At 60.7% G+C, this 57671-nt stretch carries 46 protein-coding genes and 1 riboswitch (2 of these 47 only partly in view); of the genes, 19 read left to right on the forward strand and 27 right to left on the reverse strand.

Going from position 1 to position 57671, the window contains the following annotated elements:
- Both GDV60_RS12660 and GDV60_RS12665 read right to left on the reverse strand, forming a co-directional pair.
- A protein-coding gene (locus GDV60_RS12660; protein ID WP_070996251.1) for a nuclear transport factor 2 family protein crosses the window boundary here: on the reverse strand, positions 1-456 show its 5' portion. Its footprint begins 24 nt before the window's first position; 456 of the gene's 480 nt are visible here — the first part of the coding sequence; the start codon lies at positions 454-456; its stop codon lies off the left edge, out of view.
- 32 nt (positions 457-488) lie between these two features.
- Positions 489-1052: a TetR/AcrR family transcriptional regulator gene (locus tag GDV60_RS12665; protein ID WP_159909215.1), complete on the reverse strand. Its 564-nt coding sequence runs from the start codon at positions 1050-1052 to the stop codon at positions 489-491.
- 124 nt (positions 1053-1176) lie between these two features.
- Between GDV60_RS12665 and pssA the strand changes: the two genes are divergently transcribed.
- Together pssA and GDV60_RS12675 are read left to right on the forward strand one after the other, a co-directional pair.
- Positions 1177-2520: a CDP-diacylglycerol--serine O-phosphatidyltransferase gene (gene pssA, locus GDV60_RS12670; RefSeq protein ID WP_029290564.1), complete on the forward strand. Its 1344-nt coding sequence runs from the start codon at positions 1177-1179 to the stop codon at positions 2518-2520.
- Positions 2521-2678: 158 nt separating this feature from the next.
- Positions 2679-6521: a hypothetical protein gene (locus GDV60_RS12675; RefSeq protein WP_256679377.1), complete on the forward strand. Its 3843-nt coding sequence runs from the start codon at positions 2679-2681 to the stop codon at positions 6519-6521.
- 29 nt (positions 6522-6550) lie between these two features.
- On the opposite strand, the gene GDV60_RS12680 is transcribed toward GDV60_RS12675, so the two are convergent.
- The 5 genes from GDV60_RS12680 to efeU all read right to left on the reverse strand — a co-directional run bounded on the left by GDV60_RS12680 (position 6551) and on the right by efeU (position 12207).
- Complete coding sequence (locus tag GDV60_RS12680; RefSeq protein ID WP_029290568.1) at positions 6551-7750, reverse strand: MFS transporter; 1200 nt, start codon at positions 7748-7750, stop codon at positions 6551-6553.
- 269 nt (positions 7751-8019) lie between these two features.
- The gene (gene efeO / locus GDV60_RS12685) at positions 8020-8832 is read right to left on the reverse strand and encodes an iron uptake system protein EfeO (RefSeq protein WP_159907413.1); all 813 of its coding nucleotides are present in this window, start codon (positions 8830-8832) and stop codon (positions 8020-8022) included.
- A 25-nt stretch (positions 8833-8857) separates the two neighbouring features.
- Entirely contained in the window at positions 8858-10147 is a 1290-nt protein-coding gene (gene efeB, locus GDV60_RS12690) for an iron uptake transporter deferrochelatase/peroxidase subunit (protein WP_159907415.1), read from the reverse strand.
- Between the two features lie 14 nt (positions 10148-10161).
- Positions 10162-11364, reverse strand: coding sequence for an iron uptake system protein EfeO (gene efeO / locus GDV60_RS12695; RefSeq protein WP_159907417.1), 1203 nt, complete (start codon positions 11362-11364; stop codon positions 10162-10164).
- A 9-nt stretch (positions 11365-11373) separates the two neighbouring features.
- Positions 11374-12207, reverse strand: coding sequence for an iron uptake transporter permease EfeU (efeU, locus tag GDV60_RS12700; RefSeq protein WP_070996248.1), 834 nt, complete (start codon positions 12205-12207; stop codon positions 11374-11376).
- 209 nt (positions 12208-12416) lie between these two features.
- On the opposite strand from efeU, the gene GDV60_RS12705 reads away from it, so the two are divergent.
- A complete protein-coding gene (locus GDV60_RS12705; RefSeq protein ID WP_159907419.1) occupies positions 12417-13433 on the forward strand; it encodes an AraC family transcriptional regulator in 1017 nt (338 codons plus the stop codon).
- A 271-nt stretch (positions 13434-13704) separates the two neighbouring features.
- Here the strand turns inward: GDV60_RS12705 and GDV60_RS12710 are convergent, their stop codons facing one another.
- The 3 genes from GDV60_RS12710 to mexE are packed head-to-tail and all read right to left on the reverse strand — an operon-like array spanning position 13705 to position 19559.
- Complete coding sequence (locus tag GDV60_RS12710) at positions 13705-15120, reverse strand: efflux transporter outer membrane subunit (protein ID WP_159907421.1); 1416 nt, start codon at positions 15118-15120, stop codon at positions 13705-13707.
- On the reverse strand, positions 15117-18296 hold the full coding sequence (locus GDV60_RS12715; protein ID WP_159907423.1) for an efflux RND transporter permease subunit: 3180 nt from the start codon (positions 18294-18296) through the stop codon (positions 15117-15119). The genes GDV60_RS12710 and GDV60_RS12715 overlap by 4 nt, the downstream gene beginning before the upstream one ends.
- Before the next feature lie 15 nt (positions 18297-18311).
- On the reverse strand, positions 18312-19559 hold the full coding sequence (gene mexE / locus GDV60_RS12720) for a multidrug efflux RND transporter periplasmic adaptor subunit MexE (protein ID WP_159907425.1): 1248 nt from the start codon (positions 19557-19559) through the stop codon (positions 18312-18314).
- A gap of 881 nt (positions 19560-20440) precedes the next feature.
- Here mexE and yddG point away from each other — a divergent pair.
- The gene (gene yddG / locus GDV60_RS12725) at positions 20441-21331 is read left to right on the forward strand and encodes an aromatic amino acid DMT transporter YddG (RefSeq protein WP_070996245.1); all 891 of its coding nucleotides are present in this window, start codon (positions 20441-20443) and stop codon (positions 21329-21331) included.
- On the opposite strand, the gene GDV60_RS12730 is transcribed toward yddG, so the two are convergent.
- Positions 21328-22284: an arsenic resistance protein gene (locus GDV60_RS12730; protein ID WP_159907427.1), complete on the reverse strand. Its 957-nt coding sequence runs from the start codon at positions 22282-22284 to the stop codon at positions 21328-21330. The two genes, yddG and GDV60_RS12730, sit on opposite strands and share 4 nt — an antisense overlap.
- A complete protein-coding gene (locus tag GDV60_RS12735) occupies positions 22281-23372 on the reverse strand; it encodes a YafY family protein (protein ID WP_104912275.1) in 1092 nt (363 codons plus the stop codon). The genes GDV60_RS12730 and GDV60_RS12735 overlap by 4 nt, the downstream gene beginning before the upstream one ends.
- 100 nt (positions 23373-23472) lie before the next feature.
- Here GDV60_RS12735 and GDV60_RS12740 point away from each other — a divergent pair, with 100 nt between their 5' ends.
- Complete coding sequence (locus tag GDV60_RS12740) at positions 23473-24477, forward strand: hypothetical protein (protein ID WP_159907429.1); 1005 nt, start codon at positions 23473-23475, stop codon at positions 24475-24477.
- A 21-nt stretch (positions 24478-24498) separates the two neighbouring features.
- Here the strand turns inward: GDV60_RS12740 and GDV60_RS12745 are convergent, their stop codons facing one another.
- The 6 genes from GDV60_RS12745 to GDV60_RS12770 all read right to left on the reverse strand — a co-directional run bounded on the left by GDV60_RS12745 (position 24499) and on the right by GDV60_RS12770 (position 31937).
- Positions 24499-25125: a LysE family translocator gene (locus GDV60_RS12745; protein WP_029290593.1), complete on the reverse strand. Its 627-nt coding sequence runs from the start codon at positions 25123-25125 to the stop codon at positions 24499-24501.
- A gap of 95 nt (positions 25126-25220) precedes the next feature.
- A complete protein-coding gene (locus GDV60_RS12750; protein WP_029290595.1) occupies positions 25221-26453 on the reverse strand; it encodes a carbohydrate porin in 1233 nt (410 codons plus the stop codon).
- A 108-nt stretch (positions 26454-26561) separates the two neighbouring features.
- Positions 26562-28967, reverse strand: a complete 2406-nt coding sequence (locus GDV60_RS12755; RefSeq protein ID WP_159907431.1) for a glucose/quinate/shikimate family membrane-bound PQQ-dependent dehydrogenase — start codon at positions 28965-28967, stop codon at positions 26562-26564.
- Positions 28968-29099: 132 nt separating this feature from the next.
- The gene (gene mntP / locus GDV60_RS12760) at positions 29100-29663 is read right to left on the reverse strand and encodes a manganese efflux pump MntP (RefSeq protein ID WP_104912279.1); all 564 of its coding nucleotides are present in this window, start codon (positions 29661-29663) and stop codon (positions 29100-29102) included.
- Positions 29664-29668: 5 nt separating this feature from the next.
- Positions 29669-29840, reverse strand: a riboswitch (yybP-ykoY riboswitch).
- Positions 29841-29892: 52 nt separating this feature from the next.
- Complete coding sequence (locus GDV60_RS12765; protein WP_159907433.1) at positions 29893-31278, reverse strand: sensor histidine kinase; 1386 nt, start codon at positions 31276-31278, stop codon at positions 29893-29895.
- Positions 31275-31937: a response regulator gene (locus GDV60_RS12770; protein ID WP_092236509.1), complete on the reverse strand. Its 663-nt coding sequence runs from the start codon at positions 31935-31937 to the stop codon at positions 31275-31277. Before GDV60_RS12770 ends, GDV60_RS12765 begins: the two co-directional genes overlap by 4 nt.
- 158 nt (positions 31938-32095) lie before the next feature.
- Between GDV60_RS12770 and GDV60_RS12775 the strand changes: the two genes are divergently transcribed.
- Genes GDV60_RS12775 through GDV60_RS12795 form a run of 5 tightly spaced genes read left to right on the forward strand, consistent with a single transcriptional unit; the run spans position 32096 to position 36855 of the window.
- Positions 32096-32362: a PepSY domain-containing protein gene (locus GDV60_RS12775; protein WP_065894972.1), complete on the forward strand. Its 267-nt coding sequence runs from the start codon at positions 32096-32098 to the stop codon at positions 32360-32362.
- On the forward strand, positions 32362-32907 hold the full coding sequence (locus GDV60_RS12780) for a cytochrome b/b6 domain-containing protein (RefSeq protein ID WP_092236511.1): 546 nt from the start codon (positions 32362-32364) through the stop codon (positions 32905-32907). Before GDV60_RS12775 ends, GDV60_RS12780 begins: the two co-directional genes overlap by 1 nt.
- Before the next feature lie 50 nt (positions 32908-32957).
- Positions 32958-34244: an exo-alpha-sialidase gene (locus GDV60_RS12785; RefSeq protein WP_092236514.1), complete on the forward strand. Its 1287-nt coding sequence runs from the start codon at positions 32958-32960 to the stop codon at positions 34242-34244.
- Positions 34244-34828: a hypothetical protein gene (locus GDV60_RS12790; RefSeq protein ID WP_159907435.1), complete on the forward strand. Its 585-nt coding sequence runs from the start codon at positions 34244-34246 to the stop codon at positions 34826-34828. The genes GDV60_RS12785 and GDV60_RS12790 overlap by 1 nt, the downstream gene beginning before the upstream one ends.
- On the forward strand, positions 34828-36855 hold the full coding sequence (locus tag GDV60_RS12795) for an LTA synthase family protein (RefSeq protein ID WP_159907437.1): 2028 nt from the start codon (positions 34828-34830) through the stop codon (positions 36853-36855). Before GDV60_RS12790 ends, GDV60_RS12795 begins: the two co-directional genes overlap by 1 nt.
- A 116-nt stretch (positions 36856-36971) precedes the next feature.
- Here the strand turns inward: GDV60_RS12795 and GDV60_RS12800 are convergent, their stop codons facing one another.
- The 4 genes from GDV60_RS12800 to GDV60_RS12815 all read right to left on the reverse strand — a co-directional run bounded on the left by GDV60_RS12800 (position 36972) and on the right by GDV60_RS12815 (position 42000).
- Positions 36972-39437 carry a TonB-dependent siderophore receptor gene (locus GDV60_RS12800; protein WP_159907439.1) on the reverse strand — a complete coding sequence of 822 codons (2466 nt, stop codon included), beginning with the start codon at positions 39435-39437 and terminating at the stop codon, positions 36972-36974.
- A gap of 97 nt (positions 39438-39534) precedes the next feature.
- On the reverse strand, positions 39535-40497 hold the full coding sequence (locus tag GDV60_RS12805) for a FecR domain-containing protein (protein WP_159907441.1): 963 nt from the start codon (positions 40495-40497) through the stop codon (positions 39535-39537).
- A complete protein-coding gene (locus tag GDV60_RS12810; protein WP_256679378.1) occupies positions 40494-41009 on the reverse strand; it encodes a sigma-70 family RNA polymerase sigma factor in 516 nt (171 codons plus the stop codon). The genes GDV60_RS12805 and GDV60_RS12810 overlap by 4 nt, the downstream gene beginning before the upstream one ends.
- Positions 41010-41436: 427 nt before the next feature.
- The gene (locus GDV60_RS12815; RefSeq protein ID WP_070996240.1) at positions 41437-42000 is read right to left on the reverse strand and encodes a recombinase family protein; all 564 of its coding nucleotides are present in this window, start codon (positions 41998-42000) and stop codon (positions 41437-41439) included.
- 317 nt (positions 42001-42317) lie between these two features.
- Between GDV60_RS12815 and GDV60_RS12820 the strand changes: the two genes are divergently transcribed.
- Entirely contained in the window at positions 42318-43385 is a 1068-nt protein-coding gene (locus tag GDV60_RS12820; protein WP_159907445.1) for a fatty acid desaturase, read from the forward strand.
- A gap of 131 nt (positions 43386-43516) precedes the next feature.
- Positions 43517-44662 (forward strand): serine hydrolase domain-containing protein, encoded by a 1146-nt coding sequence (locus GDV60_RS12825; protein WP_070996239.1) that lies wholly within the window; start codon positions 43517-43519, stop codon positions 44660-44662.
- Between the two features lie 50 nt (positions 44663-44712).
- Here GDV60_RS12825 and GDV60_RS12830 read toward each other — a convergent pair whose 3' ends face one another.
- Positions 44713-46110 carry an MFS transporter gene (locus GDV60_RS12830; protein ID WP_159907447.1) on the reverse strand — a complete coding sequence of 466 codons (1398 nt, stop codon included), beginning with the start codon at positions 46108-46110 and terminating at the stop codon, positions 44713-44715.
- Positions 46111-46239: 129 nt separating this feature from the next.
- Here GDV60_RS12830 and GDV60_RS12835 point away from each other — a divergent pair, with 129 nt between their 5' ends.
- Complete coding sequence (locus GDV60_RS12835; RefSeq protein ID WP_159907449.1) at positions 46240-47130, forward strand: LysR substrate-binding domain-containing protein; 891 nt, start codon at positions 46240-46242, stop codon at positions 47128-47130.
- Between the two features lie 119 nt (positions 47131-47249).
- Here the strand turns inward: GDV60_RS12835 and GDV60_RS12840 are convergent, their stop codons facing one another.
- Together GDV60_RS12840 and GDV60_RS12845 are read right to left on the reverse strand one after the other, a co-directional pair.
- Positions 47250-48662 carry an amidase gene (locus tag GDV60_RS12840; protein ID WP_159907451.1) on the reverse strand — a complete coding sequence of 471 codons (1413 nt, stop codon included), beginning with the start codon at positions 48660-48662 and terminating at the stop codon, positions 47250-47252.
- 84 nt (positions 48663-48746) lie between these two features.
- Complete coding sequence (locus GDV60_RS12845) at positions 48747-50036, reverse strand: MFS transporter (protein ID WP_159907453.1); 1290 nt, start codon at positions 50034-50036, stop codon at positions 48747-48749.
- 97 nt (positions 50037-50133) lie between these two features.
- Here GDV60_RS12845 and GDV60_RS12850 point away from each other — a divergent pair, with 97 nt between their 5' ends.
- Together GDV60_RS12850 and GDV60_RS26805 are read left to right on the forward strand one after the other, a co-directional pair.
- On the forward strand, positions 50134-51117 hold the full coding sequence (locus tag GDV60_RS12850) for an Lrp/AsnC family transcriptional regulator (RefSeq protein ID WP_050492663.1): 984 nt from the start codon (positions 50134-50136) through the stop codon (positions 51115-51117).
- A gap of 28 nt (positions 51118-51145) precedes the next feature.
- Positions 51146-51685, forward strand: coding sequence for an ATPase AAA (locus GDV60_RS26805; RefSeq protein WP_029290620.1), 540 nt, complete (start codon positions 51146-51148; stop codon positions 51683-51685).
- A 7-nt stretch (positions 51686-51692) separates the two neighbouring features.
- Here GDV60_RS26805 and GDV60_RS12855 read toward each other — a convergent pair whose 3' ends face one another.
- Both GDV60_RS12855 and GDV60_RS12860 read right to left on the reverse strand, forming a co-directional pair.
- Positions 51693-52691, reverse strand: coding sequence for an NADP-dependent oxidoreductase (locus GDV60_RS12855; RefSeq protein WP_159907455.1), 999 nt, complete (start codon positions 52689-52691; stop codon positions 51693-51695).
- A 60-nt stretch (positions 52692-52751) separates the two neighbouring features.
- Positions 52752-53540, reverse strand: a complete 789-nt coding sequence (locus GDV60_RS12860; protein WP_159907457.1) for an SDR family oxidoreductase — start codon at positions 53538-53540, stop codon at positions 52752-52754.
- A 178-nt stretch (positions 53541-53718) separates the two neighbouring features.
- Here GDV60_RS12860 and GDV60_RS12865 point away from each other — a divergent pair, with 178 nt between their 5' ends.
- The 4 genes from GDV60_RS12865 to benB all read left to right on the forward strand — a co-directional run.
- Entirely contained in the window at positions 53719-54294 is a 576-nt protein-coding gene (locus GDV60_RS12865) for a TetR/AcrR family transcriptional regulator (RefSeq protein WP_159907459.1), read from the forward strand.
- Between the two features lie 715 nt (positions 54295-55009).
- The gene (locus GDV60_RS12870) at positions 55010-55957 is read left to right on the forward strand and encodes an AraC family transcriptional regulator (protein WP_159907461.1); all 948 of its coding nucleotides are present in this window, start codon (positions 55010-55012) and stop codon (positions 55955-55957) included.
- Positions 55958-56064: 107 nt separating this feature from the next.
- Positions 56065-57441 (forward strand): Rieske 2Fe-2S domain-containing protein, encoded by a 1377-nt coding sequence (locus tag GDV60_RS12875; protein ID WP_159907463.1) that lies wholly within the window; start codon positions 56065-56067, stop codon positions 57439-57441.
- Positions 57438-57671 carry the 5' portion of a benzoate 1,2-dioxygenase small subunit gene (benB, locus tag GDV60_RS12880; protein ID WP_070994934.1) on the forward strand. Its footprint extends 255 nt past the window's final position, so the window shows 234 of its 489 coding nt (coding positions 1-234); it begins with the start codon at positions 57438-57440; the stop codon falls past the right edge of the window. The genes GDV60_RS12875 and benB overlap by 4 nt, the downstream gene beginning before the upstream one ends.

Here is a 57671-nt window from a genome sequence, read left to right on the forward strand (position 1 = left end):
CGGATGATCGTCCGGGCGCCGCCCCAGGGGCCAGTGGAATTTGCGTTCGCTCTCTTTGATCGGCATGTCATTGATGCACGCATGCCGGTTGGACATCAGGCCGTCCTGGTCGAACTCCCAGTTCTCGTTGCCATAGGAGCGGAACCAGTTGCCGGAATCGTCGTGCCATTCATAGGCATAACGCACGGCGATACGGTTACCGGTAAAGGCCCACAACTCCTTGATCAAGCGATAGTCCAGTTCCCTGGCCCATTTGCGCGTGAGGAAATCCTTGGCTTGCTCACGGTTATGGGCGAATTCGGCGCGGTTACGCCATTTCGTGTCCAGGGTGTAGGCCAGCGATACGCGCTGCGGGTCACGGGAGTTCCAGCCGTCTTCGGCGAGACGGATCTTTTCAATGGCCGATTGTTCGGTAAAGGGCGGCAAGGGCGGACGCACTTGTGCATTGGCAGTCATTTGATTACTCCTTTGGATTGTCAGTCGTTAATTCAAAGTGCCAATAACAATTGCGCCATGCATTGCGCATTATCAGCGGCAGTTTCATCGCCCATTATCAGGGCCATGGTGATGGCGCCATCGACCAGGATCAGCAGTTGCGCGGCCTGTTTCTCCGGGGCCGGGGTGCCATGGGCGTTGCACAGTTCAAGCAGGTACTCGAACAGTTTCTGTTTGTGTGCCTTGGCCAACAAACGGACCGGGTCTTGCGGGTCGCCGGTCTCGCCGCTGGTGTTGATAAAGGCGCAGCCGCGAAAGTCCGCAGAGGCGAACCAGGCCTTGAGCGCGCTGAACACGCCAAGCAGGCGCGCGCCGCTGTCTGGCGCTTGTTCGACCTCGCTGCGCAGCCACTGCAGCCAACGCTCGTCGCGCCGCTGCAGGGCGGCGATTACCAGGTCATCCTTGTTGGCGAAGTAGCGGTAGATGCTTTTCCTGGAGACGCCGGCGGTTTTCACCAGTAGTTCCATGCCGGTGGCCGCGATGCCGTGCCGGTAGATTAACTTTTCGGTGACATCCAGAATAATGTCGCGGGTTTCAGTAGTGGTCATATCGTTCATGTCGCCAACAGTAGAACGATCGTTCTTCATGGTCAATGAATTATTTTCCATGGTTCGTGGGCAGACCTGGGCACCCCCATGGTGTAAGCTCTCGGGCTCTTCGGATTCGATCATTGCGAGCCCTATGCCGTCGTTATTCAAACGTTCCCTGTTGCCCAAGTTGCGCGGTTTCCCCCTGGCCACCGATGCGATCGAGGTGCTGTCCGGCGCTGCCGAGTTTCGCCGCTGCCTGCTGGAGAAAATCGCCCAGGCCCAACACCGTATCTATATCGTCGCCTTGTACCTGCAACAGGACGAAGCGGGCCAGGAGGTGTTTGACGCGCTGCATGCCGCCAAGGCGGCACGGCCTGAACTGGATATCGTGGTGATGGTCGACTGGCTGCGCGCCCAACGCGGGCTGATCGGCGCGGGCAAGCAGCCTGGCAACAGTGCCTGGTACCAGGCGATGACCCAGTCACACTCGACGCAAGTGCCGGTGTATGGGGTGCCGGTACAGACCCGCGAGCTGTTTGGCGTGCTGCATCTTAAGGGCTTTGTGATTGACGATAGCGTGCTGTACAGCGGCGCCAGCCTGAACAATGTGTACCTGCACAAGTTCGACAAATACCGCTTCGACCGTTATCACCTGATCCATAACAAGCCACTGGCCGACTCCATGCAGCATCTGGTGGAACACGGTCTGGTCGCCTCCAAGGCGGTCCACCGCCTGGACCTGCCCAACCTGCCCACCACTCGCAGCCTGCGCAATGACATTGGCGACTTGCGCAGCCGCCTCAAGCACGCGACCTATGACACCACGGCCGGTCAAGCTGGCATTGGCGGGTTGTCGGTCAGCCCGTTGCTGGGGGTGGGCAAGAACAACCCGCTGAGCCGGGTGATCTGCGAGCTGATCGCCAGTGCCCAGCAGCAATTGACCATCTGCACCCCGTATTTCAACCTGCCGCTGCCGGTGACCCGGGAAATCAACCGGGCGCTGGCCCGTGGGGTGAAGATCGACATCATCGTCGGCGACAAGACCGCCAACGACTTCTACATCCCGCCCAGCGAACCGTTCAGGATCATCGCCGCACTGCCGTATCTCTACGAAATCAGCCTGCGCCGCTTTGCCAAGCGTCACCAGCGCATGATCGACAGCGGCCAGCTCAACCTGCACCTGTGGCGCGATGGGGATAACACCTATCACCTCAAGGGCATGTGGATCGACGAGCGCTACACCTTGCTCACCGGCAATAACCTCAACCCTCGGGCTTTCCGCCTGGACCTGGAAAACGCCTTGCTGATCGATGATCCCCAGGGCCAGTGGCTGGCGCCACGGCGTAGCGAGCTTGAGGAGATTTTCCGGCACGCCACACGGATCCAGGGCTACCAGCAGTTGGAAACCCTGGTGGATTACCCCGAAGCCGTCGGCAAGTTCCTGCGCCGGGTCAGCCGGGTACGGGTCGAGCGCTTGTTGTATCGGATCCTGTAACTGACCTGCCATTTTCTCGGCACACTTGAAACACTTAGCACAGTCTTTGGTGTATTCGGACTCTTCCTATAACCCCTCTAGGTTGGGTCTTGTAGCGTTGCATTGACAGTTCTTACGGAAAAGAACTCTCGCCCTCCATTAGGTGAAGAGAACTGGAAATGTCGACACACAGTGTAAAGAGTGCAGGCACGCCGTTTAACGTTGTGACAGGTGCAGGGCAGGGCTATCGACAGCCTGAGCCGACAGCCTCGATGCCGTCGTCCGAAGCGCCGTCTGCGCCCGAAGGCCAGGGCTGGCCAGCATCCGAGCAAACCCCACACAACCCCTCGATGCCTGGCAGGCTGACGCAAGCAAGGCTCGAGTTGGCGGCGCAGCGCAAAAAACGCGACGCGACGCCATTGCCTGCTTTTCCATCGTCCGTCGATGCTGCAAAAGGCGATGAAAAGCTGCAGGACACCCTCACTCATTGGGTGACCACCGGCAAGCTGAAACGCAAACCCATCCCTGACAATGCTTCGATCAAACCTTACGTGGACCTTTATTGCGACGCGGTGAACGAGCCGGCGGTGCAGGACTGGCTTGCGAGCAAAGGCTTCAAATGGTCGACCGTGCGCATCGACCGCGACGGCGTAGAGGGAATAGTGATTCGCGATGGCGTCGAGACCAAGCAGCGATTTACCACCAGCGATGGGTCTGGTTGGTGGGAAGTGAGTGGCAAGGTCAGGGCGGCTGTGCGCTACCTGTCTCCCAGCGATCTGGGGATTCTGCTACCAGACCCGAAAACGGGCGACTTTAATCACGTTGACGTCATTCTCGATTTTTACGGCGTCAAGACACCTAACGAAAGCGGCGGTGCCGCGCAGCTTGGCAGGCAGCTTACAGAGGACGGCTGGCCCGGGATTTCCGAGCAAAAGCGCACCGATTGGCGCGAGCAGTTCGACCAACTCGTGCAGCAGAGCCGCGACCAGGATGTTCGTACGCGCCTGGCTCCCCAGCTGCAGGCGCTGGTCGATGCAAAGGCTGAGGACGCCGATCTCGACCTGACTGCGCAGACTGTGGATATCGACCCCCAGTCGAGCCTGGCACAGAAAAGCCATCAGCCACGGGCGAGTTTTGCTCAGTTCCTGGCAACCCCGGCCTTCAGAACGTTCGTCGACAAAATCGGTTTTGGCCAGGGCGATCACGTTTACCGCATTCGCGACGGGCAGTTGGAACTACGCGACCGCGCCAATCATTGGACTAATCTGCAAGCCTTTCTCGATGACGAGATCAGCAAGACCCTGGTTGCAGGCAGTGCAGAAGAAAAGGCGCGCATTCTCGAACTGAATGCCAACTTCAACCAGTTGGTGGGCATGAGCAAGGAAACCGGCGACGCCCTGTATTCCATCCCCCAATATGACCTGCGCCAGGTCCTGGAGTATTGCGGGTTGGGGTCTCCTGGCTCCGTCGCGCAAGCACGCGTCGCGCTTGGCTGGCTGAACAATCAATTGCCTGCGGCGCCGCTGGCGGCGGACTACGCGAGTCTAACGCCCTATAGCTGGGGACCAGGGGCGTTGTCACCCAACGACCTGACGGTGCTCAGAACCCAAGCCGCCGGGCCGGGTTCGGTCACTGAACTGTTGCGCGATTTTGCGGACGGGGCGGACCTGCCCGCCGACCCGGATTTGCGGCTTCGGGCGTTCTTCGACTCGCCCCAGGCCATGACCAAGGCGCAGCAATTGGCGGGCGTGCTGAATATGGCGGAGGTCGCCGGTGGCGCGCCCCTGTCCAGGGCTTCTCGCCACCAACTGCTGGCTGCCGCGATCAAGGCCAGTGTGGCCGTCGATGTGCCCGGCACGCCCGGCGTGGTTGCCGGCTACGAGATCTATCATCCCAGCAACCTGGGGCGCACGATAAATCAAGTGCGCGAGGAGATAGAAACGCATTTGATTGACCACAAGGCGGTCAGCGCCAGGGCTGCGCCGTTGGTTGCCCACCTGTTGCTGGCACAGGCTGCCCCTGAGTTTCTGATCAAGCCGACGCCCAGTGTGTCGACACTCGCACCTCAAGCACTGATGTTGCAGCCTGGGCAGGTGACCATCGGCTCGACCGCCTGGCTGAACCTGCGCCTGGGCACTGCCATGGCTGAAAAACTCGGTGGGGCGGGCAGTTCGCGGGCGCTGACTATCACCCAAGCCCTGGACCTGAGCCGACTCGATGCGACAGGGCCTGCGCAGGCAGAGTTAATCAAAAGCCTTGGCGCCCAGCCCTTGCTGGACTGGGCGGTGATGGCCGGAATTTTTCCCAAGTCATCCGATGGGCGCTACTCGCCAGGGGATTATCTGGCTGCCACACAGGCATTCACCGACCGGGAAAACCGCACTCGCGAGGCATTCAATACCCTGACGAGCGAGCCACCCACTCAAACAAGTCTTTTAGTGCAACAGTTGGCGAAGCTGTTTCCTGAGTTGACCGAGGACGAGATCCGCAATTTCAAGCTTGAGCTGGATACCGACGTGCCTTTTGACCCAAGGCAACACGGGCATCTTCAGACCCGTCAGCCCTACTTGGCCGAAGTGATCCTGACTCAACAAGCTGAAAAGGATCCGCTGGTTGCCTTTGGCGATTGGGTGAGCCGTCTTTTTGGTGACGAAAAAAAGTACAAATTTATTCACCCTAAAATTTCCCAGGAAACCTTTAACGAAAGAATCAAAAACCTGCCGCCAATTGCCCCGTTGGTCGCACCGGCCGTGGACCAATACATTGCCGATACCCGTAGCGCCCAGTCCACGGTGATCCGCCTGATGATCGCCAATGCGCCGCTGGAGGTACGCCGGGCGTTTGAGGTCGGCAAGCTGGAGTTCTTTACCTTGCGCGAGGAGACCGGGCAACCCGTGGAGGACGATCAGGGCGAGCACTCCAAGGTGCAGGAGAAAAAGGGCAGGCATGGCCTGTTGATGCGTTACGAAACCGGGGCGACGACCCCGAGATTCGGCTACTACGAAGTGTTTCCAGGCTCAATGAAAATGATCCGGCGTGACGATCTGAGCTACAGCCTTGGGCTAAATGGCGTGACCCAAAAAGGCAGTGTGCCCTACGGGCCTTTTGCCTTTGTCCAACGGGATTTTCGTCATGCAAAGCTGGAGAAGTTCGACTTCCAGGCCTATTCCCAGGGCACCGAGCCGCGTCCGGGAGTAGATTCCAGGGTCATTATCGAGAAGGCTCGCGAGCCGTTGCCCGGTCAGGTCTTGTCGCAGTGGCCCGGCCCCGCGCCGGTCTATGTCCCCAACAGTTGGGCTTCGACAAGAACACGCGATATCACCAGAGCCGTGCTCGACAACACGTTCGAGGACAAGCGCGAGTTGCTGCTGGAGTACGCCAATCAACCCACACGGCTGCAGAAGCGCCGCAGCTACCCTTTCGATTCCGGCAAGATCCTGACCCAGGAGAACCTTAGAGCGGTCCTCAGTCTTATCCCATTTGTAGGTGCGGTTGCGGACATTGCCGATGGCAATATCAAGGACGGTCTCAAAGGCCTGTTGATTGACTTTGCGTCATTTGCAGCGACAGGCGGCTTGGCTGCAGCCAGGTCATTCTTCAAGGGGATCAAGGCGGTTGTGCCCTATAGCGGTCGCGCATTTGGTCAGGGCCTGATGAAGGAGAGCGGACTGCTGGTGCGCAGCATGTTCAACCCTCTGGACGGCAGCGTCGATGTACTCAGGTCCACGCTTAAAATCACAGAACGCAGCAAAAGGGTGTTGTCAGGGGAGTTGATGGGGATCGGCTCAGGCATTTATCTGCCTACCACCGCCTTTGAAAAGTGCCGCTGGGGGCTGGGTGCCTATGAGGCGCTGCGTGGCAAGCCGCCTGCTGACCCACAACCGGTAGGTCAGTTGGGCGTGAGCCAACAGTGCGCGGTCTACGCCGTGAACATAAACAGCAAGTGGTATGCGATCAACCCGGCGACCCTTAAACCTACTGGCGCTCCCCTTGAGGACTTCACGCCAGAGAGTCAGACGTGATAACCGCTCAGGGGAGGGCTGCCAGTCGTTCAACGCGGTGCCGGCCAGAGCGCAATGAGCAGCAGCAGGGCGGCGGCTACCAGGTAGGGTAGTCGCGGTTCGACGGCATAGATCAACGTGCCGGCCAGCGGTCCGACTACCACGCCCAAGCCCTGTGCGGCACCTACCGAACCGGCTGTAGCCCCTTGTTCCGAGGCCTCCACCGCGTTGGCCGCCAGTGCGGCGAACGACGGGAAGATCCAGCCCATGCCGGCCGCCGAGACGAAGAAACACAGCCAGAGGATCCACGCCGTATCCGCGAACATGCTGCCGGCAAACCCGAGGGCAGAGACGATAGCGCCGACGCGGATCATCCGCAGGGGCGGCCATTCCAGTTTGCGCACCAGTAACTGCGAGCAGATCAACGCCAGGCCCACCATCGTCAGGGCAATCCCGGCGGTTTGCGCGGCGTCGGCGGGGTTCATCTGCAGGCGGTCCAGGGCGAAAAAGCCCACGGTGATCTGGGCGATGGATACACACAGCATGGCGGCAAAGGCCACCACCAGTGGGCGCCGCAAGCGTGGGTCCGAGAGGTTGACGGCCTTGGGTGGTTGCTTGAGGTGCAGCTCCTGGCGCGGCAGTTTCAGCAGCAACACCACAAAGCCCAGCATCGGCAGCAACGCCATCGCATAAAACGGCAGGCTCAGGCTGTAGCGGGCCAGCAGCGCGGCAATTGCCGGCCCCAGCACCAGGCCGCAGGCGTTGGCCGCGCCCAGCGAGGCCATGGCCTTGGCGCGGTGGGCCGGCTCGATATTGTCGGCGATCAGCGCATAACCACCCACCGGGATCGCCGCGTAGAACACCCCGATCAACCCGCGCCCTAGCACCAACCCGATAAAGGCCAGCATGGCCGAGGGCAGCAGTTGCAGGGAGGCGTCGATAAACACGCACAGCGCCCAGTACGCCAGAGTGAATCCACCGGTGCCCAACAGCAGCACCCGGCGCCGCCCCAGCCGGTCACTGGCCTGGCCCCAGGGCCGCGCCAACAGCATCCAGATCACCCCGGACACGGTGACGGCCGCACCCGCTTGCCAGGTCGCCAGCCCGAGCACCCGGGCGATGGGGCCGATCAGCGAGACAAACGCCATCATCGCCATGGTGCAGGCCATATTGGCGATCAGCAGGGGGCGCAGGTTGAATGACACTGAGGTGGGCAAGGCAGCATCAACGCTGGCGGCCGAATCGGGCATGGGAAATCTTCCGTGAGTGGGATCGATTGAACGTTATAGGTAAGACGGTTAAACGCATAGCGCGATTAGCCGCAATGATGAAGATCTACAACTGCTCTGCGCCCTAATGCCGATCAGTAAGCGCACGCAATGCTCAAAGCAGCGAGGATCAAATGTGGGAGCGGGCTTGCTCGCGAAAGCAGTGGGTCAGTCAACATCAATGTTTGCTGGGCCGACGCCTTCGCGAGCAAGCCCGCTCCCACAGGGGGGTGTGGATGCCGAAGGCTTTCTCAGTTCAGGCCCAGCTTGCCACGCAGGGTCGACAGGTCTTCGGCCAAGGTGTTGACCGGGCCGACCAAGGCCTTGCGGTCGGTTTCCTTGACCTTGTCATAGGTCTCAAAGCCACCATCAGCCGTTTTGTATTTGGCCAGGATGCTGTCCACCGTGGCGAAGTTCTTGTCGACCTTGGCCAAAAACGCCTTGTCCTGTTGCTCGATCTGCCCACGGAACAGGTCGACGATTTTCTTCGCCCCGTCGATATTGCCCTGGAAGTCATACAGGTCGGTGTGGCTGTAGCGGTCTTCTTCGCCGGAGATCTTGGTGGCGGCTACTTCTTCGAGCAATGCGGCCGCGCCGCCGACGACTTTTTCTGGCGGGAAGGTCAGGCCGGCGACGCGGGTTTGCAGGTCCTTGACGTCCTTGTTCAAACCATCGGCCAAGGCGTCCAGGCCCTGGGTGCTGTTCTCGGCAAACAGGCTGTATTCGAGGCGGTGGAAACCGGTGAAGTCCTCGGCCTTCACGCCTTTTTCGTGATCGTCGACCCGTGAGTCGATCGAGGCGTCCAGGTCGCTGAACAACTCGGCGATGGGCTCGATGGACTCATAGTGCACGCGGGTAGGGGCATAGAGTTTTTTTGCGGTGGCCAGGTCGCCTTTTTTCACCGCGTCGGTAAAGGCCTGGGTCTGGGTGACCAGTTCATCGATCTTGTCGGTGACATAGATCTTGTAGTCCGACACCGGCCCCACCAGGTCCAGGGGCGCCGTCGCGGCAAAGGCTGCGAGTGGAGAAAGGGTCAACAACAATGCAAGAGACGACTTCTTCATGGGACGGTTTCCGCTGGGATGGGGTTTAGGTGTTGGCAGTGCTGTGCAGCAAGGTACGGCCGATGAAATCCTGCGGCCCGGTGACGCCTGGCAGCGTGAAGAAGTACCCACCGCCCACCGGCTTGAGGTACTCCTCCAGCGGCTCGCCATTGAGCCGGGTTTGCACGGTAATGAAGCCTTTTTCCAGGTCGGCCTGGTAGCAGATAAACAGCAGGCCCATGTCCAACTGGCCGTTCTTGTTGACGCCGTTGGAGTAGTTGAACGGCCGGCGCAGGATCAGGTTGGCCTGGGTTGCAGCGGTGCGCGGGTTGGCCAGGCGGATATGGGCGTCGAGCTTGGTCAGTTTGCCTTCTGGGTCTGTGCTGTAGTCGGGCACCTGGGCTTCGTTGTGACCGCCCATGGGCGCGCCGCTGGTCTTGATCCGGCCAATGATGCTTTCCTGTTCCTGCAAGGGCGTGCGGTCCCAGCGCTCGACGAAGTTGCGGATGATCCGCACCGCCTGGTAGCTACCATTGGCGGCCCACGCGGGTTCGTCACTGTCGGGCTGGACCCACACCAGTTGGTCCATGGCCTTGGCATCGTTGGAGTCCGGGTTGGCCGAGCCATCGCGAAAGCCCAGGAAATTACGCGCACTCTGTGCCGGTTGCCCCGCCCGGGCAGGCGCCTGGGGCGGCACGCTGCCTTCCTGTTTCCAGCGCACCAGCAGGAGGTCCGGCAGGTTTTTCACGATATCGCGCAGGGCGTGGATATTGGTGTCGGGGGTGTTGGAGCTGAACTGCAGGCTCAAGTCGCCATGGCACTGCGCAGGTTCCAGGGCGTCATTGGGGAAGCCGACCATGCGGCTCAGGCGCTTGGGCTTGGCGCCGGCCAGGCCGAAACGTTCGTCGAACAGCGACTCACCCACCGACACGGTAATCGTCAGGTTATCCGGGGTGACCACCGGGCCAAGGATCCCGGAGTCAGTGGGCGGTAGTTTCGGATCGACTTGTGGCACCGTACCGCCGGTCATCAGGAAACCGATACGCTCGTTGAGGGTGCGAAACAGCCGCTCCAGGTCTTCGCGGTCGCTGGCCAACACATCGAACGCCACCAGCATGCCGCAGGCCGGGCGCGGGGTGACAATGCCGCTCTGGTGCTTGCCGTGGAAGGCGTGGTGGTCCTGGGTTTTTTCGCTGCTGGGGGCGGCGGTGACCTGGGCCGCGCCGGCCGCCATGGCCGGGCAACTGAGGCTACTGCCGGCAATCGCCGCACCGGTGGCGGCCATGCCCAGCAATATGCGGCGGCGCTGGGCGTTGAACTGTTCTGAATCACTCATTTGTTCGGTCGTCTTCACTTAAGGCCTGTGAGGCCAAGGGCTGGGTCGATTCCATCGAGTGCGGCGGCCAGAGCCTTGGCCTTGTCGGCGATCTGCTGGCGCTGATCGGCGGTAACGCTGTCATAGGTGCGGTAGTTGCCATCGACCTGCAGGCCGTCGAGTTGCCCGGCGAAGGCGCTGATCGCGCTATCGATACCTGGCAACAGGTCGGCAGCGGACTTGGTCAAAAGCGGACGCATCAGCTCAACCACCTTGCGCGTCGCCGCCAGGTTTGCGGCAAAGCCATTGAGGTCGAGGTGGCTGTAGCGTTCCTCTTCGCCACTGGCGGCGCGCACGTCGGCCAGGCTATTGAGGTTGCGCACCAGGATGCTGACCAGTTGCTCGGGCGGCAGTGACTGCGCGAGCAACTGCTGCTTGAGGGCGGTGACATCACTTAGCAAGCGCTGGGCAATCGGTGCCAGGCCGTCGAGGCTGTGTTGCGCGAAGAGGCCGTATTCCAGGCGATGAAAGCCGCTGAAGGCCGGGTCCTGTTCGCGTTTTTCGAAGTAATCGGCGCGGGCATTGATCGCGTTATCCAGCTCGGCCAGGCGCTGGGCTGCCGGGGCCAGGCGCTGGTAAGCCTCGCGTGCTGGCAGGTACAGGGCCTGGGCTTGGCTCAGGTCGCCCGCAGCAATCGCTTGTTCGAGGGCGCTGACGGCCTTGATCAAGGCGCTGCCCTGGCTATTGAGGTACACGCGAAACTCCGACAGCGGGCCGATAAAGGCCACCATCGACGGCTTGGCTTTGGCCTGGGCGTCGGACTCGGCGGTGGGGGTTACCTGCAGGGTGCCGCGAGGGTTGCTCAACAGGCCGCAGGTGATGGCGTAGTCGCCCGGCAGCAGGTTGGCGTTGATCACCTGACTCAGGCCGGGGGCGATGTTTTCACGTTCTTCGACCACCAGCACGCCGTCGAGGATTTCCCACTCCACTGCGCGATCCGAGCGATTGATGATGCGAAAACTCGCACGACCGGCCGGCACCGTCAGGGCGTTGGGCTCGCAGGCGTGGGCGTGGATGATCACGGCGATTTCGTTGTGATTGACCTGGCGCTTGGCTGCGGCCAATTGCGAGGCGTAGTAGAACAGGCCACCGGCGGCGATCATCACGATCACCGAACCGGCTAGCGCCCAACGCAAGGCGCGAGGTGGCGAGGCGGGGGCAGGGGCTTGGTTTGGCAAGGGACGACCTTACTGGCTGGAGACGGAAGAGGAGGTGGCTGGCGCGGCGGGCATAAAGAACATCACCAACGCCAGCACCAGATAAGTCAGGTAGGCACCCAGGGTGCTGACGGTCGGCGCGTCCTGATAGCCAAACATGCCGGCCAGCACCGAACCCAGTGGGCCATCCATCGGCAGGGTGGCGCTGAAATCGAACAGCACGCTCTGCCAGTGGTTCCACACCCCGGCTTCATGCAGGGCCTGCACCGAGTTGGCGAGGATGCCGGCGGCTACTACCAGGATGAACAGCCCGGTCCAGCGAAAGAACGCGGCGAGGTTCAGGCGCATGCTGCCGCTGTAGATCAGGAACCCCACGACAATCGCCAGCACCAGGCCGAGCAGGGCGCCGATGGGCGCTGCCGGACCTTCGCTTTGCTGGAACACCGCGAGCAGGAAGAACACGGTTTCCAGGCCTTCGCGGGCCACGGCGAAAAACACCATGGCGATCAGCGCAATCACTTGGTTGCGCGAGCCGGCCAGCGCGTGATCCAGGGATTGATGCAGGGAGTGCTTGATCGAGCGCGCGACTTTACGCATCCAGAACACCATGGAACTGAGAATGCCCACGGCCACCAGGCCGACAATGCCTTCGAACAGTTCTTGCTGCTTTTGCGGGAACTCGGCGCTGACCAACTCCAGGCCACCGCCGACCAACAGCGCCAGGGCGGCGGCCAGAAACACGCCAATCCATACTGCCGGCATCCATTGGCCACGGCCGGTCTGTTGCAGGTAGCTGGCGATGATGCCAACGATCAATGCGGCTTCAATGCCTTCGCGCAGCATGATGAGAAAGGGAACGAGCATCGGGCACCGCAACGTAATTAGTTAGGGTGCTAAGTTGTAACATAATGATACTCATTGCTAAACAGAGGATCTTGACGTTTCCTGAACAGCCGCTGAACAGCCCTCTATCTCCTGGCTTCTGCAAGGATTGATGAAATGCCAGGCCTCTCTGTTCCTTCCAGGCCAGCACGCTCCTACAATGGCCGACCTACAAGATTGAGCCCTTGCCCATGTCGGAAAAAGACACAATCTCCATCCACCTGGTTCGCGAAGCCTTGTTGCAAAGTTGCGCCCCCGGTGCGGCGACGCGAGAGGCCCTGAACAAGGTAGGGATCGACCCAGCGTTGCTGGAGCAGCCCGCCGCCCGGGTTCCGGCCCTGGCGTACGCGCGGCTCTGGCGCTTGCTGGCGCGCCGCCGGGATGATGAGTTCTTTGGCATGGACCCGCGCAAGTTGAAGTCCGGCAGCCTGGAGTTCCTGTGTCGCGCCGCTATGGCCCAGCCCACCCTGGGCGAAGCCCTGGAAACCGGCCTGAGCTTCCTGTCGCTGATGCTCGAACACCTGCCGGCGCAATTGGTACGCCAGCAAAGCCTGGCGGAAATCGTCTTGCTGGAACACGAGCCTGAACCGCGACGGGCGTTCACCTATTTTTGCTACTGGATGATCATCCACGGCGTCGCCTGCTGGCTGGCCGGGCGGCGCATCCCGATCCTGGCCATCGAATTACGGAGTGCGCAGCCGGCCTTTTGTGATGATTACCAAGTGATGTTTTCCGACAACCTGCGCTTTGATCGCACCCGTACGCGGATGATCTTTTCGGCAGACTGCCTCGACCTGCCGGTCAAGCGCAGCCCCGAAGAACTCAAGCGTTTCCTGGCCCATGCACCGGCCAATATCCTGGTCAAATACCGCGACCCCGACAGCCTGGCGATGCGCATCAAGCACGACCTGCGCCAGCGCCCGGCCCAACACTGGCCGGAAACCGAAAGCCTGGCCCAAGAGTTATGCATGTCCGCCTCGACCCTGCGCCGGCGCCTGGCCGAAGAAGGGCAGACCTACCAGGGCCTCAAGGACAGCGTGCGCAAGGAACTGGCGGTTGTCTGGCTGGCCGAGGCCGATATCAGCTTCGCCGAGATCGCCAGCCGCCTGGGTTTTGCCGATGTGAGTTCGTTCTATAAGGCGTTTCGCAAGTGGTCGGGGTCCAATCCTGGGCATTACCGTAGCTTGATTCTTACCGACGCCAACTAAGCCGTCGGCACTGCGCAGTCTGCATGGCAAGCGCTTCTGTGGCGAGGGGGCTTGTCCCCCGTTGGGCTACGTAGCCGCCCCAAAACCTGCACCCTCGGTTGACCTGACACACCTCGGTGATCTTATTGGGGCTGCTACGCAGCCCAGCGGGGGACAAGCCCCCTCGCCACAAAAGCCGCCGCAAACACCAGAGCAAAAAAAAGCCCCGTGACCGAATGGACCACGGGGCTAAAAATTGGCTGGATGCGACCAACCAAAGGAGCTCTTTACATCACTTGAGGGTGGCGACCACCGTGTCTGGCTGCCAGCCACCACCCAATGCCTTGTAGATCGCCACGATGCCGCGATACAGGTCTACTTCGGCCAGGGCCTGGGCGTCTTCGGCCGCCAGGCGTTCACGCTGGGCGTCGAGCAGCACGAGGAAGTCGGCGGTGCCTTCGCGGTAGCGGATCTCGGCCAGGTCGGCCGCAGCACGGCTGGATTCGCTTTGGCGGATCAGCGAGATCAGGCGCTGTTGGCGTTTGCCGTAGTCGCTGAACGCGTTCTCGGATTCTTCCAGCGCCAGCAACACTTGCTGCTCGTACGTCGCCAGGGCGCCGTCGGCCTCGGCATCGGCGCCGCGCAATCGGGCGCGCACGCTGCCCAGGTCAAAGGCGGCCCAGGTGATGCTCGGGCCCAGGGCCCAGGCATTGGCGGCAGACGAGCCGATCTGCGAGCCACGGCCGGCGGTAAAGCCAAGGAAGCCACTGAGGCTGACCCGAGGAAACAGGTCGGCCTTGGCCACGCCGATACGCGCGGTGGCCGCTGCCAGTTTGCGTTCGGCGCTGAGAATGTCCGGGCGCCGTTGCAGCAGTTGCCCCGGGTCGCCAATCGGCAAGGCCTTGGCAATCGCCGGTAGGTCGGCCGGGCTCAGGTCCACTGTGAGTTTGTTCGGGCGCTGGCCGAGCAGGGTGGCGATGCGGTTGCGTTCGCGCACTTGTTCGGCCTGCAATTGCGGCACGCTGGCTTCAACCGCCGCCAGGCGTGCGTCGGCCCGAACCACGTCCAGTTGATCGCCGACGCCGGCATCGCGCAGGCTTTCGGTGATGGTGCGCGAATCCTGCTGGTTCTTCAGATTGGCCAGGGCGATTTTTTCTCGCAGTTGCGCACCGCGCAATTGGCCGTAGGCGTCCACCAGTTCGGCAATCATGCTGACTTGCAGTTGATAGAGGTCGGCTTCGGCAGCTTGCTGGTCGGCGTCGCTGGCCTCCAGGTTACGCTGGATGCGGCCAAACAGGTCCAGCTCCCAGGCCATGTCCAGGCCCAGGTCATAGCGCTCGCTGTTGACCCGGCGGGTGGTCTGGCCCGGGATCTGCCCTTTGGCCAAGTCGCTGCTGGCGCGGCTGGTGATGGTGGGCATCGCGTCATTGCTGGCGTCATCACGAATCGCCCGGGCGGCCCGCAGGCGGGCAAACGCTACGCGCAGGTCGCGGTTGCCGCTCAACGATTGCGTCACCAGCTGGTTGAGGATCGGGTCCTCGAACTGCTGCCACCAGATACCCTCGAACTTGGCGTGGTCGTACTGCTTGGCATCGACGGCGGCCGTGATATTGGCCGCCTCCAACTGCTGGGTTTTATAGTCCGGGCCCACGGCACAGGCGGCGAGCGCCAATACCAACAGGCTCGGCAAGAACACTTTCACACTCATTGCTGTGTCTCCAGCTTCAAGGCCTTGGCCGCTTTGCGTGCATCGCTGCGCTCCACATAACGGCGGATCAACACGTAGAACACCGGCGTCAGCAACAGGCCGAAGAAGGTCACGCCGATCATCCCGGAGAACACCGCCACACCCATGGCGTGCCGCATCTCGGCACCCGCGCCGCTGGAGAACACCAAGGGCACCACGCCCATGATGAAGGCGAACGAGGTCATCAGGATCGGCCGCAGACGCAGGCGGCAGGCTTCCAGCACCGCAGCCAGCGGGTCGAGGCCTTCTTCCTGTTTGTCCTTGGCGAATTCGACGATCAGAATCGCGTTCTTACAGGCCAGGCCCACCAGTACGATCAAGCCGATCTGGGTAAAGATGTTGTTGTCGCCACCGGACAGAATCACCCCGGTAATGGCCGACAACAGCGTCATCGGTACGATCAGGATTACCGCCAGTGGCAGGCTCCAGCTTTCGTATTGGGCGGCCAGTACCAGGAACGCCAGCAGTACGCAGAGCGGGAACACGAACAGCGCGGTATTGCCCGAGAGGATTTGCTGATAGGTCAGGTCCGTCCACTCGTAGGTCATGCCGTTGGGCAGTTCTTCCTTGAGCAGTTTCTCGATCGCCGCCTCAGCCTGGCCCGAGCTGTAGCCAGGGGCCGCGTTGCCGTTGATTTCGGCGGTGATAAAGCCGTTGTAGTGCATCACGCGGTCCGGCCCCGAGGTATCGCTGACCTTGATAAAGGTCGCCAGCGGGATCATTTCGCCCTTGTTGTTGCGCACTTTCAGCTGGCCGATCTGGTCTTCGTCGAGGCGGAACTGCTGCTCAGCCTGCACGTTGACTTGATAGGTACGGCCGAAGCGGTTGAAGTCGTTGGCATACAACGAGCCCAGGTAGATCTGCAGGGTGTCGAAGATGTCGCTGATCGCCACGCCGTGGGTCTTGGCCTTTTCACGGTCGATAGCCGCATCGACCTGGGGCACGTTGACCGTGTAGCTGGTGAACAGGCCAAACAGTTCAGGCACGTTGTGGCTCTTGGCGATGACGTTCTGCACTTCTTTGTACAGTTCTTCGTAGCCCAGGTTGCCGCGGTCTTCGACTTGCAGGCGGAACCCGCCAATGGTGCCCAGGCCCTGTACCGGCGGCGGCGGGAAGATCGCCATGTAGGCTTCCTGGATATCCGCATACTTGCCGTTCAGTGCCCCGGCAATCGCCCCGGCGGACATGCTCGGATCCTTGCGCTCGCCGAAGGGCTTCAAGGTCACGAACACGATGCCGCTGTTCGGGCTGTTGGTGAAGCCGTTGATCGACAGGCCCGGGAAGGCGATGGCGCTTTCCACTCCGGGCTGTTTCAGGGCGATGTCGGACATGCGCTTGATCACGTTTTCGGTGCGGTCCAGGCTGGCGGCGTCCGGTAACTGGGCGAAAGCCACCAGGTACTGCTTGTCCTGGGCCGGTACGAAACCGGTCGGCGTATGGGCAAACCCGAAGAAGGTCAGCACCATCAGGCCGCCATACACGAACAGCGCGATACCGGTGCCGCGAATCACTCGGCGCACGGTGCCCACATAGCCATGGCTGGCTTTTTCAAAAAAGCGGTTGAATGGACGGAACAGCCAGCCACCGAAGAGCTTGTCGAGGAACCTGGAGAACCGGTCCTTTGGCGCGTTATGGCTGCGCAGCAACACCGCCGCCAGGGCCGGCGACAGAGTCAGGGAGTTGAATGCCGAGATCACGGTAGAGATGGCAATCGTCAACGCAAACTGTTTGTAGAACTGCCCGGTCAAGCCGCTGATAAAGGCGGCCGGAATAAACACCGCACACAGCACCAGCGCCGTGGCAATGATCGGCCCGGTCACTTCGCTCATGGCTTTTTCCGTGGCCGGGAAGGGCTCCAGGCCCAGCTCGATGTTACGTTCGACGTTCTCCACCACCACGATGGCGTCGTCCACAACGATCCCGATGGCCAACACCAGGCCGAACAGCGACAGCGCATTGAGTGAGAACCCGAACAGGTGCATCACCGCAAAGGTACCGATCAATGACACCGGCACCGCGACCAGGGGAATGATCGACGCACGCCAGGTCTGCAGGAACAGGATCACCACCAGGACCACGAGGATCAACGCCTCGAACAAGGTGTGGACCACCGCCTCGATCGAGCCACGCACAAACACGGTCGGGTCGTAGGCGATGCGGTAATCCATGCCTTCAGGGAAGCTCTTTTTCAGCTCCGCCATTTTGCTGCGCACATCGTTGGAGATGTCGATGGCGTTGGAGCCCGGCCGCTGGAAAATCGGAATCGCCACCGCCGGCTGGTTGTCGATCAGGGAGCGCAAGGCATATTGGCTGGAGCCCAGCTCGATGCGTGCAATGTCCTTGAGGCGCGTGATCTCGCCGTTGTCGCCGGCGCGAATCACGATGTTTTCGAACTCTTCCTCGGTGACCAGGCGCCCCTGGGTATTGACCGACAGCTGGAAGCTGGTGTCATTCGGCGCAGGCTGCGCGCCCAGGGCACCGGCGGCCACCTGGCGGTTTTGCTCGCGAATCGCGGTCACGACATCGCTGGCGGTCAGGTTGCGCGAGGAGGTCTTGTTCGGATCGAGCCACACCCGCAGGGAGTAGTCGCCCATGCCGAACAGCTGCACATCACCCACACCACCCAGGCGTGCCAACTCATCCTTGATATTGAGGATCGCGTAGTTGGACAGGTAGAGCATGTCGTAGCGCTGGTCCGGGGAGGTCAGGTGCACGACCATGGTCAGGTCGGGGGAGGCCTTGTCCACGGTGATACCGATGCGCGTCACTTCTTCAGGCAGTTTTGGCTGAGTGCGCGTCACACGGTTTTGCACCTGCACCTGGGCGTTATCCAGGTCGGTACCCAGGGCGAAGGTGATGGTCAGGGTCAACTTGCCGTCGGCGGTCGACTGCGAGGACATGTAGAGCATGTTCTCGACGCCGGTGATCGCCTGCTCCAGCGGTGAGGCCACGGTCTCACCGATGACTTTGGGGTTGGCGCCCGGGAAGTTGGCACGCACGACCACGGTCGGCGGTACCACTTCTGGGTATTCGCTGATCGGCAACTGGAACAGCGAGATCGCGCCGGCGATCAGGATCAGCAGTGAGAGCACCGCTGCGAAGATCGGCCGTGATATGAAGAACTTGGAAAAATTCATCTTGTGTGTAGTCCCTTAACCGCGTGGAATCGCGACACTGGCGAGCTTGGGCGCGGCTTTGTTGTCCGGCGTCACTTGCTCCAGGTTGCTGGCTTCAAGCGCTTGTCGTTGTTGGGCCAAGGCGGCGAGGGTGGCCTGGCTGGCCATCGGGATAGTTTCCGGGGCGACCGGCGATCCCGGGCGCACCCGCTGCAGGCCCTTGACGATAATGGTGTCGTCCTTGGACAGGCCGCTGCGTACGATGCGCAAGCCTTCGATCTTTGGCCCCAATTCAACGGCGCGGTAGGCGGACTTATTGTCGCCATCCATCACCAGTACGAATTTCTTGCCTAGGTCGGTGCCCACGGCCTCGTCGGTGATCAGCACGGCGGAGTAGGTTCCGCTGCCCACCAACTTGAGGCGCGCGTACAGGCCAGGGGTGAAGCGCCCGTCGCTGTTATCGAACACGGCGCGACCACGGATGGTGCCGGTGGCCGGGTTGACCTGATTGTCGACAAAGTTCATCTGGCCCAGGTGCGGGTTGCCCTCTTCGTTGGACAGGCCCAGGTACACCGGGGTGGTCGTGCCGCGACGGCCCTGGCGCGCCAGTTCGGTGTACTTGAGGTACACGCGCTCATCGGCGTCGAAGTAGGCATAGACCTTGTCGGTGGAGACCACGCTGGTCAGTTCGGTGACGTCGGCGGTCACCAGGTTACCGGCGGTGATCGCTGCGCGGCTGACACGGCCGCTGATGGGCGAGGTGACGCGGGTGAAACTCAGGTTCAGGCGGGCCAGGTCCAACTGCGCCTGGATCCCGGCCACGGCGGCGCGGGCTTCCTGGGCGGCAGTGGTACGGGAGTCGGCCAGCTCGGCGGAAATCGCATTGCTCTGACGCAGGCGCTCGCCACGCTGGGCCTCGTTGTCACTGCGCGATGCCGCGGCTCGGGTCTGTTGAAGTTGGGCTTCAAGGCGCCGCACTTCGGCCTGGAACGGACGTGGATCGATCTGGAACAGCAGGTCGCCTTTCTTCACCAGCGCGCCTTCGGTAAAGGCTACCTGGTCGATCTGGCCCGACACCCGTGGGCGGATCTGTACGGTTTCCGGGGCTTCGAGGCGGCCGGTGAACTCGTCCCACTCGTTGACGGGTTGCTCCAGCACCTTGGCAACGCTGACTTTGCTGGCGGGCATGGCGGCCGCTTGCTCGGGGGCCTTGCCGCATGCGCTCATCACCAGCACGGCCAAAAGGGCCAAGGGATAGCGCAAATGTTTGAGTGACTGTTCCATGAGGTGCATCCGCCAATGTATTTGAGATGGGCGGATCATGCTCGGCGGTGTGCTATCTCACGAATCGAATGAAACAAAGGTAACTATCATTCGGAATGATATAAGCCTGGGGAAAGCCCTCTAGCATGGGGTTTTCGTTAGGGTGCTATCAATCCCGTTGATAGCAAAACACCTTTGCGCGATCTGCAGCCAATCTCGATTGCTTACCCTGAAGATATTCCCTGTGGGGCTGCGTCAGTTCAGCCAGAGATGCATCAATTGACCCATCGCCATCGCAGGCAAGCCAGCTCCCACCTTCGTTCTGTGGTGTGGCCCAAATATCCAGCACCACCAAGATCTCCTGTAGGAGCGGGCTTGCCCGCGAAAGCGGTGATTCAGTCACCATCTCTGTAGGCTGATGTACCGCCATCGCAGCATAAGTATCTACACAACTTTGCCGCAACGCCTAGATCCAGGCAGATAGCGCAGTTGTGGCGAGCGGGCTTGTCCCGCGCTGGGCTGCGAAGCAGCCCCAATAAGACGAATGCGTTGTACCAGATACACCGCAGCGGCTGGTTTTGGGGCTGCTTCGCAGCCCAGCGCGGGGCAAGCCCGCTCACCACAGGGAAGTTCGTCAGTTTCTGAAAGTTGTGTAGATACCTATGGCCATCGCAGGCAAGCCAGCTCCCACCTTCGTTCTGTGGTGTGGCCCAAATATCCAGCACCACCAAGATCCCCTGTAGGAGCGGGCTTGCCCGCGATGGCGCCCGCTCAGCCAGACAAGCATCAACTGACCCACCGAGCTCCCGCAAGGCGACAAGCAATACCCCAGCGTGTACCGTTGCGGCCTTTGTGCCGCAGGTGCTGTGACTGTGGCTGCGGACATTCTTAGAGAGGCATCCATGCAGATCAGGGGAGAGCGGGCCGCGACGGTGTGTGGTTTGGTGGCAATCCTTTTATGGAGCACCGCCGCCGGGTTGATCCGCAGCGTCAGCGAGGTGTTCGGGCCCCTGGGCGGTGCGGCGCTGATCTATACGTTGGGTGCCGTTCTGCTGGTGTCCTGGCTCGGACGTCCACGCTTGCGCGCCACGTCCTGGCCTTACTTGATCATGGGCAGCGGGTTGTTTGTGGCCTACGAGGTCTGTCTGTCTCTGGCACTGGGCTTTGCCAGCAGTCGCAACCAGGCCATTGAATTAGGTGTGGTGAATTACCTATGGCCGTGCCTGACGGTGCTACTGGCGATTGTCATGAACGGGCAAAAGGCGCGCTGGATCATCGTGCCGGGCAGTGCGTTAGCGTTGTTTGGCATTCTCTGGGTGGTGAGTGGCGATGGCCTGGCATTGGCAACCATCGTCGCTAATGTGCAATCCAACCCGTTGAGTTACAGCCTGGCCCTGGGTTGCGCGATTACCTTTGCCTTGTATTGCAACGTCACACGGCGCTACGCGGGTGGGCAAAACCTGGTGGTGCTGTTTTTCATCCTCACCGCAGCGGTGCTATGGGTCAAATACGGCTTGAGTGCCGAAGTGCTGCCGGCCTTTAGCCTGGGCAGCAGCCTGGAATTGCTGGCCACGGGCGTCGCCATGGCGGGTGGTTATGCCCTGTGGAATATCGGCATCCTGCGCGGCAACCTGACGTTGCTGGCGACCGCGTCCTACGGCGCGCCGGTGTTGTCATCGGCCTTCGCCGCGCTGTGGCTGGGCGCCCACCTCACCCCGCAATTCTGGCAGGGCGCGGTGCTGGTCACGGCAGGTTCGCTGCTGTGCTGGCACGCGACGCGCGAGCAGGCCTAGGCCCGCCAGACCAGGGCCGGAATCACGCGGATATAGATCAGCTCACAGACCAACTCGATCAATGTCTGTGTGATGATCGCCGCTGCGGCCAGCATGCGCATGTCTTCCGGCAAGGCCAGTGCCAATGGCAGGACCACCAGCGAGTTGCGCGTGGCACTGCTGAAGGTGACTGAACGCGCCGTGGCCGCCGGCAGCCGGAAGGCCCGTGCCGTCAGGGCGCCAACCACCGGTGCGAGCAACATGAAGCCCAGGTACACCGGGATCACGGGCAACAACTGCTCGATCTCCCGCGCCACGAACGCGATCTGCGAGCCAATCACTACCAGCAGCACCGTCGCCATGGCCGGCACCGGCATCCACGCCCAGCCCTGGTTCCAGCGCGCAATATAGGGCGAGCGCCGCGCCCCGGCACACGTCAGCACCGCCAGCAGCAAAGGTACGGCGATCAGCAGCACAAACGCCTCGACAAACGGCCCGAGGGTGATCGTAACCGCAGCCTCACTGGGAATAAGTGTCAGGTACAACGGCAGCAGCGCCAGTTGCAGCAACAGCAGCAACGGTGTGGCGGCCAGCGTCAATCGGGCATCGCCTTTGCCAATATGGGTAAACACCACCACGTAGTCGATGCAGGGTGTCAGCAGCACCAGCAGCGCGCCGATCAGGACCGCCGGTTGATCATGCAGGCCAAGGGTAAGCGCCCAGACGAGCAGGGGGATCAACACAAAGTTGGCCACCAGCAACGCTGCGATGAAGCGTCTGTTGGCCAGGCCCTGGCGCAATTGCAGAAACGGGATTTGCAGGAACATCGCGTACATCAACACCGCAATCGCCGGAGTGACGAGGCCGCCCAGGCCCTGCGCGGCCTGAGGGGCGAGCAAGCCGCCGACGGCGGCGATAATGACCGCCACGAAATAGATCGCGATCTGGTGCTGCTCAAGCTGGTCTCGGTTCACGGAGTGTCCTTTGGCGCGGGTTCATTGCTGGCGTAAAGCGTGACGGCGCGCAGCAGAGTCTGGTGTACGTGGCTGCGCAGGGTGGCCGGGGCCAAGACTTCAATATCCGCTGCATTGCTCAGCAAAAACAGGCGCAGGCCCTGGGTGTCGTAGAGGCTGCAACTCAAGTCCCAGTGCTGGTCACCCTGGGGCACGATCACTTGGTCGTCGGTCAGCGGGTTCTCGCTCAAGCGATTATGCAGGTTGGCACTCAGGCGCAGCTTGAGCGGCACTGGTGCCTCGCCATGGATGGTCATCAGGTGCTTTTGCGCGTCCAGCGAATTGACGTCGTAATGCGGCGGGCCAGGCACATCCAGCCAACTGGTCTTCACGGCCAGCATGCGATGCAGCATCAGCGCACACAGTGTGCGCGGCCCGTTGCTGCTGTACTTGCCACGCTGATCTGCAGGCACGTACCCGGCCGGCCAATGCTCCTGCTCCACATACGCAGACAGATAGACATTGGAGTCCTGATAGGAGAGGGCCAGGGGTTTCAACAGGTACCGACATTCGACGCCGCCTGCGTCCCTGGGCAGGTAGGTCACTTCCAGGGACACGTCTTCGAGGATCGCCGTTTGAATCGTGGCCAGGTGCGTGGGGTCGTGCTTGCCCGGCTGGAGCAGGGTAAACCGCGTGCCGCTGGTGATGCGTTGGGACCAGGCCAGGGGGCGGGCCGAATGCTTGGTCATCTCCGACGCCGCGTATTCACGCAGTTCACCGAGCTGTTCGGTATGGGCGTTGAACCCAAAACGCTGGGCATGCTCGAAAATCGCTGCCAGGGTCATGGCTTCGGTGGGCGAGAGCGTCAGGTCAAAACTCTCGCGGCCGGACTTCCAGTATTTGGCTTTTTTATCCGGGCCTTTTTCCCCCACTGCCACCAGTTCGGTTTCGGTCAGGGCTTCAAGATCACGCAGGGTGGTTTTGCCATGGAGGCTGAAGTCATCGAACCACTTGCACAGCGCTGTATGGATGTCTGCGGTCTTCATCGACGTGCCGCTGCGCTGGAGAATCTTGCGCAGCGCGGTGCGGCGTCGGTGATAATTGATCATGGCCGATACTCAAAGACAAAAAGTGGGTTTATTCGCTGGGACTATGTGCTCGCTGGCAAGCAATCCCGCGATTTAGAGCGCCAGCCCACAGGAGCATTTCATGAACTGCAAAACCTATCTAGCCCTGCCACACGTTATTGCGTTCACGCGCTGGTTGGCCTCGGAGCTTGAATCCCCGGAGCTGTTCAAGCATCAGTACGTCAACCGCAAAACCGGCGTGCATTGGTCGTGCAGCAGCTTGTACAACGCATTCGAACACTACCGCTGGAACCATCCGGGCAACGCGCGCCTGGACTTTGCTCCAGGCACCAGTGCGTTCAGCAACGGCAAAGCCCTGGCAGCCTTGGGTAAAGACCTGGTGGCGGCTGCCGGCGACGACGCTCGCAGCGCAGCAGCGGCAAGTGATGTGATGCGCTGGGGTGGTGTCACGGCGCACAACGTGGACTGGTTGCAGACAAACAAGGTTGGCCTGGCGAGCATGCTGCAAACCATCGTGGCAGCGCTGGACGCCGGTGATGAGCGTGCATCGGTGTTGCGCTCCGACCAGTTGCGCTTCAACGCCGGGATGACCAAGGTGTATTCCCTGCTGTGCAAGGACTTCATTATCTATGACAGCCGCGTGGCCGCAGGCCTGGGCTGGTTGGTGGTGAAATACTGCCATGCACACGGCCTGGTAAAAGTACCGCGGGACCTCTGCTTCCCCTGGGCCAAAGCCAAGGAAGACAAAGATGCCCTCGCGCCAAAACGCCGCAATCCCGGCGGCGATGGGTTCAAGTTCACGGGTTTGCGCTCCGGGCACCACCACGCCATGTGGAACCTGCGCGCCAGCTGGTTGCTCAGTGCCGTGCTCAAGCATCCAGACGCTGCCGGCAGCCGCTTCCAGCAGGTGGCGGCGCCGAATGATCCATTGCGTGCCATGGAGGCGGCGCTGTTTATGATTGGCTATGACCTGGGCCAGGAAGCCGAGGCGCCATACCAGGAATACAGCGCCGAGTTTGCCGAGAAGATCCTAGCGGCTGCCCGTGGGAATTTTGTCGAGGTCAGTGCCGATGACCTGATTGCGCAGTTGGATGACATGCTGGCCAAGGCACGGGTGCCAGGCTAGCAATAGCATCTTTAGGCCGGTCTATTTTTGACTGAGTGCCGCCACCGAAAGCCCGGACGCGACGAAGGTCAGTCCGGCGCCCACGTTCAGGCCATTGACCACTTTTGGCTTGCGCTGCAGCCAGGTCGACAGGCGCGTCGCAAAAATCCCCATGAGCGCAAAGCCCAGTGCGGTCAACGCGGCGAACCAGGCACCGTAGACCATCATTTGCACGGTGACCGAGCCCAATGACGGGTTGACGAACTGGGGGATGAATGCGAGCACAAACAGCCCCGGCTTGGGGTTCAGCGCCGCCGACAGGAAGCCAGTGAGGAAGATGCTTTTGAGCGGTTGCCGCGCCGCCGGCTTGAAGTTGATCAGGCTGCGCGAGCGCAGGACCTTGATGCCCAGCCATAACAGGTAGCTGGCGCCGATTACCTTGACCACCCAGAAGGCCACGGCGGATGTCTGCATCAGCAGGGTCAAGCCCAGCGATGCCGTAGCCACGTGAAACAGAATCCCGGTGCCTGACGCGATCCCCGAAATGGCTGCGGCCATACGCCCTTGGCTCAGGCCCCTGGCGATTGCCAGCAGATTGTCCGGTCCGGGGGAGAGCACCAATAACAGGCAGGCAGCGCTATAGGTCAGCCAGATATCCAGTGGGAACATTGCGACAGTCCTTTCGTCAACGGTTCAAGTCCGCCATCGTGTTCCAACCGGATAACCCGGATCAAGCTTAATTCAACTGCCTGAAAGCTTGCGCTTCAGAACGTCGCCTTCACTTGCAGGCCCAGTATCAGCGCGTTGTCGATCTTCTCCCCGGAAAACGCCCCCGGTTCAATGATGTACTGCACATCCGGGCGCAGGATCAGCCAAGGCGTGGCTTGGTAGCCGTAACTCAGTTCGAGCAACTGTTCGGCACTGTCCAGGTTGGGGAAAGCATTGTCGCTGGCTTCTGCGGCCTGTTGCAGCACATCGCGGCTGCGTGGGTTGGGCACCGCACGGCCATATCCCAGGGCAACGGTGTCCCGTGGCCGGCCGGCGAACGGTTTGTACAGCACCAGGCCGGCGCCGTACCAGCGGCTGAATGGCGACGCTGCCTTGCTCGCGGCCGAGTACTGGCCGAACGCATGCAAGGTGCGGCCCTCCGAGGTCTGGGAGTTCCACAGGGCCTGGTCGATCAGCAGATAATGGCCACCGCGGCCGCTGACGTGTTTATCGCTGCCGATGCGTTGCACGTTGGAGCTGTCGTAGTAATAGCCGAGCTTGTACTCGCCGGGCAGTTCGCTGGCGTGCTTGTAGACCAGTTCGATGGGCACTACGGTGCCGGTGGTGTGCTTGGGCCCCACATGCCAGGCGCGGCTGGAGTTGCCGTTGCTTTGCGGGTCGACATTGAACGCCGCCACGCGCAATTGCCAGGCCGGCGAAAAGTCATACTTCACCCGCGCGCCCAGGTGTGCGTTGGGGTAGTTGGTCCAACCGCTGCCGCCGGACATGTTCAGCGGGTGCCCGCAGAAACCGGCGTTCATGAAGTTGCACAGGATCCCGCTGTCGAGGCCGCCCAGATCGTTGCCCATGGCCATATAACCGAGCTTGAGGTTCAGCGCCGGGGTGAACAGGGTGCGCTCATAACTCAACTCGGTAAGGCGGGTGTAGAGCCCACCGTAGTTTTCCTGGATCGGCAGGCGGTTGCCCACCAGATCCTCGGAGGCGCTATTGCCACGGCGGTCGTTGACCGTCAGTTGGATCTTGTCACCGTTGTGCAGGCCATACAGTTTGCCCAGGTCCAGCTGCACGCCAAGCTTGATGTTTTGCGAGTAACGCGCCGAACGATGCTGGCCGCCATGGGCGTTATAGGCGGTTTCGCCGCTGTAGTCGCCGGTGAACTTGATGCCTTGCTCGTCGAGCTGATGGCGCAGCCCACCCCAGTCGCCGGTGAGGGTGCTGCCGTAGGCGGGCAATATGGCGCCCAGCAGCAGGCTGCCGAGCAAGCGGATAGAGAGAGTATTCAACGCGAGGTCTTCCTGGAAAAATCACACTATCAGTGGGAGCCGGGAAGTCCGGCTCCCACCTTCAAACAGCGGCGCATACGCGCCGCGTGGGGCTCAAGGCAGGGCGTAGGCGATTACGTAGTCGCCACGGTCGGTGGACTGGCGCGCGCCACCGGCCGTGATGACCACATATTGCTTGCCGGTCTTGGGTGACACGTAAGTCATCGGCCCACCCTGGCTGCCCACGGGCAGGCGGGCTTTCCAGGCTTCCTCGCCATTGGCGCTGTTGAAGGCGCGCAGGTAGAAGTCCTGGGTGCCGGCGATAAACACCAGGCCGCCCTGGGTGGACAGGGTACCGCCCAGGGTCGGCAGGCCCACCTTGATCGGCAGGTGCATGCGAATGCCCAGCGGGCCGGTGTCTTCAACCGTGCCAACGGGTACTTGCCAGGCAATTTTCTGGGTTTTCATGTCGATGGCGGTCAAGGTGCCGAATGGCGGTGCCTGGCACGGAATGCCGGCCACCGACAGGAAGCGGTTCTTGTTCACGGCGTAGGGCGTGCCCTTGAGCGGGACCGCGCCCATCCCGGTGTTCAGCGCTTCACCACCGGAGGAGGTCTGGGCCTTGTTCTGCGACGGGATCATCTGGATCCACAGGCCCAGGCGCATATCGTTGACGAAGATAAAGCCATGCACCGGGTCGGTGGAAATGCTGCCCCAGTTCATACCGCCCAGGGAACCCGGGAAGCTCAGTGACTTATCGGTACCCGGTGCGGTGTACAAGCCTTCGTAGCGCATGCTTTTGAAGTCGATGCGGCACAGCAACTGGTCATAGGGGGTTGCGCCCCACATGTCCGATTCGCTCAGGGTTTGCGCGCCGATCTGCGGCATGCCCACGGACCTTGGCTGGGTGGGGGAGTATGGCTCATTGGGAATATTGGCAGCCTTGACGGGCACTTCTTCTACAGCGGTCAGCGGCTTGCCGGTGGCGCGGTCCAGTACATACATCTGCCCGGCCTTGGTGCCGATCACCACGGCCGGTACGGTCTTGCCGTCGGCCAGGGTGAAGTCGATCAGGCTCGGTTGCATCGGCAGGTCGAAGTCCCAGAGGTCGTTGTGGACGGTCTGGTACACCCACTTTTCTTCACCGGTGGAGGCGTCCAGCGCCAGTACGGAGGCGCCGTATTTGTGGTTGAGCTGGGTGCGTTCGACACCATAGATATCGGTGGACGAGCTGCCCATCGGCAGGAATACAGTATTCATCAGCGGGTCATAGGACATCGGCGCCCAGCTGTTGGGGGTGCTGCGCACATAGGTACTGTCTGCGGCAGGCGCTTGCTTGTCTTCAGGGTTGCCCGGGTCGAACGCCCAGCGCATTTGCCCGCTGATCACATCAAAACCGCGGATCACGCCGCCTGGCATATCGGTCTGGACGTTATCGGCGACGCGCCCGCCAACCACCACGGTGGTGCCGGCCATCAAGGGCGCCGAGGACAGCTGGTAATAGCTGTCCGGCACGTTGCCCAGGCCGGCTTTCAGATCCACTTGGCCGTGGTTGCCAAAGCCTTCGCAGAACTCACCAGTATCGGCATCCACCGCAATCAGCCGTGCATCGATGGTATTGGTCAACAGGCGTCGCTGGCATTGCGCACCGGCGGGCACGCTGGCGGCAATGATCGGCGAGCTGTTGGCCTGGGTCGGTTGGGCGATGGGCGCACTGGCGTCGAAATAGGCCATGCCACGGCAGCGCTGCCATACCGCCGATTGGGCGTTGATGCTGTTCTTCCACAGCTCTTTGCCGGTGTCGGCATCCAGCGCGATCAGGTTGTTATGGGGCGTGCAGATAAACACCTTGTTGCCGATCTGCAGGGGCGTGAGTTGATCTTCGGCGCCGTTGCCGTCGCTGATGGCCACATCACCGGTGCGATAGGTCCAGGCCACCTTGAGCTTGTCGACGTTGCTGCGATTGATCTGGTCCAGGGCGGCAAAACGGCTGCCGCCTTCGGTGTTGCCGTAGTGTGCCCAGTCCTTCTGCGCCTCTGCCGGCGCAACGGGTGTCAAGCCTGGGCCATCGCCGTTTGGTGCGACGCTGGGGTGGGCGACAAACATATTGCCCGCCGCCACGGCCAATGCCACCGCCAGCACGCCCGCTACACCGTAGGCACCACGGCCTGCGGCCGGTGCCAGCCACGGATAGACCAGCGCTACCGCCAGGCCAATAACGGCGAACATGAACAGCCGCGAAAACAGTGGCCAGAACACCAGGCCTACATCCAATACAGCCCACACGGCAGTGCCGAGCAGAAAGGCAGCGAACAACCAGGCACCCGCCGGTTTGCGCTGTGCAATCAACAGACCCGCGATGGCCATGGCCACGCCGCCGACCAGGAAGTAGCCCGAGCCTCCCAGGCTCAGCAGTTTTGCGCCGCCGACAGCCAAGGCCACGCCGAGCAGGACGATAATGACGCCCAAGCCCAGCAACAGGAATCGAGAGGCGCCAGTGGCGCGGTGTGTGTGTTTCATGTCGAGAAAGCCCGAGGGTGATGGTCCAGGGGGGTAATGATAGCAAGCTAATTAACTGCTTGGTACATTCTATCTGCGCCCAAAAGCAAAAGCCCCGATTAACGGGGCTTTTGCTGGGTACAAGGTCGCGAGTCAGACGGACAGGTGCTCATACAAAATCGTTGCACCGACGATCATCAGTACCACGCCGCCGACGATCTCTGCGCGCTTGCCGAACACGGTGCCCAGGACCCGGCCGAGCATCACGCCGATGGTGACCATGGTCATGGTCGCCAGGCCGATGGCGGCGGCGGCCACCCAGATATTCACATCGACAAACGCCAGGCCGACACCGACCGCGAGGGCATCGATACTGGTGGCAAATGCGGTGACGGCGAGGACCAGGAAGGAGTGCTGGGCGCTTTTCTCTTCGGCCTCGTCTTCATGCTTGAGGCCGTTGTAAATCATGTGCAGGCCCAATACCACCAGCAAGGTAAAGGCGATCCAGTGGTCCCAGTTTTCCACCCAGCGCGTGGCGGCTTGGCCGATCAGCCAGCCGATGATCGGGGTGATGGCTTCGATGACGCCGAAAATCAGGCCGGTGCGCAGCGCTTCGGCCAGGCGAGGTTTGTGCAGGCTTGAGCCTTTGCCGATAGCAGCGGCAAAGGCATCCGTGGACATGGCCAGGGCCAGGAGAATCAGGGAAACAGGATTCACGGGTGATCTTCCAGTCGGGCTATGAGTCAACGACACAACCACACGCCCGACTTTAGGCATGGATGTGTCGCTGGTCTCACCAACCAAAAGGTGTTCGTACCACGGCAGGTTGCCGAGAATGTTGATACGAACGCTTGCGAAAGGCTCACAAGCAGGCTACTCCCCAACGAGGTCCGGGATCTTATGCGCACACACATGAAAAAAACGTCAAAGCCCGCCAGCAAGCCGCTCAACTTGAATGAAGCGGCGCGCCTTGGTTGATCCGCAGTTCAGCGCATAGCCCGCCCTGGGGCAGGTTGTACAACTGCAGGCTGCTGTCGATCTTGTTGACGATCATCTGCACAATCGCCAGTCCCAACCCGGCGCCGTTGCCGTGCCCCTGGGTGTAGAAGCGCTCGAACAGGCGCGCATACTCACCCTCATCGATACCGGGGCCGGCATCCTCGACGCTGATATACACCGCTCCGCAGCCTTGCGGTTGTACTTGGACCCTGACCTCGCTGCCAGGCGGGGCGAAGTTCAGGGCGTTGGTCACCAGGTTCTGAAGGGCGATGGCCAGGGCAATGGGGTCGGTCTTGACCAGGCAGTGGTGGTCGCTGTCGAGGATCAGCTCGATATCCTTTGCCAGCGCCAGGGGTGCCAGTTCGGCCAGTTCCTCCCGCACCAGCTCGGTCAGTTCCACTTCGCATCGCTCGGGGTTGGCCAGGTGCGGCTCGATACGCGCCATGGTCAGCAACTGACTGGCGATGCGCGTGGCGCGGTCGACGGCGCTGACCAGAAACTCCAGGGCTTCCTCCCGTTGCTGTGGGGTGCCGGCCATCTGGGCGTTTTGCGCATGGATCCGCAGGATCGCCAGAGGCGTGCGCAGCTCGTGGGCGGCATCGGCGATAAAACGTCGTTCTCGCGCCAGCAGGTTGTCGATCTGTTGCAACAGGCGATTGAGCGCGGTCTGCATGGGTTCGAGGTCGTGGGGCAGGGGACGCAGATTGAGCGGTTTGAGGGTTTCGGTAGTGCGTCCACGGATGGTACGGGCCATTGCGCGCAACGGCTGCAACCCCCAGCCGATGGTCAGCCAGATCAAGGTGGCCAGCAGCGGCACGCCAATCACACTGGGCCACAGCGTATGGCCGACGATGCGCTGGATCAGGTCCTGGCGAATGTCATCACGCTCGCCCACCCAGATCAGCAGTCCTTGCTGTGGGTCCTTGAGCAGGAAGGCGCACCAGTCGTGGCCGTTGTCCATCAGGTCGTGGGCGCCGAGGGTCGCCGGTGGTGCCTTCAGTTCCGGGGCTTCGGCCGAGCGCACCAGCAATTGGCCGTCAGTGCGCCACACCTGGAATGTCAGGCGGGTTTCGTAAGGGTGCGCTGCTCCAGTGTCGCCCACGCGGCTCATGGCTGCGTCGAAGGCCTGGTAGAGCCGGTTCCAATCGTTGTCCCCCGGCGCACGTTGTGCCAGCACCCCTTGCAGCAGGCGCGCACTTTGCGCGAGCTGGGCGTCATACACCTCTTCTATCTCGTGGTGGCTGTCGCGCAGCACCAGCCAACTGATCAGCACATCGCCCAGCAGAACGAGGATCAGCACCGGCACCAGAATGCGTGTACGTATCGAGGTCATGGCTTGAGCTCCATCACATACCCGACGCCGCGCACCGTGCGGATCAGCTCGGTCGAAAGTTTTTTGCGCAGGTTATGGATCAACACTTCCAGGGTGTTGCTCTCGACCTTTTCCTGCCAACCATACAAGGCCCGGGACAGGCGTTCGCGGGTCACCACGTTGCCGGGGCGCGCCAACAGTTGATGGAGCAACTGGTACTCCATCGGCGTCACCACCACCGGGTTGCCGTGCCAGGTGACCTGCTGGCCGACCGGATCCAGGCACACGCCCGCATGCTCCAGCAGTGGCTGCGCGCGGCCTTGGCTGCGCCGCAGCAAGGCGCGGATGCGGGCCTTGAGTTCGTCGACATCGAAGGGTTTGATCAGGTAGTCGTCAGCGCCGGCATCCAGCCCGGCAATCCGTTCGGCGGTGCCGTCGCGGGCGGTCAGGATCAATACCGGCAGGTCCTGTTGCCGATCGCGCAATTGACGCAACAGGGCCAGGCCGTCGAGGCGCGGCAGGCCAAGGTCGAGCAGCAGCAGATCGAAGCTTTCGCTGCGTAACGCATGTAGCGCACTGGCGCCGTCGTGCAACCAGTCCAGGGTGTAGCCCTCGCTGCTCAGGGCGACGCGGATGCCTTGGCCGAGGGCCCGATCATCTTCGACCAACAATAGGCGCATGGTGTGTTCCCGATGTGATATCGGCGGCATCATGCCGCTGCCGAGACGGGCGTGGCAGGCCGGGCGACGAGAAACATGTAACCACTCATTACCAGCTAAGACTTCATTAAGCTTGGTTTTGCACAGTGAGACCTTCCTCAACGAGCGAGAGTGTCACCATGCGCAAAATTCTGTTGTTGTCGCTGATTGTTGCCAGCCCCCTGGCCCTTGCCGGACCGCAATGCACCACGGAGCAGCGCGCGCAATGGCAAGACCCGCAGGCGTTCCAGGACCAGTTGAAAGCCCAGGGCTACGAGATCAGCAAGTTCAAGATCACCGATGGCAACTGCTATGAGATCTACGGGTTCGACAAGGACAAGCGCAAGGTCGAGATCTACCACGACCCGGTCAGCGGCAAAGCGGTCAAGACCGAGATCAAGGGCTGATGCCAGGCAACTCCATAGCACTGTGGGACCCGCTGGTGAGGCTGTTTCACGTGTCCATCGCCGGGGTCTTTGTCGCCAACTACTTCTTCACTGAGGGCGGCGACGATTGGCATGTCTGGCTCGGCTATTACGCCATGGGCTGGTTGCTGGTACGGCTGCTGTGGGGATTTGTCGGGCCACGCAGTGCGCGCTGGGCGGACTTCTGGCCGACCCCGGCAAGGCTCGCCGCCCATGTGCGTTCCCTGCGCACCAGGCGCCCGGAGCATCGCCTCGGTCACTCGCCGTTGGGTGCATTGGTGATGATTTTGATGCTCCTGGCGATGTTGACGGCGGGCTTGAGCGGTTGGGCCATGGAGGAGGTCGATGCCTTATGGGGCGCCGATTGGCCGCTGCAAGTACATGAAACTGCGGTCAATGGCCTGCTGGTGCTGGTGTGCTTGCATATCGCAGCGGCCGTGTTTGAAAGCTTCCAGGTACGCGACAACCTGCCGTTATCGATGCTGACCGGTCGCCGGCGTCGGTTGCCGGATGATTCTGCGCACTGACACCGCTGTCTTGTCTCTACTCCCCACCCTGCATTTGCCATGAGCTCACTATGCGCGTGCTGTCTTTTCGCTTGAAATTCATTCTCGCCAGCCTGGCGCTCTGCCTGGTCTTCTGGGCGGCCTGGCGCAGTCATCCGGCCCATGTCCTGGCGCCTTTCGCCCGGCCTGCCACGCCCTTGGCCGCTAGCGCCGAGCCGGTCTACAACAGCCGGTTCGTGTCCTCGCAACTGGATGACTTTGTGCATTCGTCGTCGGTTACCGCATTGCCGGGAGGCGACTTGATGGCCGTGTGGTTTGCCGGCTCGCGTGAAGGCGCCGCCGACGTGCAGATCCGTACTGCGCGGTTCGACGCCAATACCACGGAGTGGGGCGCCGAGCATGTGTTGGCGACCCGCGAGTCGACTCGCGATGGCACCGGGCGCTACATCCGCAAGTTGGGCAACCCGGTGATTGCACTGGCGCCGGACCAGCGCCTGTGGATGTTCTATGTGTCGGTGTCGGTGGGGGGCTGGGCGACCAGCGCGATCAATGTGATGGTGTCCGAAGACCTGGGGCGCAACTGGTCTGCACCCCGGCAACTGATCACCTCACCGTTTTTCAATGTCAGCACCCTGGTGCGTGCTGCGCCGGTTTTTCATGCCGACGGCTCGATTGGCTTGCCGGTCTATCACGAACTCATGGGTAAGTTTTCCGAATACTTGTACCTGAGCGCGGATGGCGCGGTGATTGATAAATTCCGCATCAGCCGGGGCAAGCATTCGCTGCAGCCGACCATCGTGCCCCTGGACGAACGTCGCGCGGTGGCGATGCTGCGTTATGCCGGCGATACCCATCATCGCGTGCTGGCCAGCCGCACCGATGATGCCGGGCAGACCTGGAGTGAGCCTTACCCTCTGGAACCGGCCAATCCCAACTCATCCCTGGCCGCGGTCGGCACTGCCGATAACGGCTTGCTGGTGGCGCTCAATGACCTGCGTGACGGGCGCTTCAAACTCAGCCTGTATGGCACCGACGCGGACCTCAATGACTGGCGCAATGTAATCGAGTTGGATCAATCACCGGATCCGCTTGGCCAACCCTTCGCTCCCGAGGCCTACAAGGCGATCATCGGTGCCGGCTTTCGGGCCTCCAGCGGCGCACGGCGCTTGCCGTTGGAGCAGCGTTTCCTCAGTAACCTGGATTACCGGGTGTGCAAGCCTCGGGGCTGTGATTTCGAGTACGAGTACCCGTATTTCAGCCGTGGCCAGGACGGCGTGTATCACCTGGTTTATTCATGGAATAACACCTTTATCAAACATGTCAGCTTCAACGAAGCCTGGCTGGCGGAGCGCCTGTAATGATGATGCTGTGGCAGGCCCATTTGACGTTCATCCTCCTGGGTTTTGTCCTGCTCGGGTCGTTGCGTTGCCTACAGCCCTGGCGCCCGTGGTTGTTGCCAGGGTTGGCGTTGGTCAGTTTTATCCCCCTCAATGACCTGCCGCTGGCGGCGTATGTGCGCAGTTTTATCGATGATTTGGCAATCAGCACCCTGGTGTTGCTGGGCTGGGTAAGCCTGGTGCGGTTGGGGCTGGTCGAGCCGCAAGAGCCTCGGGCGCGTGCCCAGATGCTGGTGCTGTTTGGACTGCTAGCGGCGCTGTTGTACCCGGCCACCATGGGCCTGACTTACTTTGATCCCTATCGCTGGGGCTTCAATCCAAGGCCGATGATTGTGCTGGTTGCGCTGCTCGCCTTGGGGCTGTTGTGGCTGCGCAATACGTTGGCCGTGTGGATGCTCGCGCTCGGCACACTGGCCTTTGCGTTACGCCTGAAAGCGTCGGAAAACTACTGGGACTACCTGATCGATCCGCTGCTGGTGGGCTATTGCCTGGTGGCGGGCAGCGTGCTCTGCGTGAAGAGCGTCAAACTACATAGAGGTCAATGATGGGTTGGTTGCAATCGCGGCGACTGCGCTATGGCGTAGGGGCGACAGGTCTGGCGTTCTTGCTGTTTGCAGGGCTGCGGCTGGTGTTTGTGCTGGGGTTTTCCGGCATCGATCCGGCGCAGTTCGCTGATAACCGGCAGTTGCTCGACACCCTGGGCATCGGCTTGCGTTTCGACCTGCGCCTGGCGGTGTTGCTGGTGTTGCCGTTGGCGGTGCTAGCGTGGATGCCGCGCTGGAACCTGGTGCGCGTTGCGGGCTTGCGCATTGTGGCACGGGGCTATTGGCTGCTGACGCTGGGCTTCGTCGGCTGGGTGTACATCATCGACTTCGGCCATTACGCCTATCTTGGGGTGCGGCTTAACGCCAGCGTGTTGCGCTACCTGGAAGACGCACAAATTTCGCAGCAGATGGTTTGGCAGACCTATCCGGTGCTGTGGATCGCCCTTGCCTGGTTGTTGGTGCTGGGTGTGTGGTTCTGCGCTTTTGTGAGGTTGGAACGCCTGACACTGGGGCGTCCACCCCGGGCCATTCGACGCGCTTCACTGGCGTTCGGCAGCGGTCTGGGGTTGATCGCTGTGCTGTTGGCGCTGCTTGGGCGAGTGGAAAGTCTCAACCTGCAAAACCCGGTACCACTGCGCTGGAGCGATGCGTTTTTCTCTGGCAACGGCAAGATCGCGGCACTGGGCCTGAACCCGGTGCTGTTTTTCTACGACACACTCAAGGCCGGCCAGGCGCAGTTCGATGAGCCACAGGTGCGTGAACATTACCCAGTGGTTGCCCACTACCTGGGGGTGGACCGCCCCGATCCGCAGAGCCTGACGTTCGAGCGTGAGCAAACCGCGCAGCCGTACCGCCTGGGCGCAACGCCGAACGTGATGTTTGTGATGCTCGAATCCCTGGGCACCAGTGCGGTCGGCGCATATGGCAACCCTCTAGACCCGACGCCCAACCTCGACCGGCTGGCGACCCAGAGCTGGTTCTTTAAACACTTCTACGTGCCGGTCACTGGCACCGCAAAGACCGTGTGGGCGAGTATCACCGGCGTCCCGGATGTCACGCGCCAGGAAACGGCGACCCGCCATCCCCTGATCACACGCCAGCACACGCTTATCAATGCCTTCACCGATTACCAGAAGCTGTACATGATTGGCGGCAATGCCGGATGGGCGAATATCAATGCCTTGATCCAGCAGAGCATCGACGGCGTGCGCTTGTATGAAGAGCGCCACTGGCAGTCACCTCGAGTCGATGTATGGGGCATTTCCGATCTGGATCTGTTCAAGGAAAGCGACCGGATCCTGCGCGATCTATCGCGGGACCGGCCATTTTTTGCCTATGTCCAGACGGCGGGCAATCATCGCCCGTTCACCATTCCTCGGGACAATGACGGTTTCAAGCGCAGCAACCTGTCCCTGGAGCAAGTGCAAACCGCCGGCTCACGCAGTGTCGAGCAGTACAACGCGGTGCGCCTACTGGACTTCAATATCGGCAAGTTGATGGAAATGGCCAAGGCGGGTGGTTACTACGACAACACGATTTTCGTGTTCTTTGGTGACCACAACACCCGTATCAGCCAGATACCCCATATGCCGCCGGCTTTCGAGCAACTGGGCCTGGAAAGCAACCACGTGCCAATGCTGATTCACGCCCCGGGCTTGCTCAAGCCCAGGGTGATCGAGGAGGCGGTGGGGCTGGCGGACCTGTTGCCGACGGTCGCGGGGATGGTGGGCGTTGCGTTCAACAATGGGGCGATGGGGCGCGATATACAGCAACCGGCCCCGGAGGGCGAGCGTGTGGTACCGCTGGTCTTGCGTGAGGGCACTTTCCCGCTGATCGGCGGGGTCACCCAGGATTATCTGTTACAGATGCAGCATGACGGCAGTGCGCCGACCTTGCACGACCTGCGCTCCCTGACCCCCCTGGACAACGTGGCCGGGCAAAACCCCGATGAATTCCAGCGTCTGGTCAAACTGACCCGGGGCCTGCATGAAAGCGCGCGGCTGATGTTGTACCGCAATGTGCGTTGAGGTCCGGCTGCGCGCTATGGCTGGGGCTGGGGCGCCGCGGACGTTTGAGTTGTCGGCGACGGTGGACTCCTAGTAGCTGGTCTGTTTTGGGGGGATCCGAAATCTCCTGTTGCCCCTTAGAAGGAATACTTCGCCGTAACGGTAAAGTTTCGTGGGTCGCCAAATACGTCGTACGGGCTCCAGGTCGAGTTGCTGGCGATGCCCTGGTAGTACTTCTTGTCGAAGACGTTATTGATGTTCAGCTGGGTATCCAGATGCTTATTCACCTGGTAGCCCGCCATCAGCCCGACCAGCGCGTAGGCATCCTGTTCGATATGGAATTTGCCGAACACGTTGCTGCCTTTGTTGAACGTCGCGCTCTGGCTATAGAGGTTGGCGCCGACGCGCCATTGGCTCATGTCGCCTTGCAGACGGTAGGTGGTATTGGCCTTGAACATGTGGCGCGGGACGTCGGTGTCGAACAGCGTGCCTTCCTTGTTCTTGTCCGCATCTTTTTCGTACTTGGCCTGGGCGAAGGTGTAGCCGGCAGCCACTTGCCAGTTGGGGGTCAGGGCACCGTTGATCTCCAGTTCCAGGCCCTGGCTGCGTACCTTGCCGGCGGCTTCATAGCAGCCGTAGCTGCCGACGGGGATGACCCGGCAGACGCTGGAGTCGGCCACTTCCGCCGCCCGATTGAGCTGGTCGATCTGGAACAGCGAAGCGCTGGCGTTCAGCGCGCCGCCAAAGTATTCGCCCTTGATACCCACTTCGTAGTTTTCGCCGGTGATCGGCTTGATCCCGTTACCTTCGCCATTCTTCTCGGTCTGGGGCTGGAAGATATCGGTGTAGCTGGCATAGACCGAGTGGTTGTCGTCCAGGTCATAGATAACCCCGGCATAGCGGGTGACGTGGCGCACTTCCTTGGTTTTGCCCGAGGTGTAGTACTGATCGTTGGTCTGGTCATAGATCGAGGTGGCGTCGTACCAGTCCAGGCGTGCGCCGAGAATGACTTTCAGCGGGTCGGCAAGGTTCCAGCGGGTGGTCAGGTAGAGACCTTCCTGATCCACTTTGTCATTGAGGGAGTAAACGTCCGGAACGGTTGGTCTAGCCAGGCCCTTGGGGCTGAAGCCGTTGATGTCGGGTACGCCGACAAACACGTGGCCGCCGGTGGCCTCGGTCTTGAGCTGGCGCTTGCTGGCGCCCACCACCAGTTCATGTTGGCGGCCCAATAGCGAGAAGGGGCCACTGGCAAAAAAGTCATAGGTGGACTGGTCGAAGTCACGGCCCTGGTTGAAGATGCGCTGGCGGTAGGTGGCGTCGTTGTTGCGTTCGAGCACGCCGCCCATCATCTTGAATTCGGACCAGTTTTTTGAGGCGCCCAGGTGCAGGCGCCAATCGTTATCGAAGCGTTGATCGAGTTCGACGAACAGTGTCTTGTTGTTGACGTCCTGGTGCGACCAGCTGTATCCGAAAGTCTTGGAGCGGGAGAAACCCATATGGCTGCCATCCGGATTCACCGGCAAGCCGCCCCAGTTGATGTTGTTATTGTCGTTCTGGTCGGACGCCCCCACGGTCAGGGTCGTACTGTCACTCAGGTCGAACTCGCTGATCCCGTAGAACACGCCGCGCTCGCGCCCGGCGTAATCCTGATAGCTGTCCTTGTCGTTGTAGGCGCCGACAAAGCGGCCACGCACGGTGCCGCTGGCATTGACCGGGCCGGAAACGTCCAGTTCGCTGCGGTAGTTGTCCCAACTGCCGGCGCTGCCGGTGATGCTAGCCTGGAACTCCTTGGTGGGACGCTTGCGCACCATGTTGATGGCGGCCGATGGGTTGCCGGCGCCTTGCATCATGCCGGTGGCGCCGCGTACCACTTCGACGCGGTCGTAGGGGGCCAGGTCGGCGGCCGCCACCCAGTCGGCGTTATAGGTGGTGGGCAGGCCATCGAACATCAGGTTGGTGATGGGAAAACCCCGGGCAAAGTACTCGCTGTTGGCCGGGCGCGAGGCCGACAACCGCAGCCCAGGCGTGGCCTGGACGACGTCGTCAAGGCTGCGCATGCCTTGGTCGTCCATGCGCTGGCGGGTGATCACTGTGACCGATTGCGGCGTCTCGCGCAGGGACAATGGCAGCTTGGTCGCGGTCTGCATCGCCCCGGTGGTGTAGGAGCCGCTGTTTTCAGTGGTCGACCCAAGGGCCAGGCCGCTGACGGTAGTCGCGCCCAGCTCGACAGCGCCGCTGGCTTGGCTGCGCGGTATCAGCAGGTAGTTGCCGCTGGCATTGCGCGTAACGGCCAGACCACTGTCCACCAGCAGGCGGTCCAGCCCCTCATACACCCCAAAGTCACCCCGCAGCGCCGGCGCGCGCTTGCCCTGCACCAGGGCCGGATCAAAGGGCAGGGTGATCCCGGCCACCTGGGCGAAACTGTTGAGTGACTCTTCCAGCGACCCGGCGGCCAGGTCGTAATGGCGGCTCTCGGCCTGTTCGGCCTGTACGGCAAAGCTGGCCAGCGGCAGGCCAGTCGCGGCGCCCAGCAACAGGCTCTGGAGGGTTAGCGCCAGAACGCTGCGATGCAGGGGGCGAGGGGGAATCAACGCTTGGGACATGAACGGCGAGCTCCTTTCGAATGACGAGGTGTGTTGCCTGTCTGTCGAAGGGCTGGGCAAAACCCGTAAAAATTTTTGCGATTTTTTCTCATCCGGCTCAACGAGCGACGACACGGGTCCAGAGCGGCGTAAAGCGCTCGATGCGTACCGGCAGCGAATCACTCAGGGCGCTCAAGGCGTGGTCGATGTCATCGAGCTGGAATACGCCCGATACCTCTAACTGCGCGATGGCTGGATCGCAGTGCAACCAGCCATGGCGATAACGCGCCAGCTCGGCGCTCAGGTCCCCCAGATGCATGCGTTTGGCGACCAATTGCCCACGGGTCCAGGCGCTGGCGTTGAGGGTGCTGACCTGGACACGGTGGCTGCCGTTGGCATCAATCTGGTATTCCTCACCGGCGGCAACCAGGACCGGCTCGCCAGCGCCTTGAATGGCCACCACGCCATCCTCGACCCGCAGGCGCGTACCCTGTTGCTCGTCACGCACTGCAAAGGCGGTGCCGATGGCCTGTAACTGCGCATGCCGGGTGCTGACCCAGAAGCTGCGGCGCCCACCGGGTTCGGCGCTGTCCTTGCCGGTATCGATGAAAATCTCGCCACGGCGCAGGGTGATCAGCCGACGCTGGGCGCCCAATTGAACGTCCACCGTACTGGCCGTGTTCAGTTGCAGGCGGGTGCCGTCGCTCAGCAGGAACTGCCGCCGTTCGCCCACCCCGGTGGCATAGTCCGCGCCCCAGGGCACCAGCGTGCTTTCGCGCAGTGACCAGCCGGTAACGCCACAGGCAAGCAGCCCCACCCCCAGCGCCTTGAGGGCCTGGCGCCGGCTGTGATGATTGCCGTTGAGGCGCTCGAGGGTATCCAGGGCCACGGTGCCGGGCAGCGCGGTCAGGCTCTGAAAGGTGGCGTCGCTTTTTTGCAGCGCTTGCCAGACGGTTTCATGCAGTGCATTGGCCTGGCGCCAGCGTTGGCAGGCTTCCAGGACCTCTGGGGTCGCGCCGTTGGACTCGATTCGCACCAGCCAGCCGACCGCCTGGTCCAGCACGTCATCTGGCGCGATCATCGTTGCGCCAGGTAGCAGTGGCGAATGGCAGTGGCCATGTACTTCTCCACCGAGCTGAGACTGATGGTCAGGCGCTCGGCGATCTCCTTGTAGCTGAGGCCTTCGAGCCGCGACATCAGGAACGCCATGCGCACCTTGGGCCGCAGGCCATCGAGCAGTGCGTCGACGCGCACCAGGGTTTCCAACAGGATCAGCTGCGACTCCGGTGACGGCACCCCAGCTTCCGGGAGGTGGGCAATGGCTTGCAGGTAAGCCCGTTCGACTCGCTGGCGCCGCACGCGATCTACCAGCAGCCCGTGAGCCACCGTACTCAACCAGGCTCGTGGCTGACGCAACTCCTGCAACCGCTCCGGCTTGCCGAGGATGTGCACAAAGGTGTCGTGAGCCAGGTCCGCAGCGTTGTCGCCATGGCGCAGCCGCTTGCGCAACCAGTCCAGCAACCACGCGTGGTGATCGATGTATAGCGTGCGGATTTCGGCGTGAGGGGCTGAAGGAGTGGATGGCGACGACACGAAAAGCCTCCGCGCGATAACTGGGTGCATTTGAGAATTCGTCGCATCTTAGTGTGGGTGTTGGTGTTCAGCAAGCAAAGTTGCTAACTAAACGGATAAACCAGCTGGCGCATTTGCGGGGTGGTGCCTGCACGATCATCCGGCGGATGGGAGCGTTCGTGTCCCTCAAAGCCGGTATTACCCACCGCAAGCCCAACCCAGTAAACTGCGGGCCGACGTCGAATCAGGGAGAAGGCGCTCTATGTACATAGGTGAACTGGCATAACGTACTCATGGGTTGCCTTATCCGCTGACGATGAAACTGAAGTAGATAAGGCAGGGTAGAGCTTGTCCCAAGGGACAGAGTCAAGTGCGATGGTTATGTGAGGCGGCGCAGGTTTGAATACGCCTGCAGCCACCCACATTTGCACCGCAGGTAACTGGCCCTCTAAGTAGATCTCAAGTACCGATAAAGTGTCTGGCGGCTTATTTCAAAATCACGCGCTAGTTTGGATTTACTTTCTCCAGTGCCGGCGCGGTCAATTAAACTTACAACCTGATTGTCAGACAGTTTTTTCTTTCGGCCTCTATAAGCCCCACGCATTTTTGCGCTGGCAATGCCTATTGCCTGTTTTTCCCTCGTTGCTGCGCGCTCGAACTCTGCGATCAGTTCCATTACCGCAATGATGGGTTCCATGACTTCAAGGCAGTCATGCCGAAAGACCAGGTTTTCGTTCAAAAACTCCAGGGTTACCTGCTTTTCAATCAGCCGGCGAGTGATGGTGCACAGTTGCTCGGTGCTTGAGGTGAGCGATGTCATGCTGTCGACCACCACAGTGTCCCCGCACTGTGTGTAGCGAATCAGCCTTTCCAGGCCAGGGCGATTCGCGGCATGGTCTGCAGGGTCATCGCAAAACACTGCGTCAAATACATCATGGCTCGTTTTTTTCTCCGCGCTACCCTCGGATTCTTGTAGAGAGAGCCGAAAATATTTGATGCGATGCAATCTCATGGTGCCTCCTTGGCAATACTTGTACGCAGTTATTTTATCCTTGTACAAACTGTAACTAAATTATTAAAAATTACACAAATGCCTGTAACACTAAGCTCGCCCAAAATACACAGTTGCAAAGAACTGAACTTGTCTTATCATTTTGAAGCTTGGAATGATCCTAACAAGTTTTTCGAAAACAGTCGATTTCATATTTATTGAGTGGCGCGAGTGAGTTTGCCCAATAAATTTGAATGCCTGCTGTTTATCGCTCAAACAATTGACTTGACCGGCTTGACGAAGCTGGTAATTCCCCGACGCAAACAGAGGATGAATGGATGAAAGTCTTGGAAGACACCAGCGGAATTGACCGCCAAAGTACCGATCAGGAAAAGATTGATAATGTCACCCGGCGAATTACCGAACATGGGAACTACCTGCGCAAGCGCTACCCGATCCTGCAGCATCAGGATGCTTTGGGCGCGGGTGTCATGGTGTTTTCCCTGGTAGGGATGGCGGTCACGGGAGGGCTCTACATCAAGGGTTTTATCCCGGGGTGGATGTGTATTTTTATCAATGCTCTGCTGACTTCGTTTATCCATGAAATCGAACATGACTTGATTCATCGGCTTTATTTCCGAAAACAACCACTGGCCCATAATGCCATGATGTTTTTTTGCTGGTTGGCTCGACCGGGAATGCCCAGCCCTTGGCTAAGGCGCAGTCTGCACTTTCATCACCATAAAGAGTCCGGAACTGATTCGGATGTGGAAGCCTGGATTACCACCAGCGGTAGCCCTTGGGGAATGCTCCGGTTATTGAAACTGATGGATGGGTTTGTATTTGGTTTCCTGAATGCGGTTTTTGCTCCGGGTTGGCGGCAAAAGGTAAGATTGTTAGGCAAGATTATTCGACTCAATACACCTTTCGGGCTTTTGTACTGGGGGTGCTGGTATGTGTTCCTCGGTTACCACCTGTATGTCTGGTTTGGTTCAATCGTGGGAGAGGAGGTTAATAGTTCTGCTACGACATTGACGTTAATGGAAGTCGTCAATAGCGTAGTCGTTATTCTGATCGCTCCCAATCTTATAAGGCAGTTCTGTCTGTTCTTTATCAGCTCCAATATGCACTACTACGGTGATGTTGCCCCGCGTAATGCATTACAACAAACCCAGGTAATGAACCCTTGGTGGTTGTGGCCGTTCCAGATGTTCTGCTTTAACTTCGGCAGTACTCACAGTATTCACCACTTTGTTGTGCGAGACCCATTCTACCTGCGTCAGATGACGGCCCCTTATGCGCATAAAGTCATGGCGCAGGCAGGTGTCAGATTCAATGACTTCGGCACCTATAAACGCGCGAACCGTTTTTCAATGGACCACTCTCAAACGCGTTCGCGGGGTTGAATGTTCCACGCACATTAAATGGTTGAGTTCGCGAGAATAACGTTGTTTTAGTAATGGCCGGCCAGGCAGCAGGATCGTTCCTGCCGCCTGGCAAACCAAGGGCAGTACTTCAAATACCAGGAGTTTGATGCATGAAAGCGCAAGGGATATGTGCCAAGCAGTTTGAAGCGGTCCAGCAAGCCTTCGAGGACATGTTTGATGATCCACAAGAGCGTGGCGCCGGGCTCTGCGTGCAAGTAGATGGAGAGAGGGTTATCGACCTGTGGGCCGGTATGGCGGACCAGGAGGGGTCCAAGCCTTGGACCCGCGATACCCTGGCCAATACGTTTTGCGTGGTAAAACCCTATGTCGCGGTGGCTGTGCTGATGTTGGTCGAGCAGGGCAAGCTGGAGCTGGATGCGCCGGTGGCCCGTTACTGGCCCGAGTTCGCCCAAAGTGGCAAAGCCAAGGTGACCTTGCGCCAGGTGATGAACCATACTGCGGGCCTGCCGGCGCTGCGAGCCCCCGACCATAACCCCATGATGTTTGACTGGGACCATATGATACGGGTCCTGGAGGCCGAGCCGCTGTGGTGGGAGCCGGGCACAGACCTGGGGTATGGCACCACCACCTTCGGCTGGATTCTCGGCGAGTTGATTCGCAGGGTGGACGGGCGCGATGCCTGTGTCTTTATCCACGAAGAGATTCTGGACCCCCATGACCTCGACGTTCACCTTGGCGTGGACGAAAAGCACTTTCACCGTATCGCTCGTTTCGTCAATGCCACAGGCCGGGTCGGTGATCCCTACTCACAAGCGTTGCGGACCGTGCTGAAAAACCAGCCATTGCATATCGCGACATTTGCCTTCACCAACCCCGGCATGGTGCCTAGGCGCACCAATGACCCTCGCTGGTGGGCGTATCGGCAACCGGCGATATGTGGACACGGCACCGCTCACGGCCTGGCCGGTTTCTATAGCGCCTTGCTGGCGGGAAATTTTATCGGTCGCGAACTGCTCAACGAGTTCACCCAAGAGCACAGTCACGGCATGGACCGGACATGGATGCGCCCAATGCGTTATGGATTAGGTTGCATGCTGGAGCAGCAAATCGATCCGACGGCTTCGCTGGCCATGGGCCCCAATGCCTTTGGCCATCTTGGGCTGGGCGGTCCGGTGAGTTTCGCCGATCCCGAAAGTCGAGTGAGCTTTGGTTTTGTCACTACGACTTCGGGTAGCCATACGATGATTGATCCCCGTCCTGGCCGGCTATCGGCTCTTGTTTATGCGGCGCTTTGAAGGGGGCTAATGCTCACCCAGGCTTGATCTTTCAACTGGCGCAGAGGCGTTCATCGTGCAAGCGCCAGCGTGCTGGCCTTGCCCGGCAGGATGAGCGCCGCACCTATCAAACCGAGCACGACCATGCACGCGGACACCAGAATGGCATAGCTAAAGCCCTGTACCGAGCTTCCTCCGCCGGCCAGCACTGCAATGCTCACGGCCACACCCACCGCCAGGCCCACCGCAGAGCCGACTTCCTGGGTCGTGGTCAGCATGCCTCCCGCCAGCCCGTGATCCACTTCAGCCACGCCCTCGATACCGGCCACGGTCCACGCCGGAAACGCGATGCCATAACCCACACCTGCCAATACCGTGCCGGGGAGGATGGAGAGGGCCCAGGACGTATCCACGGCCAACGACGTGCCCAGCAGCGCGAGGCCGGCAATGAACAGGGTCATGCCGCCGAGAATGACTGGCTTGGTGTCTACCCTGGCAATCAGTGCCGGCCCGGCCCAGGCGCTGGAGAGGGTGAAGGCGACCGCCATCGGGAGCAGCCCAAGGCCGGTCTGGGTGGCCGTAAAACCGAGGATTTCCTGCATATACAGCGCAACCACGACAAACGTCGGCCCCAGTGCCGTGTTCGCCAACAGCGACACCAGGTTCGCGCCGCCCGTCAGGCGCCTGCAGAAAATCGGAAGGGGCATCAACGGGTATTCGACTTTGCTTTCGACCCAGACGAACAAGGCCAGTAGCCCCATGGCCAAAGCAATCAACCCATAGGTGACGGGAGACGAAAGGCCGACATGCTCGCTGTTGGCAAACGCGAACACCAGTGTTGCGGCCCCCGCAGCGACCAGAATCGCTCCGCCTATGTCCAGGCGCCTTGCGCCCATTGCGGCATCGCGTTGGCCCACCGGCAGGTTGCCTGCCAGGGCTATCACCAACATACCCACGGGCACGTTGATCCACAGCACCCAACGCCAGCCCATGAGGTCGGTGATCATCCCGCCGAGGATCAGGCCTGCGACGAATCCGCTTGCAGCCACCGCAGTCCAGGCACCCAGGGCTCGATTGCGTGAGGCCTGATCGGGGAAAAGCGCCAGTAGCAACGAAAACGCGGCGGGCGAAAATAAAGCCGCGCCAAAGCCTTGCATGGCCCGAGTGGCGATCAGCATGGCAGGGGTCTGTGAGAAGCCGCCGAGCAGGGAGCCCAGGGTAAAGATCATCAACCCGAGCAGGAACACCCGCCGACGACCAAACATATCGGCGGCGCGTCCCCCCAACAGCAAAAAGCCTGCAATGGCGACGCCGTACGCGTTGATGACCCACTGCAAGGCGCCGGGCGTAAAGCCCAGGCTTTCCTGGATCTGCGGCAAAGGGATCATGGTGATGGAGAAGTCGAGCAGGGCGACGAATTGCGTCGTGCACAACAAGATGAGGCAGAGCCGCCAACGAGGGTGATTCATAGGGGTATCCTGATTGATATAGTTTTTCTAATGATGTTTAACTTCGCTAAACAAGGCTTATCATCAGACGCCCGTTGGCACAGTGGAAACGATCCTTTTTAGTCGCTGAATTTAGGAAAACTAAACATCATGGCCACATCCCTTCCTTATCTGGCGTTACGTACCTTCGTTGAGGTAGGCCAGCGTGGCAGTATCAAGGCGGCTGCCCAGGCCCTGAGCGTCACATCGGGCGCGGTCAGCCAACAGATTCGGCTTTTGGAGGATCGGGTAGGCATGCCGCTATTCACCCGTGAGCGCAACGGCTTGCGTCTTACTGAGGCCGGGGCCAGCGTGCATCCCGCCTTGCTCCAGGCGTTCGAACAGATCCAGGAGACGCTGCTGTCGCTGGAACAAGCCAAATCCTGGCAAACCCTGACGGTCAGTACCGTTGCTACGTTCGCGGCGTCGTGGCTGGTGCCGCGCCTGGGCCGTTTCAACCAGCGATACCCACACATCGAAGTGCGGGTCGAAGCGACGTCCGTCATCGCGGACATGCGCCGGGATCGTGTCGACGTTGCATTGCGCCATGGGCTTGGGGTCTATCCCAACCTGCACGTCACGCACTTGATGGCGCCGGTATTGGTACCGGTGGCCAGCCCCGCCCTGGTGCCCGCAAACGTTGTGCTCACGCAGCCGCAGGATTGCCTCGAGTACCCTCTGTTGCACGACGCTGACCGCGCAGATTGGCCCTTATGGCTTTCGGCCCATGGCGTCGGCAACGATCCACGTGCCGAACGTGGGAGCGCTTTCGAAGATGACTTCCTGCTTATTCGCGCAGCAGAAGCCGGGCAGGGGCTCGCCCTGGTGCCAGTGGAATATGCGAAAGAGGAAATTGCGGCGGGCCGCCTCGTGCAAGTTTTGGACAAGCCTTGGCCTGCACGATTTGCCTACTACGTCGTGACCCGGCCGGAGGCGATGCAACGTGACGAGGTCAAGGCGTTTGTGGAGTGGGTTATCGAAGAGGCCCAGGGCACTAGATAGTCCCAGGCCAAGGGGCCACGAGGCGCAAAAGTGTAAATCAGCGGCTGTTTTCGGCGTTGCGTTCACAACCCGTCACTTGAGGATAAGGTCGACAAACCAGCACCCTATCTTCCTTCGGTTCAAAGCCCCCATCGCCCAAGCTCCGGCTTGCGCTCGTCAAGTAACAGCGCAGGTGCCATCGCGCTCGCGATGTTCAGCAAGTGCATGTCGGTAAATACCGGGGATAGCAACTGCACGCCAATCGGCATCTGTGCTTCGTCGAATCCGGCGGGGAGGGCGATTGCCGGCGTGCCGAGGTAGTTACTGGCTCGACTGAACTTGCCAATACTGGCGTGATCAGCGTCCTGGTCATCAAGGGGCAGGGCCCCATGGCCGCTGACAGGCATCAATAGAACCCCGGATGAGCCGATCGCCCGTGTGAATGCCTCGGCTGCGTATGCACGCTGTGCAACGGCGCTTTCGTAGGCGTCACGGCTGATATCGGCGCCGGCAAGGATTCGATTGCGTACAACCTTCCAGAGCAGCTGTTCGGGGTCATGTGCAAGGTGACCAAACTCGCGATACCCCTCATAAGCAATGATCATCGAGTTGCACTCGGAAAGCCGACCGATCGCTAACTCATCATCTGGAACCCAGTACTCCAGCGTCCAGCCGGCCGTGTCCAGCTTGGCCAAGGCTTGATCCCATACCCTGCGGGCGCCAATGGACAGCGCACAGGGGAACGCACTCTGGTCCAGTACCAACACTGTGCCCGGCTGGGGTGGCACCAGCCCACTTGCAAGTTCAGCCTGAACGTTCAACCCATTGTCCGTAGAGGGGCTGGCAAGGATGGCGGTAAGTGCGTGGGCGTCGTAAACGTCGCGGGCGATTGGGCCCAGCACGTCCAGGCTGGGAGCGAGTGGCACGACACCGTCCAGGCTGATGAGCCCGCTGGACGGTTTGAAGCCGACCAAGTGATTTAACGATGCGGGAGCCCGTATCGATCCGCCGGTATCACCACCCACTGCAATCGGGACCAGGCCTGCTGCAACAGCAACCGCCGCGCCTGAAGAGGATCCGCCCGGCGCGCGATGCAGCTTGGCGTCCCAGGGGTTCCAGGGCGTGCCTCGGGTCGGATTCTGCCCGGATAAACCGAAGGCAAACTCGGTCATCTGGGTCTTGCCCACGATCACCATGCCGGCCGCTTGTAATCGTTGCGCGACGGTGCTGGTCACGGCGCTGATCGTGGTCAGACGGCTCAACGAACCTGCCGACGCCAGGGTGTTGGCGATCTCGATATTGTCCTTGATGGCAACCGGTACGCCATGCAGTGGACTCAATGTGTGTCCGGTATCGAGCGCGCGATCGGCGGCATCGGCTGCCGCCAGGGCCTGCTCGGCGAAGACTACGGTGAAGGCGTTAAGCGCACTGCTGCAAGCAATACGGTCCAGAAAGTACTGGGTGACCGCGCGTGAGGTGGTCTGCCGGGTAGCGATCAGATGGGCAATCTGCAGGGCAGTCTGGAAACAAAGGTCTTCGGATGGTTCGCGCATAATTTCTATCTAAGATATGTGGGTCGGTATCCCCGTGTTCGACCGTCGTTCACGGGGATCGCATCGCGGTGTTCGAGCCAGTGGCTATTTCAGTGGTTTCCCGGCTGTTTCTGGCATTTTGATGAACGTAATCAGGGTGAGCGCGGCGCCTGCGAGCACGTAATAGAAGAACCAGCTCTCTTGACCGTGGCTCTGCAGCCAGGTCAGCAGATAAGGCGTGGTACCGCCGAGCAATGCCACCATCAGGTTGTAGGGCGCACCAATGCCGACGGCGCGAACGCTGCTGGGGAATTGTTCAGACATGATTGCGGGCGCAATCGAGGTATAAAGCGCGTAGAGCAACAGGCCGAACAACTCCACCATCAGGATCGATGAGAACGTCGGCTGCATGCTGGTGATAATCGGGTAGAAGAACAGCAGGTAACCCAGGGCAAAAGCGATCAGTTGCGGCTTGCGCCCGAACTTGTCCGAGAGCATGCCGAAGAGTGGGTGCACGAGCATGAACGCGACCATTGCCACCGTATTCGCCGCAAAGGCTGTGGAGGACTCTACGTGCAGTGCTCGGATGGCATAGGTCGGGATGTAGATGACGAACAGGTAAAAGGCAAAGGTGCTGAGGATCGAAAAGCCCACGATCCGCAGGGTTTCGCGCGGATAATCACGCAGCAGGGTGCGCAGCGGTTGCTTCTCTACCTTCTTGGTTTTTTGCGTTGAGGCTTGCGCTTCAGGCACCGACATACGCAGCCAAATGCCTGCGATACCGCCCAAGGCGCCGAGCAAGAATGGAATGCGCCAGCCGAACTCCCTCATCTGCTCGTCGGTGAGGACGGTGGTCAGTGCCCAGCCAATCGCCGAAGCGGTCAGAATGCCCGCAGCGGAACTAAAGAAGACAAAGCTCGAAAAGAAGCCGCGACGGTGGTCTGGCGCCAACTCGGCAAGGTAAGTAGAGGCTGACGCGTATTCGCCGCCCAGCGACAAGCCTTGCATCAGTCGCGCGATCACCAGCAAAACCGGCGCCAGCAGGCCGATCTGCTCGTAGGTGGGGGTTATGCCGATCATCAGGGAGCCGCCGGCCATCAGCATGATGGTGACGCCCAGCGCTGATTTGCGGCCATAGCGATCAGAGTAGATCCCCAGGGCCCAGCCACCGATGGGACGCATGAAGAAACCTACGGCGAAAATAGCGAAAGTCGCTAGCAATGACGCCGTTTCGTCAGTTTTCGGAAAGAATTGGGTAGAAAAGAACACCGCGAACGACGCATAGATCGTCCAGTCAAACCACTCCACCGCATTGCCAATGCTGCCAGCAGCAATTTTGCGCGCGGTGGATACCTGCGGCTTTGCCGCGTGGGACGTTTGAGTCGCATAATTCATTGGCTTGTGCCTTTGGGTTTGAATTGTAATTATTTTTAGACATGTGCGGCCTTGTTTTGTTTTAATTTAGCCACTTGAGCGAAGGTATTGTAAGAATATGGTCTCGTCAACCGTTGATACGGATGAAAAAAGACATGTTGCGCTGGATGAAACGGATCTGGCCTGCCTGATTGCACTGCAAGCCAACCCTCGTGGCACCTGGCGGGATCTGAGTGCCTGCTGCGATGTGGCGGAGCGTACGCTGTCGCGGCGCCTGCAACGCTTGATGGACAGTGGTTACATCCGGGTCATCGGCGAGCTCGATCCGGTTGTCGTCGGGAGCGGCCCGGTGCTGCATGCATGGATCCGGGTAGCCGACGGGCGCCAGCGGGAAGTGGCGGAGCATCTGGCGCAGTTGCCGCAGACCCAGGTGGTCATGGCGACAACGGGAGAGTTCGACATCTTTACCGAGATCAACTTACCCAGTGTGGAAGCGCTTTCTGACATGGTGGTGCAGGAGTTGCCGCTGGTGCCGGGGGTAAGGCAGGTGCAAACGCAAGTGGTACTCAGATCGTTCAGGCGAGCCAGTCGCTGGCGTATCGATGGTTCGGTGCCGACTGAGCCGGTGCTGGCCGGGCCGGTAAGCCTGAGTGCTGACGAAATGCGGCTACTGGGCGCGTTAATGCTCGATGGAAGGGCCAGCCTGGGCGTGCTTGCTGAAACCTGCGGCGTCAGTGAGCCCAAGGTCCAGCGCATGCTAAGTGGGCTGGTCGACAGTAATGCCCTGACATTTCGCGTGGAACTGGAGCCTCTGTTGGTGGGCTACGGGGTCGAGGCGATTGTGTCGCTCCAAACCCGACCGGGTGCGGCAGAGGGGATTGCCCAGGCGCTGGCAAAGGATGAACACACGCGTTGCCTGTTTGGTACCAGTGGCGGTTCGCAGTTGTTTTGGCATGTCTTGTGTCGTGATATTCATGATCTGTGGAGCGTCTCAACCACGCGGATGGGCGCCTTGGAGGGGATCATTTCTTGTGAGACCAATACGGTGGTAAGAGCCTACAAAAGAGCGGGGCGCGTGCGTCGAGGGCTTATGGTTGAGTAGTGTTGCGGCCCATCGACAAGGAGTTTGTATGCAACGGGTGATGATTGTGGGCCAACCTGGGTCTGGCAAAAGCACGTTGGCGCGTAAGCTTGGCCAGTGCACCGGATTGCCAGTGGTTCATATCGACACTATCCACTGGCAGCCAGGATGGGTTGAACGAACCTGGGACGAGAAGACGCGGCTTTGTCTTGAGGTCGAGGCCCGCGATAACTGGATATTCGAGGGTGGCCATTCAGCCACGTGGGACAACCGAGTGGCCCGTGCAGATCTTTTGATCTGGATTGATCGTTCAGCGCCGCTTCGATTCTTGCGCGTCCTGCTCAGAGCGCTGCTCCATCGCGGGAAGTCTCGGCCTGACTTGCCCGAGAACTGCCCCGAAATGCTGGCGAACCTGCCGGAGTTTTTTGCATTCATGTGGCGGACGAAAAAATCAGCGCGGGCAAAGATGCAGCACCTCGTGGCAACTGCACCAGCCGCTTGCCGTGTGGTTCATCTGCGGTCCAATCGGGACACCAGGATTTTTCTCGCAAGCATTGGAAGTTCGACTGGCCCGGCTCCCCGAGATTGATCGGCGCTTACCTGATTGTCACGGTGACTTTGCCTCTCGATCTGCCCTGTTCGACGTACCGCAGCGCCTCTGCTATGGACTCAAAAGGGAACGTTCGGTCAATGACCGGCTTGATGACACCTGTCTCGATAAGCGAAGTGATTTTCTGCAGTTGTGTCCCGTTGGCACGCATAAACAAAAATGCATAGTTCACCCCCTGTTTGCGGGCTTTCCTGCGAATGCCGCTGCTCAGCAGGCGCATCACTTGCCCCAGCACCCAGGACAAGCCTTGCGCTTGGGCAAATTGCGCAGTCGGCGGCCCCGAAAGGGAAATAAGTTGTCCGCCCGGCTTGAGCACCTTGAGCGACTTCTCCAGTAGCGCGGTGCCAAGGCTGTGCAACACCACGTCGAAATCGCGCAACTCGTGTGCAAAATCCTCATGTGTGTAATCAATCACCACATCCGCCCCGAGTGTTTTCACCCATTGGACGTTCGCCGTGCTGGTGGTGGTCGCGACGAAGGCCCCGAGGTGTTTGGCAAGTTGAATGGCCAGCGTGCCGACACCGCCGGATCCGGCATGAATCAGCACCTTTTGGCCTTTTTTCAGTTGGGCGGTCTCGACCAGCGCCTGCCAGGCCGTCAAAGCGGCCAAGGGGATGGACGCCGCTTGGGCCATGTCAAGGTTCGCCGGCTTTAGCGCGAGGGCGTTTTCGTCCACGGCGATCAGTTCGGCAAACGTCCCGATCCGAGCCTCCGGGGGACGTGCGTAGACTTCGTCGCCCGGCTTGAATCGCTCCACCGCCGCGCCTGTGCGAATGACCACTCCGGCCAGGTCGTTGCCCAGTACCAATGGAAAGGTATAGGGCAGGATCAGTTTGAAGTCCCCCGTTTTAATCTTCGAGTCCAACGGGTTCACGCTTGTCGCATGCACCTGGATCAGCACGTCGTGCACACCCACTGCAGGGTCAGGCATGTCGCCAATCATTGCGCTCTGCTTGCCGTAGCGTTCGATAAAAAATGCCTTCATGTTGCAGCTGCCCTTGTCGGTGGATCGAGAGTGGGGTGAGGCCGGCCGGCTCGATAATCGTCAGACTTGCGTCAAATAGCGTTGCGCCACGGTGGACTGCCTGATTTGCGACAAAAGGCCCTGGCGTGCGGTCTGCAGGGCATCCCAGCGCTCGCCTTCCTGCAGCGCGGGAATGCTCACCGGTTCGCGACGATCGAAGCCGACCAGCGCCGCATCGACCAAATCAGCCACTTCCATGATTTCGCTCAAGGTATTGATGTCGATACCGGCGCGGTCCCAGATCTCTGTGCGGGTGGCGGCTGGCAATACGGCTTGCACGTAAACCCCCTGAGGCGAAAGCTCCAGGCTCAGGCCTTGGGAAAGGAACAGCACAAACGCCTTGGTCGCCCCATAGACCGACATGCCGAACTCAGGTGCCAGCCCCACCACGGAGCCGATATTGATGATCGCGCCTTCACCTGCTTTGGCCAGGCGTGGTGCGATGGCGCTGGCCAACCGCACCAGCGCGGTGGTGTTGAGGGCCACCAGTTGCGCAACGCTATCCGTGCTTTGCTCGATGAACGTGCCGGACTGTGCGGCGCCGGCATTGTTGACGAGGATGCCAATGCGCGCGTCATCACGCAGGCGCGCTTCGACGGTGTGCAGGTCGCTGAGTTGAGTCAGGTCGGCCTGAAGCACTTCAATGGCGACGCTGTGTTCGCCACGCAACGTCGCAGCCAGCGTTTCCAGGCGCGAATGGTCGCGGGCGACCAACACCAGGTCATGCCCGCGTCGGGCGAAACGCTCGGCGTAAACCGCGCCGATGCCAGTGGACGCGCCAGTGATAAGAACGGTAGGGCGAGTAGTCATGATGTGGGCTCTTGGTCTGGAATATGGATTGGGATTGCTGCAGCGATAAACCTGATTCGGTGGGCATATCGCTGGCATTTAGGATGATGATCGAAATCTAAGCTGTCAACAGTTTTGATTATGATCAGCATCTATGTATGATCAGCTGATGAATTTCAGCGGTGCAGAGGTATCGAATATGCGAGTGTCCAAGGCCCAGGCCCAGGCAAATCGGGAGCACATTGTCGAAACGGCCTCAAAGGTGTTTCGCGAGCGCGGTTTTGATGGTGTCGGCGTGGCCGACCTTATGGCCGCCGCCGGTTTTACCCACGGCGGTTTCTACAAACATTTTGGCTCGAAGGCTGACCTGATGGCGCAAGCGTCGGCCAACAGTCTTGCGCAGTCATTGGCCAGCGCCGAAGCCATGAGCGTGAAGGACTTCATTGACGTGTACGTGTCCAGGGAGCATCGCGACGGGCGCTCCACGGGTTGCACCATGGCAGCGTTGTGCGGTGACGCGGCGCGTCAGTCCACCGAGTTGAAATCGGCCTTCGCTGAAGGTATCGAGCACATGTTGCAAACGCTCGGTAAAAAATACCCGACCGGGCCGGATGCGGCGCCGGGGGAGGCGAGGGCGAAGATGATCGACCTGCTGGCGCGCGCGGTCGGTGCGATCATGTTGTCGCGCGCCTGTCCTGACGACTCGGCGTTGGCCGATGAAATTCTGGCGGTATGTCACACGCAAATGAGCGAATCATTACCTACTCAGTCGTAGGCTCATTTCGTCTTTGGCCCATACCTTTCAAAAACAGCTGTTTGGCCAATTGCCCTGAATCAAGGGCCAGTACTGACCTGTGGCGAGCGGGCTTGCCCCGCGCTGGGCGGCAAAGCCGCCCCAATAGCCTCACCCCGTTCTGCCAGATATACCGAGGTGGCTGATTTTGGTGCTGCGTTGCAGCCCAGCGGGACAAGCCCCCTCGCCACAGAGGGGGGAACAGCTGGCTTTTTTGTGGCGAGCGGGCTTGCCCCGCGCTGGGCGGCGAAGCCGCCCCAATAGCCTCACCACGGTCTGCCAGATATACCGAGGTGGCTGGTTTTGGGGCTGCTACGCAACCCAGCGGGGGACAAGCCCCTAGCCACAGGGGGGTGAACAGCTGGCTTTTCGTGGCGAGCGGGCTTGCCCCGCGCTGGGCGGCGAAGCCGCCCCAATAGCCTCACCCAGCTCCGCCAGATACACCGAGGTGGCTGTTTTCGGGGCTGCTGCGCAACCCAGCGGGGGACCCCCTCTCCGCAAGTCGGCATCGGCCAACACGTATCAAGACGTGTCGCCATGTGGCCGGTGGCCCGCCGCCTGATGCCCGGCCTAGTGCGCATTATCAAGCCGCAATCAGCCCACCATACCTCCAGGGTATCCCTTTAGACCTTATCCATATTGGACGCTCGCCACGCCACGCCTCAGCCTGAGGCCAATAACTATAAAGAGGCGCACCATGACCGTGCTATTGAGTGAGCGCAGCCAGATTTTCCAGGGTGCCGATGCCTATGCCGTGTCGGAATACGTCAATCAGCATGTGGGTAGCCACTGTATCCGCCTGCCGCCCAAGGGCCGGCCCATGGCGAGTATCAGCCACCGGACTTTTTCCAGCCTGGACCTGTGCCGTATCAGCTACGGCGCGCCGGTGCAGGTCACGTCGGTGGCGCTGGAAACCATTTACCACCTGCAGATCCTGCTGACAGGCCACTGCCGCTCCAATTCCCGGGGTGAGGAGCTTATCTTCGGGCCGGGCGAGATCCTGCTGATCAATCCCGATGACCCGGTGGACCTGACCTATTCCGCCGATTGCGAGAAATTCATCATCAAGTTACCGGTGCGCCTGCTGGAAAACGCTTGCCTGGCGCAGCACTGGACACTGCCCCAAGCGGGGATCCGGTTTGCCGCGGCGCGCCATGCGTTGAGTGAAATGGACGGCTTCCTACAGTTGCTCGGGTTGATCTGCCACGAAGCAGAAAACGCCGCCGAGCCGCAAGTACAAGGCCTGTACGAGAGGATCGTGGCCAATAAGCTGTTGGCGCTGTTGGCCAGTAACGTGTTGCGGGTAGTGCCCCAGGTGGGCCAAGGCGGCGGCTTCGAGGCGGTGCGCGAGTTTATCGAGGAGCACTTGAGCGAAGACATCAGCATCGAGCAACTGATGGCCGTGGCCAAGGTCAGCGAGCGTTCGCTGTATAGCCTGTTCGAGCGTCAGGTCGGCCTGTCGCCCCGTGACTATGTGCGCCGGCGCAAGTTGGAACGGGTGCATGCGCGCCTGCAACTGACCAGCGCGCGTAGCGTGACCGAGGTGGCGCTGGACCATGGCTTTGTGCACTTGGGGCGTTTTTCCGAGGCCTATCGCAAACGCTTTGGCGAGCTGCCTTCGCAGACCTGGAAGCGCTATCGCTGAGCCGCTTGCGCCAGCCGGATACAGATTTGCAGGAAGTGGATATTGGGGCAGGGGACGAACACGTACGGTGAGGGCGCCTGATACAAGAACAACGGAGGGCCTGCCCCATGACCAGTACACTCGACCGCCTCGCCGTACAACTGCGCGAGTCCGTCCAGGAAGACCCCGCGACCGGGGTGTTTCGCTGCCGCCGCGACATTTTTACCGACCCCGACCTGTTTGCCCTCGAGATCAAGCACATCTTCGAAGGCGGTTGGATCTACCTGGCCCATGAAAGCCAAGTGGCCGAGATCAACGACTACTACACCACCTGGATCGGCCGCCAACCGGTGGTCATCACCCGCGACAAGCAGGGCACCCTGCATGGCCTGGTCAACGCCTGTGCCCACCGTGGCTCCATGCTGTGCCGGCGCAAACAGGGGAACAAAGGCTCATTCACCTGCCCATTCCACGGCTGGACGTTCAGCAACGCCGGCAAGCTGCTCAAGGTCAAGGACGAGAAGACCGGCGCCTACCCGGACAGCTTCGACTGCGAGGGTTCCCACGACCTCAAGCGCCTGGCGCGCTTTGAAAACTACCGCGGCTTTTTGTTCGGTAGCCTCAGCGAGGCGGTGCCGGAACTGAGCGATTACCTGGGCGAAACCCGAGTCATCATCGACCAGATGGTCGACCAGGCGCCCCTGGGCCTGGAAGTGCTGCGCGGCAGTTCGTCCTATGTCTACGACGGCAACTGGAAGCTGCAGATCGAGAACGGCGCCGATGGCTACCACGTCAGCTCCGTGCACTGGAACTACTCGGCAACCATGGGCCGGCGCAATTACGAGGGCGAAGGCACGCGCACCGTCGATGCCAATGGCTGGTCGAAAAGCCTGGGCGGGGTCTACGCCTTCGATCATGGGCATATCCTGCTGTGGACGCGCCTGCTCAACCCCGAGGTGCGGCCGGTACATGCCCACCGCGCGGCATTGGCCGAGCGCCTGGGCCAGGAACGCGCCGACTTTATCGTCGACCAGACCCGCAACCTGTGCCTCTACCCCAATGTGTACCTGATGGACCAGTTCTCCACGCAGATCCGCGTGGTGCGGCCGCTGGCGGTGGACAAAACCGAGGTGACGATCTATTGCATGGCGCCGATTGGCGAAAGCCCCCAGGAGCGGGCGACGCGGATCCGTCAGTACGAAGACTTCTTCAACGTCAGCGGCATGGGCACTCCAGATGACCTGGAAGAGTTCCGTGCCTGCCAGACCGGCTACCAGGGCGCGAGCACCTTGTGGAATGACCTGAGCCGGGGTGCCAAGCAGTGGGTCGAGGGGGCGGACGACAACGCCAGGGCCATGGGCATGCAGCCGCAACTGAGCGGGGTGAAGACCGAAGACGAAGGCTTGTTCGTACGCCAGCATGCGCATTGGGCCCAGAGCCTGCAGCGCGCGATCGAGCGTGAACAGCAAGGCCTCATCGCCAGCGACCGGGAGGTGCAGCCATGAGCCTGTCCCGTGAGCGCCTGCTGGACTTTCTCTACCGCGAAGCGCGCCTGCTGGATGACCGCCAATGGGATGAATGGCTGGCGTGTTATTCCCCCAAGGCGCAGTTCTGGATGCCCGCCTGGGATGACTACGACACCCTCACCGAAGACCCGCACAGCGAAATCTCGCTGATCTACTACCCCAGCCGTGACGGCCTGGAAGACCGCATCTTCCGCATCAAGACCGAGCGC

It is taken from the genome of Pseudomonas sp. DTU12.1 (assembly GCF_009873475.1).
GTDB classification, from domain to species: Bacteria; Pseudomonadota; Gammaproteobacteria; order Pseudomonadales; family Pseudomonadaceae; genus Aquipseudomonas; species Aquipseudomonas proteolytica.

Coding starts and splice junctions, on each gene's coding strand:
- GDV60_RS12665 (WP_159909215.1), bottom strand. CDS start 1,052: ATGAACGATATGACCACTACTGAAACCCGCGACATTATTCTGGATGTC.
- pssA (WP_029290564.1), top strand. CDS start 1,177: ATGCCGTCGTTATTCAAACGTTCCCTGTTGCCCAAGTTGCGCGGTTTC.
- GDV60_RS12675 (WP_256679377.1), top strand. CDS start 2,679: ATGTCGACACACAGTGTAAAGAGTGCAGGCACGCCGTTTAACGTTGTG.
- GDV60_RS12680 (WP_029290568.1), bottom strand. CDS start 7,750: ATGCCCGATTCGGCCGCCAGCGTTGATGCTGCCTTGCCCACCTCAGTG.
- efeO (WP_159907413.1), bottom strand. CDS start 8,832: ATGAAGAAGTCGTCTCTTGCATTGTTGTTGACCCTTTCTCCACTCGCA.
- efeB (WP_159907415.1), bottom strand. CDS start 10,147: ATGAGTGATTCAGAACAGTTCAACGCCCAGCGCCGCCGCATATTGCTG.
- efeU (WP_070996248.1), bottom strand. CDS start 12,207: ATGCTCGTTCCCTTTCTCATCATGCTGCGCGAAGGCATTGAAGCCGCA.
- GDV60_RS12705 (WP_159907419.1), top strand. CDS start 12,417: ATGTCGGAAAAAGACACAATCTCCATCCACCTGGTTCGCGAAGCCTTG.
- GDV60_RS12710 (WP_159907421.1), bottom strand. CDS start 15,120: ATGAGTGTGAAAGTGTTCTTGCCGAGCCTGTTGGTATTGGCGCTCGCC.
- GDV60_RS12715 (WP_159907423.1), bottom strand. CDS start 18,296: ATGAATTTTTCCAAGTTCTTCATATCACGGCCGATCTTCGCAGCGGTG.
- mexE (WP_159907425.1), bottom strand. CDS start 19,559: ATGGAACAGTCACTCAAACATTTGCGCTATCCCTTGGCCCTTTTGGCC.
- yddG (WP_070996245.1), top strand. CDS start 20,441: ATGCAGATCAGGGGAGAGCGGGCCGCGACGGTGTGTGGTTTGGTGGCA.
- GDV60_RS12735 (WP_104912275.1), bottom strand. CDS start 23,372: ATGATCAATTATCACCGACGCCGCACCGCGCTGCGCAAGATTCTCCAG.
- GDV60_RS12740 (WP_159907429.1), top strand. CDS start 23,473: ATGAACTGCAAAACCTATCTAGCCCTGCCACACGTTATTGCGTTCACG.
- GDV60_RS12745 (WP_029290593.1), bottom strand. CDS start 25,125: ATGTTCCCACTGGATATCTGGCTGACCTATAGCGCTGCCTGCCTGTTA.
- GDV60_RS12755 (WP_159907431.1), bottom strand. CDS start 28,967: ATGAAACACACACACCGCGCCACTGGCGCCTCTCGATTCCTGTTGCTG.
- GDV60_RS12765 (WP_159907433.1), bottom strand. CDS start 31,278: ATGACCTCGATACGTACACGCATTCTGGTGCCGGTGCTGATCCTCGTT.
- GDV60_RS12770 (WP_092236509.1), bottom strand. CDS start 31,937: ATGCGCCTATTGTTGGTCGAAGATGATCGGGCCCTCGGCCAAGGCATC.
- GDV60_RS12775 (WP_065894972.1), top strand. CDS start 32,096: ATGCGCAAAATTCTGTTGTTGTCGCTGATTGTTGCCAGCCCCCTGGCC.
- GDV60_RS12780 (WP_092236511.1), top strand. CDS start 32,362: ATGCCAGGCAACTCCATAGCACTGTGGGACCCGCTGGTGAGGCTGTTT.
- GDV60_RS12785 (WP_092236514.1), top strand. CDS start 32,958: ATGCGCGTGCTGTCTTTTCGCTTGAAATTCATTCTCGCCAGCCTGGCG.
- GDV60_RS12790 (WP_159907435.1), top strand. CDS start 34,244: ATGATGATGCTGTGGCAGGCCCATTTGACGTTCATCCTCCTGGGTTTT.
- GDV60_RS12795 (WP_159907437.1), top strand. CDS start 34,828: ATGGGTTGGTTGCAATCGCGGCGACTGCGCTATGGCGTAGGGGCGACA.
- GDV60_RS12800 (WP_159907439.1), bottom strand. CDS start 39,437: ATGTCCCAAGCGTTGATTCCCCCTCGCCCCCTGCATCGCAGCGTTCTG.
- GDV60_RS12805 (WP_159907441.1), bottom strand. CDS start 40,497: ATGATCGCGCCAGATGACGTGCTGGACCAGGCGGTCGGCTGGCTGGTG.
- GDV60_RS12815 (WP_070996240.1), bottom strand. CDS start 42,000: ATGAGATTGCATCGCATCAAATATTTTCGGCTCTCTCTACAAGAATCC.
- GDV60_RS12820 (WP_159907445.1), top strand. CDS start 42,318: ATGAAAGTCTTGGAAGACACCAGCGGAATTGACCGCCAAAGTACCGAT.
- GDV60_RS12825 (WP_070996239.1), top strand. CDS start 43,517: ATGAAAGCGCAAGGGATATGTGCCAAGCAGTTTGAAGCGGTCCAGCAA.
- GDV60_RS12830 (WP_159907447.1), bottom strand. CDS start 46,110: ATGAATCACCCTCGTTGGCGGCTCTGCCTCATCTTGTTGTGCACGACG.
- GDV60_RS12835 (WP_159907449.1), top strand. CDS start 46,240: ATGGCCACATCCCTTCCTTATCTGGCGTTACGTACCTTCGTTGAGGTA.
- GDV60_RS12840 (WP_159907451.1), bottom strand. CDS start 48,662: ATGCGCGAACCATCCGAAGACCTTTGTTTCCAGACTGCCCTGCAGATT.
- GDV60_RS12845 (WP_159907453.1), bottom strand. CDS start 50,036: ATGAATTATGCGACTCAAACGTCCCACGCGGCAAAGCCGCAGGTATCC.
- GDV60_RS12850 (WP_050492663.1), top strand. CDS start 50,134: ATGGTCTCGTCAACCGTTGATACGGATGAAAAAAGACATGTTGCGCTG.
- GDV60_RS26805 (WP_029290620.1), top strand. CDS start 51,146: ATGCAACGGGTGATGATTGTGGGCCAACCTGGGTCTGGCAAAAGCACG.
- GDV60_RS12855 (WP_159907455.1), bottom strand. CDS start 52,691: ATGAAGGCATTTTTTATCGAACGCTACGGCAAGCAGAGCGCAATGATT.
- GDV60_RS12860 (WP_159907457.1), bottom strand. CDS start 53,540: ATGACTACTCGCCCTACCGTTCTTATCACTGGCGCGTCCACTGGCATC.
- GDV60_RS12865 (WP_159907459.1), top strand. CDS start 53,719: ATGCGAGTGTCCAAGGCCCAGGCCCAGGCAAATCGGGAGCACATTGTC.
- GDV60_RS12870 (WP_159907461.1), top strand. CDS start 55,010: ATGACCGTGCTATTGAGTGAGCGCAGCCAGATTTTCCAGGGTGCCGAT.
- GDV60_RS12875 (WP_159907463.1), top strand. CDS start 56,065: ATGACCAGTACACTCGACCGCCTCGCCGTACAACTGCGCGAGTCCGTC.